The organism is Rheinheimera faecalis (genome assembly GCF_021290965.1).
Taxonomy (GTDB): domain Bacteria; phylum Pseudomonadota; class Gammaproteobacteria; order Enterobacterales; family Alteromonadaceae; genus Pararheinheimera; species Pararheinheimera faecalis.
Genome location: NZ_JAJOYT010000004.1, coordinates 230687 through 288357, shown reverse-complemented (window position 1 = coordinate 288357; position 57671 = coordinate 230687). Strand labels below are relative to the sequence as shown.

Genomic DNA, 57671 nt, shown 5'->3' with positions numbered 1-57671 from the left:
CGTCATCATCAGCTTGCATAGGTAAACTAAAAGTACCAGCAGCATCTGCGGTTGCAGTGAATGACTGGCCGGCCAAAGACCCTGTGACTGTTGCATTAGCAAAAGCCGCTTCAGATACTGTGCCGGTTACGGTGAAGGTTGTAAGAACAGGAGTGATAGTGACTACACCTTCCACTCTGGCGGTTTCTTCGTCATCATCGGTTATAGTAAGACTAAAGCCCAGTGGCGTATCTTCTGTCACACTTGGGGCTGTAAAACTGAGTGTCGCAGTATCAGCGCCCGTTAGTGTTACAGCATCACCTGAAGTTTGTATCCAGCTGTAGGTGACAACTTCACCATCTGAATCAGCAGCAACAGCTGTTAAGGCCACATCTGACTTTTCAGCAGCGGCTTCAAAAGCAGCAGTAACTGTTGGCAACACATTATTGGCGACGTTGACAGTAACATCTGCACTGGCAGTCTGGCCGCCTTCATCTGTAATTGTGATACGAAGCACAGCTGCACCGTTGGCATCAACAGCAGGGGCTGTTACTCCTACAGTAGCTGTGGTTGTATTGGTTAACGTAAGGGTTGGGCCAGACACTTGAGTCCAGCTGTATGTAATAGTGTCGTCATCATCTGCTGCTGTGGCAGCAATAGTGGTTGTTCGGCTTTCTTTTAACGAAACTGCAGCTGCAACGGATACTGTTGGTAATTCGTCTTTATCGTCCGATCCACACCCTGCTAAAACCGCACAAGCAATAAGGCTGAGCGATATATTACCTAAGATCTTGTTTTTCATAGTGACTCCTTGCGGGTAATTCCCACGTGAGTCTAGACAACAATTGTTTTTTCGCCAGAAAAGTCATCGCATTTCTGATGGCAAAACCACAATTAAACAAAAATGTAATTATATGTAACCAGGAAAATTCAAAGAAATTTACAAATAACAACAAACTGTTACAAGCAACTTACTTAGATTGTTTATGCAGGTTAAACAGCAGTTCGGCTTCAGCTTGAGGTAACTCACATTCGAGCATAATTTCATCCAGGCTGGCACCCAAATGAACCATTTTCATCGCTCTGCTGTAAATTTTTGATTCCGGATCAAACAAATGCATGGATTTTTGTTGTTCGGCCAGTTCTGCAACCTGTTGCATACCCTGGCCCAGATGACTTTCTAAACTCAGTACTCTTTGTCCCACACCAATAACGGTAGAACGCAGTTCTTCCACATCCTGATGCGAGCGTTTTAACTGCACAACTTGTTGCTCCAGCAGTTGATGTAACTGCTCAATCTGTTGTTGCTGCTGCCAGCTTGCGGCAGCATTTTCGTTGATAATAGCCAGCAGCTTTTTACTTTGACGTGAAGCAACCACTGCCATCACTATAGAAAGCAACAAAATGGCCGCGATCCCCAGCAGCCATATCCATGAAAACTCAGTCAGAAAATTAGCCATTAAATGCTGCGGATCTCTTCCCATTCGTCATCAGACAGCAGTTTATTCAGATCCACCAGGATCAGTAATTCGCCATCACGATTCGACACGCCCTGAATAAACTTGGCACTTTCATCAGTACCTACGTTTGGAGCTGTATCAATTTCAGATTGTTTCAGATAAACCACTTCAGCCACACTGTCGACCATAATGCCTATCACCTGGCGTTCTGATTCGATGATCACGATACGGCTGTTGTCTGTCACTTCTGATGGCGGTAAACCAAAACGGGCGCGGGTATCAATTACAGTGACCACGTTGCCACGTAAATTGATAATACCCATGACATAATCTGGCGCCCCCGGAACCGGCGCTATGTCTGTATATCGCAGAACTTCCTGCACCTGCATGACATTAATACCGTAGGTTTCTTCCTGCAGTTTAAAGGTCACCCATTGCAGCACTAAGTCTGTGACTTCTTTTGTTTTGCCAGATTGTGCTGTTAAATTACTCATGCCGAGCTCCTACCCAGAAGTTAAATGCTTATATACCCGTCGTCCTTGAAGCCGCAGCTTTGTTGACTACGCCATCTCACCCCAGTCACATAGGTTTACTATGCTCCTGGGGATTCACTGGCTTGTCGCCTCGCCGCAACTTCAAATTACTTGGGTATATTCTCAATCAGTGCTGACTATTCATTCCCTTTGCCAATAAGGCAATCAGGGCATCGACATCCAGCAAAGCACACATATGTTCTTTAATTAAACCAGCGAGCCATGGCCTTTTGCCTTCGGTCTCACGCCACTTTACTTCGTCTTGCTCTAAGGCAATGGTGTTGACCAAAGTATCACAAGCCAGGCCCCAATGGCTATTGCCCAGCATAATAACATATTGATAGTTTAGCTTTTCTGCCAGTCCCTGATCATATTTTTCTGGCATCACCCAAAGCGCAGTATCGACCACGTTAATTTTTTGCTCGCGGTACAACATCACACCTTTGAGCCATTCAGGCTGGCCAGGCAAAGAGTTGATGGGCATTATTTTATGAATACCGCCCAGCGCTTTTAAAGGTAAAGCCACTTTTAAACCCGCCACTGTAAAAAACAGCGCCTGAAAACGGCCTTTTCTGTACTCTTTCACCACAGGCGCAGCAGCTTTTACAACAGGAGCTGCCACTTTCACCTGCTCGATAACAGGAGCTACAGGTGCTGCCACAGGAGCTTTAACAACAGGGGCTACTACAGGTGCGACTACTGCTGGTTTTGCTATTACAGGGGCTTTAACTGGTGCACTAACCGGAGCTGATACCGGAGCCAGCAGCTCATTCAGTTGCTGCTTTTTTGCTTCCTGGATAGGCGTTTCGACCACGTCATCCGTCAATAAAGCACTTAAATAATGCTTCATGACTTTTTGGCTGGCTTGTAAATCGCTCATCTTAGTTCTCCGGTGCTAACTGCAGTAGATAGGTTAGCAGCGTATTGTAAGCAAACACACCCCGGGATTTAGGCGCGAATACAGGGGGTGGTGTCTGAGCCAGGCTGGCGTCACGGAATTTAGTGTCGATAGGAATAACAGCTGACCAAACGCGCTCCTGATATTGAGCTTTTAATGCTTTGTAAGCATCTAATGAAGCTTTGGTTCTTTTATCGTACATAGTTGGCACTATGGTAAAGGCATAATCCTGTGGCGACGAACTATGCATCAGTTGCATAGTTGCAATCATTCGATCCAGGCCCTTTAATGCCAGAAATTCAGTCTGCACCGGTATTAAAATACGGTCACAGGCAGCCATGGCGTTCACCATCAGCACACCAATAACAGGCGGGCAGTCAATCAGCACATAGTCATAATCATTCTCTATTTTTTGCAGCGCCTTTTTCAGGATAAGGCCCATACCACCTTGCTGACCGTGAGAGCGGTCTAAGGTAGCCAGTGCCATAGAGGTCGGCAGAATATCCAGATTAGGCATACCACTTGGACACATAGACTGCAGAATTTCTTCACCGGTAATGTCTTTACCGCGCAGGAAAATATCATATACGCTGACTTCCAGCTCTTCGGCATCTATACCAAAATAGTATGTAAGCGAACCATGAGGGTCAGTATCGATCAGTAAAACTCGATGACCACGCTGTGCAAGCAAAGCGCCTAAGGTGACTGTAGTGGTAGTTTTTCCAACTCCACCCTTTTGATTTGCTATAGTCCAAACAACCAATTTACTGTTCCCGCTCTTGTATAGGTGGCTCTTCTTCGCCCGGTTCAGGCGGTCTGGTTGTGATCCGTATGCCACCATGAGGTAAGCGGATCACCCGTACTTTATTTTGTTCTTGTTGTGCAGCTTCGTCAGCCACTTGTTCTGCTGAGGTTTCCGGTTCGGCCTGTTGAGGCGTTTCCACCACAACAGGCTCGTATGCATATTTAGATAAAGCTATCACTACTTTACGGTTTTGGCTGCGCCCTTGTGCACTAGTGTTTTCTGCAAAAGGGGAATATTGCCCGTAGCCTTCAATAGCCATACGTTGTGGTGCTATCCCTAACTGTTCCAATAACCGGACCATAGACGCCGCCCGCGCAACTGACAATTCCCAGTTCGACGGAAATTGTTCGGTGCGGATAGGCACTGAGTCAGTATAACCCCGCACCCTCATAAAGTTGTTTGTCTGCTTCAGGATAGCAGTAAGTTCGGCCATCACTGCAGAAGCAGAACTGTTAGAACTTGCGCTGCCGCTGCTAAACAACAAGCCACTGCTAAGTTCAATAGTCAGCCAGTCTTCATCCAAAGTAACTTTTGCTAAATCCGACTCCACCAGACTACGCAAAGCTCTGTTGATGTCTTTTTGCATTGCAGCCAAAGGACTGCCCAATTTTGTGCTGTCGATCTGTTCCAGTTTAGCGTTGTCAGCCAACAAAGTCGGGCCTGTAGCTTCTTCTAAACCTGAACCATATAATTCAAAGTCACTTTGTGGATGGATATCAGGTTGTACCGATTGCCCCTGAATACCTATCTCTTTTTTATCTGTGGCTTCTACAAACACCTTGGAAATAGTGTCCTGCAGCTTTTGAAACTCTTCACGCTCCATGGTAGCCATCGAATACAGCACCACAAAAAGCGCAAACAACAAGGTCATGTAGTCAGCGTACGACACCAACCAACGTTCTGTATCTGATTTATCCGCTTCAACAGCGACAGAGCGGCGTGGCCTGTACATTTAATTTGCTCTGTAAGCCAGCAGCTTGGATTCGACGCTGCGTGGGTTTTCACCCAGCGCTATAGAACACAAACCTTCAATCACCATCGAATGAAACAGCGCCCGTTCTTCCACTAATACTTTAATTTTATTAAACACGGGTATAAATACAAAGTTGGCTAAGCCGACACCATAAATAGTAGCTACAAAGGCGGTGGCTATGCCCTGGCCTAACTCATCCGGGTTCGAAATATTAGACAACGCCAGAATAAGACCCAGCACGGCACCCACTATACCTATGGTTGGACTATAGCCGCCCATAGCTTCAAAAACCTTGGCTGCACGTAACAGACGTTCTTTTTCCAGATGCAATTCTGTATCCAGAATATCCTGTAATACTTTAGCTTCGGTGCCATCAACCAGAAGGTTAAGGCCCCGTTTTAACAAAGGTTCTTCTTCGTTCAGCGCATCCTTCTCTAACGACAGAAAACCCTGTAAACGTGCAGAGTGGCCCCACTGGGTAATACGTTCAATGGTGGACTCAAAATCGAGTTTAGGCGGCCTGATGACCCAGGGCAGCAAACTCATGCTTAACCGAAATTGCGAAGCAGGACTTTGGATAAGCACAGCCCCCAAAGTACCACCAAAGACGATACAAAAGGCAGGCCAATGCAACAAGGTAAAAACATCGCCGCCTTCCTGGCTGAACCCACCGACAATAGCCACTAACGCAATGATAATGCCGGCAAGGGTAAGCTTATCCATGACCTACTTCAGCCACAATACGGGCTGCCACATCAGATAACGCCACTTCAAGATCGGTTAAACCTGCAGCAGTCACAGCTTGTGGCATACCATACACCACACAACTGGCTTCATCCTGCGCCCAGATACGGGAACCTGATTGTTTCAGTAAACGTGAACCTTCACGGCCATCCGACCCCATGCCCGTCAGTACTATAGCCAGCACCTTGTCATTAAAGACTTTTGCTGCAGTACCAAAGGTGATATCTACGCTGGGTTTAAAGGTAATACGGGGCGAATCATCTTCACGAACCCGCAATCTGGCTTGATTTTCATTGCCGTCCACCAGCATTTGTTTGCCACCAGGTGCCAGATAAGCCACACCAGGACGCAAAATATCGTTGTCTGCAGCTTCTTTCACTTCAATTTTTGCTAAACCATTTAATCGACTGGCAAAAGCGCCAGTGAAGGCCGCAGGCATATGCTGAATCAGCACTATAGGCAAAGGGAAATTGGCAGGCAAAGCGGTGATAATTTGTTGCAACGCTACAGGACCGCCGGTGGAAGTGCCAATGGCGACCAGTTTGTAGTTTTTACCGCTTGAATCAAAACTGCCAGTACGCTGAGTTTCAGCACGCTCAGCAGCACGGTTTTGCAATTCAGCCCGTTCAGCTAAAGCTCTGGCAGCCAGACTTTGAGCTAAAGGTGCTCTGGCAGGTATTGCGGTTGAGCTTGCAGCAGGTGTTGCTGAAGTACGGGATGCTAAGGTTGAGCTGGCTGAACCGGTTAAACTGGACGGTCTGCTGATCACCCGACGTCTGGCTACTGTTTTGACGCGCTGACGTAACACATCAGCGGCTTCTGCTTTATCGCGGGCTATGTCTTCAAATTTCTTTGGCAGGAAGTCAATTGCGCCGGCTTCCAGCGCATCTAAGGTCGCTTTAGCACCTTCATGTGTCAGCGAAGAAAACATCAGAATAGGTGTGCGCTGCACCTTAAGGATTTCACGCACGGCCTGAATGCCATCCATCACCGGCATTTCGATGTCCATCGTAATGACGTCCGGACGTAAGGCTAAAGCTTTTTCCACCGCCTCTTTACCATTATTGGCGGTGGCAATGACCTCTAACTCGGCATCCTGACTCAGTATTTCCGTCAGACGGCGACGGAAAAAACTGGAATCATCAACAACTAATACCCTGATGGTCATAGTGCACTCTCTTAAGCTGAGAATTTGTCAAAGCGATCAAATTTAATTTTGGAGCGTTTGGCATAATGCTTCAGCAGGTTAGGCACATCCAGGATCAGCGCTATACCGCCGTCTGATGTGATAGTTGCGCCCGCCATACCCGGAGTACCTTGCAATAAAGCATCCAGAGGCTTGATCACCACTTCTTCCTGACCAATCAGAGAATCCACCACAAAACCAATTTGTTGTGTGCCTATTTGCACTATCACCACATGGCCTTGTTCGCGACGTATCTTCTTGCTTGAACCTTTCACCAGCCAATGCTCGAGATAAAACAGTGGGATAGCTTTGTTGCGTACTACTATCGTCAGCTGCCCATCCACATTGTTGGTTTTGGCTAAGTCGAGATGGAAAATTTCGTTCACTGTTGCCAAAGGCAAAGCAAAGGTCTGTTCACCGACTATGACCATTAAGGTTGGTAATATCGCCAGAGTCAGAGGAACTTTAATTTCTAATAAAGTACCCTGCCCTAATTTCGAATTGATATGCACTGTACCATTGAGTTGGGTAATTTTGGTTTTCACCACGTCCATACCCACACCACGGCCAGAAATATCGGAAATTTGCTCTTTGGTGGAGAAACCAGGGGCAAAAATCAGGTTAAAGGCTTCTGTGTCCGACATACGGGCAGCTGCATCAGGTTCAAGCACACCACGTTTAATTGCGATGGCTTTGAGTTTCTCCGGATCCATACCTGCGCCGTCATCTGTGATGGTTAACAGAATGTGGTCACCCGCCTGTGATGCAGCCAAGCGCACTAAACCTGTACGAGGTTTACCGGCTTTGACACGAACATCAGGCATCTCAATACCGTGGTCAACTGAGTTACGCACTAAGTGGACCAATGGGTCGGCCAGTGCTTCGACCAGGTTTTTATCTAAATCTGTTTCTTCCCCTTCCAGCTCAAGGTTAATTTCCTTTTGCAACGAACGGGCTAAGTCGCGTACAACACGTGGGAAGCGACCAAACACTTTCTTGATTGGCTGCATCCTGGTTTTCATCACAGCGCCTTGTAAATCGGCGGTAACTACATCCAGGTTAGCAATGGCTTTGCTCATTTCTTCGTTCTGAGCAGAACCTGACAAACTCACCAGACGGTTACGAACCAGCACCAATTCACCGACCATGTTCATGATCTGGTCAAGGCGTTTGGTATCAACCCGAACTGTAGTTTCTGGCTGGTTGGCTGCCGCTTTTGGATCCGCATCCGGATCTTTTGGAGCCGCCGCTACAGGAGCTGCTTTCGCTGCAACTGGTGCAGGTGCAGGCGCAGCTTTAACAGGTTCGGCAGCTTTTGCCGCAGGAGCCGAAGCTGGCACAACAGCAACAGGCGCTTTGCCTTTACCATGTAATTCATCCAGCAGGGATTCAAACTCATCGTCTGAGATATCATCACCGCCAGTTGCTTTGGCTTTTTCAGCTGCTTTGGCAGGTGCTTTTTCAGCAGGTTTAGATGCAGCAGCTGCAGCCTCGCCGGGGATAAAAGATCCCTGACCATGCAACTGGTCTAAAATAGCTTCAAATTCATCGTCAGTAATATCTTCGCTGGCGGTTTCTTTGGTCGCTGGAGGTGGCAAGTTGGCGGAAGTATCACGGCCAGGAGCACCGGTACCATGCAGCTCATCCAGCAAAGACTCAAATTCGTCATCACTGATTTCGTCGATGGAAGAAGAACTTTCAACAGCAGGAGCAGCAGCAAACTCAACGACTGCATCAAACTCTTCCATGCTGATTTCTGGTTCAGGTTCTGCAGCGATAGCATGGTGTGCATGCTGTTCGTCTTCTGACTCAGGCATACTCAGGCGATGCAAAGCTTCGATAATAGCGGGGTCAGCTGGCGTCAGAGGTTCGCGGTTTTGCACATCGGCAAACATAGCGTTAACCGCATCCAGGGCCTGTAAAATAACATCCATCAATTCTGCAGTGACACGACGTTTGCCGGTACGCAAAATATCAAACACGTTTTCGGCGCCATGGCAGGCGTCAACTAATTCAGTCAGCGATAAAAATCCAGCGCCACCTTTGACGGTGTGGAAACCACGGAAAATGGCATTTAATAAATTTGCGTCATCCGGATTATTTTCCAACTCAACCAACTGCTCTTGCAGTAGTTCAAGGATCTCGCCGGCTTCGACTAGGAAATCCTGTAAAATATCCTCATCTAAATCAAAGCCCATGCTACAGCTCCCCTTTTAGAAACCTAAACTTGATAATAAATCGTCCACATCATCCTGACCGGACACCACGTCATCACGCTCTGCTGCGTCAATAATAGGGCCTTCAGCTTCGTGACCTGCTTTTGGTTTTTTCGATACGGCGGCTGGTCGTTCTTCCATACTTAAATTGGTTTGGCCAAAGGCCGTTAATAAACCAATTAAGCTGTCTTCCACTTCCCGGACCAATTCAATGACCCGCCGTAAAATTTGACCTGTTAAATCCTGATAATCCTGAGCCATCAATACTTCGGTCAGCAGTGCATGTAAGGTAGCAGAGTTTCCGGTGGCCTGATGTAAAAAGCCATCAAGATTGTGACATAAGGCTTTGAACTCTCCGACTTTTAAGTCGCGACTCATCAATTTCTGCCACTTGGGCAAAATAGATTGTAAGTGCGAGTTGAGTTCATCGGCGATAGGGAGACAGTTTTCGACCGCATCCATGGTTTTGTTCGCAGCCTGCTCTGTCATATCGATGACATGATTCAGCCGTTTTTTTGCATCCGGAATATCATCTTCCAGCAAAGAACTTAAGGATGGGTCAATTTGGAAACTTTTCAGCGAGTCATGCAATTGCCGGGTTAGTTTTCCAACCTCGGCAAATAACTCGGAGGAACCCGGTACAGCCAGCTGTTGCACCAGTTGGTTAGCAGATTCGGTTTCACCGAATTCAAGCAACTGAACCAGTTCACGGGCCTGCTCTAATGAAATCAAGGGTGCCGTAGCTACAGACATGGTGTACTCCTTTGTCAGTTACGGTTTAACCCAGGCGTTCAAATACTTTAGCCAGTTTTTCCTGTAAGGTTGCAGCAGTAAAAGGTTTGACGATGTATCCATTCACACCAGCTTGTGCAGCTGCAATGATTTGTTCCTTTTTCGCTTCAGCAGTAACCATTAACACAGGAATATGCTTCAGTCTGGCATCAGCACGAATTGCACGTAACAAATCGATACCTTGCATCCCAGGCATGTTCCAGTCAGTGACTACAAAATCAAAATCACCGTTTTGCAGCATAGGCAAAGCCGTACTGCCATCATCAGCTTCAGATACATTGGTGAAACCAAGGTCTCTTAACAGGTTTTTTATAATACGTCTCATGGTTGAGAAATCATCAACCACAAGAATTTTCATATTCTTATCCAAAATCCCCTCCGGTGAGAGCCCAAGCTGGACTAACTCAAACTATTACAACCAATCCTGCATTCTGGAGCGCAAGCGCACCAGCGCCTGACTATGAATTTGACTGACCCTGGACTCGCTGACATCCAGCACAGCACCAATCTCTTTCAAATTTAGTTCGTCATTATAATACAGCGACAACACTATAGCTTCTCGTTCCGGTAAGCTACTGATATTTTTTATCAACGCCTGTTGAAATGCATCAGTTGCCTGCTGTTCGTACAAATGATCATCATCTTTGTCATTTGCCGTCACTAACACATCATCCGAGATGCCCAGATCTTCGATACCAATAATGCGACCACTGCTGGCGTCACTGAGCATATGATGATACTCATCTAAAGATATATCAAGTTTTTCAGCAACTTCACTATCTTTTACATCACGACCCAGTTCGGATTCAAGTTCAGAAATAGCTTCAGCTATCATGCGGGAATTGCGGTGAACAGAGCGCGGAGTCCAGTCGCCACGACGGATTTCATCGAGCATAGAACCGCGGATACGAATACCGGCAAAGGTTTCAAAGCTTGCGCCTTTACTGCCATCAAAGTTTTTTGCAGCTTCAATCAGACCTATCATGCCGGATTGAATTAAATCATCCACCAAAACACTGGCAGGTAAGCGGGCTAACAAATGGTAGGCAATACGTTTAACCAGAGGCGCATGCCGTTCCACCATTTGTGTCAGATGATCCGCGGCACCGTAGGCCGCAAGTTTGCTATTCAAACCAGACCTCTCGCTTCAGGTTGTTGTACCAATTGTTCCAGGAAAAACTCCAGATGGCCGGACGCTACGGGTGGCACTGGCCATTGCACTGCACGGGTAGCCAAAGTACGAATGGCTAAAGAGGCCGGAGTTTTTGGAAAGGCATCAACAAAAGCTTTTTGCTTACGCGCCGCTTTTCTGACGTTTTCATCAAATGGAATAGTCGCGACCAACTCTAAGGTGACATCAAGGAATCTATCGGTCACCCGGCTTAGCTTGGCAAAAAGTTCTTGCCCTTCCTTCAAACTGCGCACCATGTTGGCAACAATTTTAAAACGTTGTACACCATGTTCACGACTCAATATTTTCATTAAGGCGTAAGCATCAGTGATAGAAGAAGGTTCATCACAGACCACAACCAACACGTCTTGTGAGGCACGGGAGAAGCTTAATACCATATCGGAAATGCCAGCGGCTGTGTCTACCAGTAAAATATCAAAACGGGTGCGCATTTCGCTAAAAGCACGGATAAGACCGGCATGTTCGACTGGTTTTAATTCGGTCATAGATTGAGTGCCTGAAGTCGCTGGCACAATTTTGATACCAAAAGGCCCTTCAATAAGAATGTCATCCAGTTCTGCTTCGCCGGACAACACATGAAATAAGTTTTTTTGCACCCGAAGCCCAAGCATGACGTCACAGTTCGCTAACCCAAGGTCAGCGTCCAGCACCAATACTTTTTTCCCAAGCTGAGCCATAGACATGGCAAGGTTCAGCGTCACGTTGGTTTTACCAACGCCACCTTTACCGCCTGTCACTGCTATGACTTTTACTATCTGTTGCTGCTGTTGTTGCTTCATTCTTCTCAGGCCACTGGCTTGATCATCATTCATCGGAAGATTATGCATAGGTTCCTTCCACCCGGGCCGTCGTATCTGAATACCACTGATAACCCGTACTACTGTTAGAGGTCCGTAACTGCTCTGCCTTGGCAACCATTGTTTTCGCTTCGGCCATCTCGATATCCTCAGGGACTCGTTGGCCGTTGGTCAAATAACTGACCGGTAACGCATTTTGTATTGCCACGTTAATGATTTCTCCCAAACTTAAGCATTCATCAAGTTTGGTGAAAATACAACCCGCTAATGGAATACGTTTGAAATGTTCAACGGTTTCCTGCATCACGCGAGCTTGAGATGTTGCAGACAATACCAGATAACTTTTTATTTTAACACGCGAATTATGCACTAAAGACGCAAGTTTTTCAGCAAGACGAACGTCACGCTGACTCATACCTGCGGTATCAATCAAAATTAATTTACGTTGTTGTAACTGATTTAACAGAGTCGCTAACTCTTCGCTGTCTTTAACCTGTTTTACCGGACAACCAATAATGCGACCAAAAGTGGCTAATTGCTCGTAAGCACCAATGCGAAACGAATCTGTAGTAATTAACGCCACCTGATCCGCACCATGGCGTTTGGCAAACTGAGCAGCCAGCTTGGCCACAGTCGTGGTTTTGCCCACGCCTGTAGGGCCTACCAGAGCCACTACGCCGCCACGGCGCATAATATCGTCATTGGTCGTGATCAATTGACCAGTTAATAACTCTAACGCACTGTCCCATGCTTCAGCATCGCTGATATCTTCTGGCATAAAACAAGCGATTTGATCGGCGACCGGTTCAGATAATCCCAGTGCCAGCAGTTTTTCAATCACCATGGCACGCACAGGCTCACGACGAGCTAAATCCTGCCACATTAAACCTGAGACCTGGTGTTGCAGCAGTTGTTTCATCGACGACATCTCACTGCGCATAGCGTCAAATTGCTTTTGCATCAGCTTGGCTTGCTGCTCCTGATAACGGGTCAGTTCAGTCAGGTTCACTACTGGTGCGCCGGAAGATTGACGTTCGTTGTCCGAAGGTGTTGAATTTGCAACCGAAAATAGCGCGTTGGTCGCAGCAGCCGTTTTTGCAGCCGCCATTTTATTGGCAGAGATAGCCTGAGCAGCTGCTGGTTGTTTACTGATTTGACGGGCGAGCAGAGCTTGCAGAGAATCGGCAGGCACTTGCTCTGGTTCATCATCTATTTTGATATTCAAACGACTACCTACCGCAGGCTGAGCTGCAACTTTAGCTACAACAGCAGGTTCAGCCGCAGCCACAGATGGCGTGGCTTCCGGGTCTATTGCCGCTACAATTTCAACGCCGCCAGCCACTTTTTTATTCGACAGAATAATGGCATCAGGGCCTAAAAACTCTTTGACTTCTGTCAGAGCGGTACGCATATCTTTGGCAACAAAGCGTTTGATTTTCATAGCTTAACTCCTAATTCGACTGGCCTACCACACTGACAATACGGATTTGTTTGTTGTCAGGGATCTCTTGGTAGGACAAAACCCGTAATCCTGGAATACTGTACTTCACGAATCGTGCCATAACTGATCGCAGAATGCCGGAAGTCAATAAAACGGCTGGTTCGCCAGCTAATTCCTGATTTTGACAAGCAGTGGCTAAAGACTGCTGAATACGTTCTGCAAGGCCCGGTTCTATGCCTGCACCATCATTTCCAGCCGATTGCATTGACTGATGTAACATCTGCTCCAAGTCAGGCGCAAAGGTGATCACAGGCACTTCTGGCGCACTGCCCACCACTTCCTGAATGATCAGCCGCTTTAACGCCACACGGCAAGATGCAGTTAACACGTCAACATCCTGACTCTTCGATCCATAGTCCACTAAGGTTTGTACTATGGTACGCATATCACGAATAGGCACGCCTTCATGCAGCAGGTTCTGCAGTACTTTCACTACGACTGTCAACGGCAAGGTATCAGGCACTAAAGCATCCACCAGCTTAGGTGAAGATTTAGCCAGCATATCCAGCAGGTTCTGCACTTCTTCATGCCCCAGCAACTGAGCTGCGTTATTGGTTAAAATCTGGCTTAAATGAGTGGCCACTACAGTTGCCGCATCCACTACTGTGTAGCCTAAGGTTTGAGCATGCTCACGCTGGTTTTTTGCTATCCAGACTGCCTCTAAACCAAAAGCAGGATCTTTAGTGGCTATACCTTTGACAGTACCAAACACCTGACCCGGGTTGATCGCCAGTTCGTTATCGTGCCTCAGTTCTGATTCCCCTGTCGTGACACCCATCATGGTGACACGGTAGGTATTAGGCTCTAAATCCAGATTGTCGCGAATATGCACAGCAGGGATCAGGAAACCCAGCTCCTGAGATAATTTTTTACGCACGCCTTTAATACGGGTCAGCAATTCGCCGCCCTGGGCTTTATCGACGAGTGGAATTAAACGATAACCTACTTCCAAACCTATAGTGTCCACTGGCTGTACATCGTCCCAGCCAATTTCTTTGACAGGCGCCATTTCAACAGGAGTGGTCATTTCAGCTTTTTTGATCGCTGCTGCTTTTTCAGCTGTTGGGTTTTCCACCCGGTATAAATAATAAGCCGCACCACCCACAATAGCGGCAAGGCTTAAAAAGGCGACATGAGGCATCCCAGGTACTATACCCATAATGACTAAAATGCCTGTCGCAATAACCAATACTTTAAAGTTACTAAACTGGCCCGCCATCAGGGTGCCAAAATCACCCTCTTTATTTTGACGGGTGACGATAATGGCGGTACCCACGGACAACAACAAACCTGGTATTTGCGCAACAAGACCATCACCAATGGTCAATAGGGTATAAATTTCTACCGCTTCCATAAAAGGCAAATCGTGCTGCAATACACCTATGACTAAACCGCCGATGATATTGATCACCATAATAACGATGCCCGCCATGGCATCGCCTTTTACGAATTTGTTCGCACCATCCATCGAACCGTAAAAATCAGCTTCTTCACCAATTTGTTCACGACGTTTGCGAGCCTCTTCAGCATCAATAAAACCGGCGTTTAAGTCAGCATCAATCGCCATTTGCTTACCAGGCATAGCGTCTAAGGTAAAACGGGCTGTCACTTCAGAAATACGTGCAGCACCAGAGGTGACGACCATCATATTGATAATAACGAGGATAATAAAAACCACAAAACCTACAGCGTAGTTACCGCCTATCACCACTTCACCAAAGGCTTCTACCACCTTACCCGCTGCATCCGGGCCGTTATGGCCTTCCAATAAAATAACCCTGGTACTGGCGATATTCAGCGTTAAACGCAAAATAGTAGCCACCAGAATAACGCTGGGGAAAATGGCAAAATCTAAGGGTTTTCTGGTGTAAATGGTGATTAATAGCACCACCAGGCCTAAGGTGATATTAAAGGTAAATAAAATATCCAGCATCAAAGGCGGTAAGGGTAATACCACCATGGCAAGAGCTGCCAGGATCATTAACGGAGTGCCAACACCTTTGGCATAAGACCATACTTCGGGATTAACACGGGAAAACATTTGGGTCATCGACATAAAAAGCCTGACAAATTACTGACGCTACAGGCTGTTATACAAAAACTGTTCCATAAAAATGGGGTCAGATCACATTATTAAATGCTAATGTGATCTGACCCCATTTTTAATGGCGGAAATCTTCAGGAATAGGTAAGTCTCTTGCCAGATTTTTCGGTCGTTTTCCTTTGCCTTTTTTGTACATATTCAACTGATACACATAAGCCAGAACCTGAGCCACAGCCGCAAATAACTGCTCTGGAATAGGATGATCAAGTTCAGTGGTATAAAAAATCGAACGGGCTAAAGCCGGTGACTCCAGCACAGGCACTTTATTTTCTTCAGCTAAACGTCGGATATAAAGCGCGACTTCATCAGCCCCTTTCGCCACAACCACAGGCGCTCTGAATTTGGCCTGATCGTACTTCAGCGCTACCGCAAAGTGAGTCGGGTTAGTGACAACAACATCTGCTGTAGGCACAGCGGCTATCATACGACGACGGGCCGCCTGATATTGCAAGCTACGAATACGGCCTTTCACCCTGGGATCGCCCTCAGAATTTTTGTATTCGTCTTTGACTTCCTGCAACGTCATTTTTAATTCTTTATGATGTTTCCACATCTGGTAAGGCGCATCGATGGCGGCAATGACAATAACGCTGAAACAAATGCCAAAAAATACCCAGGCTAAAATTTCAGCAGAGGCAAAAATATCCTCTGGATTGGTCATCAAGGATAAGGCCATGATGTCGTCAAAGAAGGTGGACAACAACGCAAAAGTTAAGCCGCCGATCACCAGTACTTTGGCAATACTTTTAATCAGTTCGACCATAGCCTGCAAGCCAAACATCCGTTTGATACCTGCAAACGGACTCAATTTACTCCATTTAAAACCTACAGCTTGCCAGGTAAAGTTGTAGCCGCCAATCAGCACACTACCGACATAAGCAGCTAACAAAATCAGCAAGAAAAACTTCAGTAAGCCGGGAAACAATTCAATTAATGCATCCTCCCAGACGGAGAACATCGAATAAGGATTAAAAATATCTTTTTCATCCAGCGACAGTAAACGACGACAAACCTCCAGTACAGAACCAGCTATCTCTTTACCGAAGATTAAAATACCTGCGCTGCTGCCCACCAATACAGCAAAAGTAGCCAGATCGCGGGAACGCGCCACCTGACCTTTCTTTCGGGTGTCTTCGAGTTTTTTACTGGTGGGTTCTTCGGTTTTTTCCTGGCCTGAGGTTGCCATAAGCTACTCCTAACAGCCAATTAACTTGCAGGTGTATTCAATACCATGCTGCCAGTTCAGGTTAAAATGAAATAGGAAGGTGTCCATCGTCAGCCACATAATAAGCAGACCTGCCAACATGCTGATAGGCATACCTATAGAGAAAATATTTAACTGCGGTGCTGTTCGGGTTAACACACCAAAAGCTATGTTTACCACCAACATAGCTGTTACAGGCGCCAATGTAATGGCTAGCGCTGTAACTATAATCCAGCCGCCAAATTCGGCCACTTGCCAGTATTTATTCACATCCATCCACTGGCCATTAATAGGCAGCGACTCAAAACTAAAGACAACCATCTGAAACATAATCAGATGTCCGTCATACACCAAAAATAACAAGGTGGCTAAAATCAGATAAAACTGACCTATAGCTGGCACAGACACACCGTTGGCAGGGTCTGCCATAGCGGCAAAACCTAAACCGGTTTGAGTCGCCAGTATTTGACCTGCAGTAACAAAAGCCTGCACAAAAATTTGCGAGATAAAACCTATCGCCAGCCCTATAACAATTTGCTGGATCATCTGCACCACCAGATTCAGTGACATCAGGTTGACGTCTTTCACCGGAGGAACAACAGGCATAATCATCACGATAAAAGCGGCACAAAAGGCGGCTTTGACCCGGGTTGGAATATTTTTGGCGCCAAAAGCCACCATTATAAACATCATGGCGGATACACGGGCGAAAGGCAGCATAAAGTCAGCAATAACCTGAAGTAACTGCTGCAGTGGGTATTCCATCAGCTGACAACCGTTGGAATGCTCAGATAGAGCTTCTCGGTGTAGTCCATCAGGGTTTGAGTTAACCAATGACCACCGTACATCAGGGCCAGCAAAGTGACGATTAGACGAGGTAAAAAACTCAAGGTTTGTTCGTTGATTGAAGTTGCAGCCTGAAAGATAGACACAATCAAGCCGACAATAAGCGACGGAATAATGGCCATGGAGACAATTAAGATCACCAGCCACAGTGCGTCACTTAATATATCAACAAAAACCTCTGGACTCATGTACCCACTCCGTAGCTGGTGGCTAAAGTCCCCATCACCAGTAACCAGCCATCCACCAATACAAACATCATCAGTTTAAACGGCAAGGCAATAATCATAGGGGATAACATCATCATACCCATGGCCATCAGGATACTGGCAACGACCAGATCAATGATTAGAAAAGGAATAAATATCATAAAACCAATCTGAAAGGCTGTTTTCAGTTCACTGGTAACAAAAGCAGGGATCACTATAGTGATAGGTAAATCGGCTACATTATCAACCTTAGGTGTTCCTGCTATCTCAGCAAAGGTTTCTAAATCTTTCATCCGGGTTTGATGCAGCATAAAAGCCTTCATCGGTTTTATCGCTTCATCAAAGGCCTGAATTGAGGTGATTTGTTCTGCAAGGTATGGCTGCAAGGCTTTTTGATTCACCTCATCAAACACAGGCGCCATGATAAAAAAGGTCATAAAGACTGTAATACCAATCAGAACCTGGTTCGAGGGTGACGACTGCAAGCCTATGGCCTGACGCAAAATAGCCAGCACCACAATAATACGGGTAAAACAGGTCATCATAATTACCATAGCTGGCAGGAAACTCAGCGCTGTCATCACCGCCAGTACTTGCAGCGTGACACTATACTCCTGTGTGCCATCCGGACTGGTGGTGACAGATAAGGCAGACAAAGCGCCGCCCTGCTGAGCTAACAGATCAGGGGACAAAAATAACAGAACTAGTGCGAATAATGGCCACATATTAAGGTTTCGACTTTTGTTTTTGTAGAAGTGCCTGAAACTGAGTACGCCAGTCTGGCGCAGCCTGATCGTCAACCAAAGGTTGGTCTAATTCAAATAACATATTAATCTGGTTAGCCGTCACACCCAAGACCCGCTGTTTGCCCTGCACTTCAATCACCAGAATGCGTTCACGGGGACCCAGCATCACAGAGCTGACAATTTTAATATGGCTGGAACCTGGCAGTTTGATTGCCAGCTTTTTGTACAACCAGGCCAAACCAAACAATAAACCAAGCACAATGATCAAAGAGCCAAACACATTCATAATGGTCATGGCGTTCATGCCATTGCCTTGTGCTGTTGGCGCAGTAGCTGCCGTTGTGCTGGCGGCTACCACAGTTTCAGCTGCACTTGCCAGTAAAGGGCGGGCCAGACACAATGCCATCACAGGATAAAACAATCGCATTAGCGCAGCTTCTTGATACGTTCAATCTGACTGATCACATCGGTCAGACGAATACCAAACTTATCGTTGACCACTACCACTTCACCGTGCGCAATTAAAGTGCCGTTGACTAATACGTCCAGTGGCTCACCCGCTAAACGTTCCAGCTCAACCACAGAACCCTGATTCAGTTGCAACAAATTACGGATACTGATTTTGGCGCGCCCTACTTCCATAGAAATGGTGACTGGTATATCTAAAATGGTGTCCAGTTTACGTTTCTCATCGACAGTCAGCTGAGCCGGTTCTTCTTTGAGTTCATCCAGTTCAACCGCAGAAGCGCCCGTGTCGCCTTCAGCTTCGGCTAAAGCTGCTGCCCATTCGTCCATGGTATCTTGTTCATTCGCCATGATTATCTCTCCACACGTTCAGATAAGTTTAAATCCGCTTCCAGTTCACTGATATCTGCATCGCTGTCCAGGCGGCGACCGCCCTTAGTGAACACATGCATCTCTGATTTAACGGACTCAGGTCGTTTAATTTTTTCGATAATTTTTAATGCGATATTGTCGCGCGAGCGTCCCATCTTGGCTCTGTACGTTGGTAAATCTTCAATCAGCACTGTGATGTGATCAGGCATTTCTACCGGAATGATATCGCCAGCCTGCAAGTTCATCAGCTGCTCCAGTGTGATATCGACATCCAGCATTTTGGTGGTCAGATCCACTTTCACATCCATGATTTCGTCACGCAGGGCTTTACTCCAGCGCAAGTCAGTGTCTTCTTTATCACTTTGCACACCAGCATCCAGCAATTCGCGGATAGGTTCCAGCATCGAATAAGGCAAAGCCACGTGGAAGTCACCACCACCACCATCCAGCTCAATATGGAAAGAGCTGATCACCACCACTTCAGTTGGACTGACTATGTTGGCCATAGCCGGGTTCACTTCGGAATCCAGATATTCAAAGGACACGTCCATCACAGGAGCCCAGGCTTCTTTGTAGTCTTCAAAGATAAGCTTTAACAGCATCTGGATGATACGACGTTCGGTTGGGGTAAATTCGCGACCTTCGATTTTGGCGTGATAACGACCATCGCCCCCAAAGAAGTTATCCACCAGAATAAACACCAGACGAGCTTCCATCGTAATAAGGCCTGTGCCTTTTAACGGACGGAATCGCACCATGTTTAAGCTGGTTGGAACAAAGAGGGTGTGCACGTATTCACCAAATTTAATCATCTGCACGCCATTAATCGAAACCTCGGCGGTACGGCGCATCATATTAAACAAGCTGATCCGCATATGACGGGCAAAACGTTCATTGACCATTTCGAGCGTGGGCATACGACCACGCACGATACGATCCTGTGAGGAAAAGTCGTATTCAGTCGCAGATCGCCCGCGACCGTCGCCACTTTCCTCGACCTCTTCTTCTTCGACGTCATCGACACCATGTAATAGCGCGTCAATTTCGTCCTGGGACAATAAATCAGTCAAGCTGTTGCTCTCTTATTGCATCACAAAGCCAGTGAACAGTACTTCTTCCACTACTTCACTGCCGGCCACGCCAACTAAGGCTTCCTGCACTTCTTTCAGTGCTTTTTTCTTTAAATTTTCTTTGCCTTCAACCGTAATCAATTCTTCGGCATTGCTGGTACTGAAAGTACGTAACAAAGTGCTTTCAATCAAAGGAATATGCACTTTGGCCGTTTCCTCATTGTTACTGCCACGCACTAACAACTGCACCTTAATTTGCACCAGACGATCTTTGGTTGCACCTGGCACATTAAAAATAAAAGGTCTGGGCATACTGACATACAAAGCGGAGCCCTTATCAGCCGTAGCATTTGGATCTGCCGCTACAGCTGTTTCCGCTGCGCCAGCTTCTGTCGGAGCAGGTGCTGCTGAATCACCGGACATCATCAATACTGCAACTACAGCGACAACGGCAAGCAGCACAGCTGCACCAATGATGATGATCAGCTTTTTCTTTTTCGCCTGGCCGTCACCAATTTCTAAGTCTTTACCCGCCGCCATTTTTATTCCTTATTCGCGTTGATGAAACCGTATTATTGACCTTGGCTTTCATCAAAGGCAATCACTAACTGTGCATCTGCCGCTTTTCTGCCCTTCTTCGCCGGTTCTGCAGTTTTATTAACCTGTTACAACCCGGTTTAATCTGATTAGAACTCTAAGCAACTGCTGTTTTTACGCGTAATAATCCACCACGCGATCAGAATTTTTTGTCGGCAAAATGCCAGGTTCCACAAGCTCGTCAGACGAATCTAAAGTTGTGCCCACACCATTGCCACCAGCGGTACGACGCCCACCTTCCTGACCAGAAGAAGATTGGTTTTGTTGTTGTACCGAGCCTTGACTTAATTCAATGCCTTGTTGTTGCAATAATTCTTTCAGTTTTGGCATTTGTTGTTCCATCAACTCTTTGGCATTGCCTTGCTGAACCATAAACTGCACAGACATCTGATCCTGCTGCAAACTAATTTTGATCTGCATCGAACCCAATTCAGACGGGTCCAGACGGATCTCTGCTGTATGCACTTTATCTTTCACCATCATCAGCATTTTATCTTTTAATTGGTTCGACGCCTCTGGCTGGATCAGATTTAACTTTTGTCCCAGCTGGTCCATTTGTTTTTGGCCGGTCTCAGAAACAGTTTCACGAGTAGCTACAGAAATGCCTACGTTGGTTTTTTCCAGACTGGATTTAAGCTGGTTGCTAAAAGAGTTGACCTCAGCAACAACAGGAGCACTGCCTTTTTGCTGTTCAATCACAGTCAAAATGGCATCAGCTGAGCCTTGCTGTGAAGATTCGCCAGAAGACGATGATGCACCTTGTTCTCCCTGAGTCGCAATGGCAGCAGTCTGAATTTGCTTTAATGCTTCTTCAGTGGTGACTTTAGCTTCTGAAGCTGCAGCTTTAGTATGCTGCTGCGCTGCAGGAGCCATTAATGCAGCGGCACTTTGAGCCTGTACCGGAGCTTTGACATCTGTAGCAACAGAATGCGAAATCAAGGGTTCGCTGTCAGTGTTGTCATCGGTTTCAACGACCTTCTCAGTGCTGGTTGTTGCAGCGGAATTGCCTTTGAGCAAGGCTGTTGCTTGCTCTGACTGAATTTGTGTTTTGCTGACTGTAGTGCTTGTTACCACGACTTCGGCTTCCACTGCAGCTTGCTTTTCAACCTCAGCAGACTGAGTGGTCTGCAGTGTTTTGAGAGACTTTTCGATAGAAGCTATGGGTTTATTTTCAGCAGAAATTGTATCTTTTAAATTGCCAGACAGTGATTTATCAACAGCTTTGTCTTTTGAGTCTGCAAGGACCAGTTCAACTTCTGCCGCTGTTTTTTGTTTTAGAACTGTATCTGCAGCCTGGGTTTTAGCTGTGCCGTTTTTGTCCGACTGAGTTATTAGTTTTAAAGCTTTTAGCTCTTCCGCCGTCAGGTGCTGCTCCGAACTTTGTTCTGCTATCAGCTTTTCATCAAGCTCTATAGCACCAGAGTTTTGCCCTTCCGTTTTAGCTTTAGCCTCAGCAGCAGACAGATCAATGGCTTTTGTTTTATCACTTTGCTGTTTTGCTGTGATCGCTTGTGCTGCCGCATCATCCACTATAGCAGTCTTATTTGATGCAGTTTTACCCTCAGTTTCGGTTTTGCTTAATCGCTCCTGCAAACTTTTGGCTTTTTCCAGCAAGTTTAACCAGTGCGATTGTTCGGCTTCACCTTTATCATTCTGCACCAGCACGTTATCCGAACCATCGGACACTAGTTCTTCTGCATCCCCCTGTGATGACTCTTTGGTGGTCACAGGCTTAGAGTTGTCAGTTTTTACATCAGAGACGTTTACTCCCTCAGCAGCAGTAACATCTTTACCCTCTGCGAGGTCAGAGGCATTATTCTGCCGCGTTTTGGCAGGGACTTTTGCAGGTTTCTCTGCAGCTTTCCCATTCACCTCAGCGGCTAAGGTGGCAGCAAAACTCTGATCCGGCTCTGTTGCGCCGTCATTGGACTGCATAGCTTGTGGCTTTGCAGCTGAGACAGGTTCAGCGCTAAGCAGTGTCATTGATAAAAATTCAGCCATCGATCACTCCGGTCCAGATGCAAGAGATTTACTTGCTGCTGTTGTTCGTATTTGCCTGCAGTATGCAAACAAATCAATTCACACACGACATAATGGAAAAGACATACAAAATACGCGCCATACTTAACTAACTCTGCGGAAAAACTGCTGTGTTGCAATTTCATCCAGCATTTTTTGCTCTTGTTTATCTGCTTTGCGTTGCACTTCTGCCAACTCTCGTTCAATGAGTATTTCCAGCGCCTTGCGCTTTTTCTGCATCGCCAATAGCTGCAACAAACGCTGATCAGCGCTGGCTTTGGCTTGCTGCACATACTGTTGCTGCGCCGTTAAGGCCGCATCCAACTTGCCAATAAAGTTTAAATACTGATTAAACTGTCGACTTGCCATGCCTTGCTGACCACGGCTTTGGGTTTGCTGTACGTATTCGATACGGTAATCCGCCAGCCCCTGATACTTTTGTTGCATCGACTGATAGTTCTGCTGCGCCGCTCTGTACTGCGCCTGTAATTTGTCTTCTTTTTCCTGCTGGACTTTTACCAACAGCTGAAGTTGTGCCAATGCCATAACTTATCGTCCTAAATGAGCAGGTAAAAGTTTATCCAGTTGCGTCAGACTTTCGTCATAAGGCACAACCTCTTTCATTTCCTGCTGTAAAAAACCACGGATTTTTGGCATCAAGGTGACTGCTGCATCCAGTTGTGGATCAGCGCCTTTGACATAAGCCCCAATTGAAATTAAATCTTTGCTTTGCTGGTAAGAGGCATACAACTGCTTTACAGCACGAGCCAGTTTTTGATGCTCCATGCTGGTAACTGCCGGCATAACCCGGCTAATGGATTTTTCAATATCAATGGCCGGAAAATGGCCGCTGTCTGCGAGCTGACGTGATAGAACGATGTGACCATCTAAAATAGCGCGGGACGCATCAGCAATAGGATCCTGTAAGTCATCGCCTTCGGATAACACGGTATAAAAAGCCGTAATAGAACCCTGACCTACTGCACCATTACCGGCTCGTTCGACCAGTGCCGGTAATTTGGCAAATACTGAAGGTGGATAGCCCTTAGTCGCTGGCGGTTCACCCACAGCCAAAGCAATTTCCCGCTGCGCCTGAGCATAACGGGTAATGGAATCAAGCAGCAGTAATACATCAAGGCCCTGTTCTCGGAAATATTCAGCGACCTGCACAGCTGTTTCGCAGCCTTTTAAACGCATTAAAGGTGACACATCCGCAGGAGCTGCCACCACTACTGAACGTTTGCGGCCTTCTTCACCCAGAATTTCGTCAATAAATTCTTTAACCTCACGGCCCCGTTCCCCCACCAGCCCCACCACAATCACATCAGCAGCAGTACCCCGGGTCATCATGCCCAGTAACACTGATTTACCTACACCAGAACCTGCAAATAAGCCCATACGCTGGCCTTTGCCGACAGTAATAATGCTGTTGATAGCCCGTACACCGACATCCAGCGGTGCATGAATAGGCTGACGTTGTAATGGATTAATAGGAGGCTTTTTCGCGCCGCCAAATTCCTGACTTAAAATAGGGCCTTTGCCATCCAGCGGCTTACCTGCACCGTCAATAACCCGGCCCAGCAGCGCCATGGTTAAAGGCACGCCTTTAAAGTCATTCAGAGGGGTCACTTTAGCGCCAGGCACAACACCGGACACGTCATCTTTAGGCATCAGAAAAATACGGTCGTTGGCAAAACCCACTACTTCAGCAAAAAGCTGGCCTGATGCGGTTTCCACATGACAAGTCTGGCCTATAGCCGCTGTGCAGCCGGTGGCTTCGAGGGTCAAGCCGACTACCCGGACTAAACGCCCGGCCAGATTGGGCCTGCTTTTCTGAATATGCTGCAGCTGTTGCTTTAAATTGGCGGCTAACTGTGACGACGACATACAACTCCTTAAACAAAGCCTGCGATAAAGCAGAACTTGATATTAATCAGGAGAATGCAAGAAATGCTCCAGACTGCTTTGCAATCTGTGTTTAATGCTTCTGTCCATCGAAGAGAGTGGAGTTTCCAGCAGGCAACCACCACGCTCAATGGCTGGATCGGAACGTAACTGCCAGTGACGTTCGGCTAATTGTTCGGCGCTGAAATGCTGTTCAACTATGGCTAGATCCTCAGGGTGAAGTTTGATCAGTATATGCTCGGTTTGCAATGGCAATACTGCTGTCGCATCGGACAGGGTTTTTAATATCACTTGTGGATTGGTTTTGCATTCGACCGCAATCACAGCTTCCGCCATCGCCAGACAAAGCTGCAGCAGTTGTTGCTCCACCTGCTGATCGAGTTGCAATAAAGGCTGTTGCAGCTGATCCAACAAAGTAGCCAGTTCCAGCTTTTTCTGTTCAATCTCTTCAGTGGCCTGCTCTAAACCCAGTTTTTTACCTTCGGCCTGGCCATGAGCTAAACCATCAGCAGTACCTTGTTCACGACCTTCTTCATAACCTTTGGAAAAACCTTCTTCTTTGCCCTGAGCAAAACCTTCATCAAAAGCGGCCTGACGAATCTGTTCAATATCATCCGCCGTCAGAGGCTTGATTTCCAGTTGTGCATCTTCTTCCACCGCAGCCGCTGCAGCCTTTTGTGACGGCAGCGTTTTATTCAGCGCATTGGTTTTACCTGCGGGCGTTTTTTTATCCGAATCAAGTTGTGGGCTTGGCCAACGTTTGAGTAACTCCAATAACTCATCCGTTGGCGCAAAAGGTTGTTTGGTACGAAATGGATCCATGGTCATACAGCTTTACTCCGGCATCCTGTTACAGGAAGTCTTCACCACCACCGCCACCCAACATTATTTCACCGGCATCGGCCAAACGACGGGCCACCGACAAGATATCTTTTTGTGCAGCTTCAACTTCACTGACACGAACTGGTCCCATGGCTTCCAAATCGTCGTTCAACAGTTCGGCAGCACGTTTGGACATATTTTTCAGGATCTTCTCTTTTAAGTCTGCATCCGCGCCTTTTAATGCTTTCATCAAGGCATCCTGCTGCACTTCACGCAGAATAGTCTGAATTGCCCTGTCGTCCACATCCAGTAAGTTTTCAAAGACAAACATCAGGTCCTGAATTTGTTGCGCCATTTCTTCGTCGTGTTCGCGAATAGCATCCATCAACTGACCTTCAACATTGGTATCGAGGTAGTTCATGATATCGGCAGCTGCTTTTAAGCCGCCCATTTTCGCGGCTTGGGCACCAGCCTGACCAGCAAACTGTTTCTCCATAATTTCGTTTAATTCTTGTAACGCCGCCGGTTGTACTTCTTCCAGGTTGGCGATACGCATGGTTAAGTCCAGGCGCACTTTTTCCGGGAACTGCGACAGAATTTCGGCCGACTGCTCCGGCTCTAAATAAGACAATACAATAGTCTGGATCTGTGGGTGTTCGTTGCGGATGATATTCGCCACCTGCTTCGAGTCCATCCATTTCAGTGAATCCAAACCTTTGGCACCACCACCCAGAATAATCTGGTCGATAAGGTTCGACGCTTTTTCTTCGCCCAATGCAGCAGTTAAGGCCCGGCGGATAAAGTCTTCGCTCTGGAAGCCGATGGTACTGAAGTTCTGAATTTGCTCGATAAAGAGCTTATGCACAGCAGAAATTTTAGCCTGATTCAGATCGTCAATCTGTGCCATCGCCATACCGACCTTTTGCACTTGTTTTGGCTCAAGGTGTTTTAAAATCTGTGCAGCGTCCTCTTCTGACAAACTCAGCAACAGGATGGCGGCTTTCTCCACGCCATCTAATTTGCCTACGTCAAAGCTCGGCTTGGTGGTTTCAACATTACTCATCTTCGGCTAACCAATTTTTAACGACCAGTGAGGACAATTCAGGCTCATTTGCCACCAGGGCACGAACCGCTTTTAACAGATCTTCATCACCATGCAAGTCTGGCAGCATCAAAGTACCATCTGCAGCGAAACCAACAGACTTCGAATCAAACTCACGGGTTAACATATCCATGGTTTCATCGCCCAGATCCAGACCACTGCTTAATGAAGATTCATCATAAGCTTCCTGCGTATCTTCCGGGTAAATCAGTTTCTTCAGCATAGGGCGAACCACTGCCACTATCAGCACTATGATAATCAGCGTACCCATCACCAGCTTCAGCATACGGGCAAACCATTCTTGCTCGTAAATAGGTGGTTCTATTGCTTCAGCCATAATACTGCGGGCAAAAGGTACGGACACTACTTCTATAGTATCGCCCCGTTGCACATCAAAACCAATGCCGCCTTGCAATAAACGACGGATATTTGCAATTTCGGCCTGAGAACGGATTTGTGGTTCGGTCACTGTGCCATCTGCCGCTGTAGCACCAGGTAAATAATCCACAGCAACAGAGACGCTGATGCGGCGAATTAATCCAGACTGCTGGGTCGAATGACTGATAGTGGTATCCAGCTCATAGTTTCGGGTCATTTCTTTGGTATTACGACCAGGCACTACAGGTTTGCTGGCATCAGCACCCACTGCTTGTTCGGGAATAGCACTGTTTAGTGGTGGCTGGTTAGTTAAAGCACCAGGAATGCCACCTAAACCACCGCCCACGCTGTTTTCTTCAATGCTCATTTCACTGCGCACTGCGGGCAAATCAGGATTAAAGCGTTTTTGCGTTTGCTCAACAGCAGTAAAATCCATCAGTAAATCGACCTGAGCTGTGTAGTTATCTACTCCCAGTACAGGAATTAAAATGGAGTCAATTTTCTGACGATATTCTTCTTCACGGGCACGTTCCATTTCGTATTCTTTACGACTACGGGCAGAGGAAGCATCCTGTGAACCGCTATTCAGTAAACGGCCATTTTGATCCGTCACTGTGACACGGCTAGGTTCAAGGCCTTGCACCGCGGAAGCCACCAAATCAACGATGGAATCGACTTCACCTTCTTTTAAACTTTTACCGCCTTTCACAGACACCATCACTGTGGCTGAAGGCTGCTTTTCACGACGGGCAAAAATATTCTCTTTAGGAATAGCCAGCAACACCCGGGCTGAAGCGATACTTTGGAATTGTTCAATAGTGCGGGCAAGTTGTTGCTCGCGGCTGTGTTTCAACCTTTCCATCTCCAGACGCTGACTGACACCAAAACCGCTGTCTTGCATCAGTATTTCATCGCCTGTCGTTTGTTCTTGTTGCAAACCAGCGCGGGCCAGTTGCAGTTTGATATTCTGGTACTCTTTACCAGATACCATCACCACCTGACCTTCGAGTTTGTAATCGACTTTCTGGCTATCCAGATAATCCAGAGTTTCAATCAGCTCTTTGGTTTCAAAGGTGCCTAAAGGTCGCATATCAGGCTCACGCGCCCACAAAATAATCAGTACAGCTAATGCAATACAAATAGTTAAAGCGACGATCAGACTGATCTGTCGCACCATATCCATGCCACCACCCATAGATCCCAGGAAGCCAGATTTCTGCTCCTGTTGCACCGGTGTGTTGCTGCCAAAATCATCTGACGATATTGCCAGCTCAGTTGAGGTACTTTCTGCCACGTTTTATTCCCCCGCCTTAGACCGGCATCGACATAATTTCTTTATAAGCTTCAACCAGCTTGGTTCGCACCTGTACTGTGGCTTCAAAAGCTAAAGAAGCTTTCTGCCCCGCCAGCATGGCCTGCGCCAGTGATACTTTAGGGTCGCCCATTTCAACAGCAGTGCTGAGTTCACGGCTTTCACCCTGCAAACCATTAACCTTGTCCAAAGCACCTTTGAGCATGGCGGAAAAATCAGATTGACTGGAATTTTGCTCAGGGATAGCCGGAATGGCCAATTCAGAAGGCACACTTCGGGCTTGCGAAGCGAGGGATTGAAGTTCCTGATAAAGACTGTGACCTTGACCTTGAATGTTCATCTGCTGTGACCTGTCAAAATATTGCTATTACTACGATTAATAGAGGTAAAGCAGGTATCGTGCCAGTATGTAGGGTCAGAGCCTTGGCTCTGACCCTATTATTGTCTGACCCAGGTTTCAAATTCATAATTTGCATTTAAAACAGTCACTTAAAATCAAACAAAGAAGGTTATACAAGGGCTGAAACTCTAACTGAAAGGAAGTAAAAAAAGGGCCAGAGCCTTGGCTCTGACCCTAGGGTTCAGGCAGGTAACTGTATGCCGGACTCACGCATCCGGGCTAATTTATATCTTAAAGTTCTGGCGCTAATACCCAGGCGTTCAGCCACTTCTTTGCGGCTATTGGCACAGGCTCGCATAGTTTCCAGAATGATACGGTGTTCCTGCTCATAGATTTCAGATTTAAAGACACTGACATCCAGCTCGCCCGCCTGACCTATAGGTGCATCAGGCATGCTATCCATCATATTGGGTGCGGACTCCAGCAGAATATCGGCCGCATTAATTTGCTCGCCGTCACAAATGATCAGCGCACGCTGCACTATGTTATCTAATTCGCGCACATTACCCGGCCAGTAGTGCTGCATCAGTTTGTGCTGAGCTGCATAACTTAACAGAGGTTGCGGCATACCTGTGCTGCGACAATGCCGTTCTAATAAATGCATAGCCAGCGGCACTATATCAGCCGGACGTTCTGCCAAGGCTGTCCACGTCAATGGAAACACGTTCAGACGATAGTACAAGTCTTCACGGAATTTGCCCTCAGCCACAGCCTGCTTTAAATCTCTGTTGCTGGTGGCGATCACCCGCACATCCAGTTTAATGGTTTTGCGCGCGCCTAAACGTTCGACTTCACGCTCCTGCAACACCCGCAATAACTTCGCCTGCAGGTTTAAATCCATTTCACTGATTTCATCCAGTAAAATAGTGCCTTGCTGAGCTTGCTCGAACTTGCCTGGACAAGCCTGAATAGCGCCGGTAAAGGCTCCCTTTTCGTAACCAAACAAAGTGGCTTCCAGCATATTTTCCGGAATGGCGGCGCAGTTAATAGCGACAAAAGGACCGTCAGGACGGCCGCTTTGTTGATGGATATAACGTGCCAGTACTTCTTTACCTGACCCACTTGGGCCCAGCACCAGCACATTGGCATCAGAACGGGCGACTTTCGCTGCCAGTTTCACCAGTTGTTTGCCCTGCTCGGAATGCACTACAGGTTCAATAGTCGCGACTTCAGCCCCCAAAGCATAACGGCTGACCATATTGATCAGTACTTCAGGTGAAAATGGTTTCGCCAGATAATCCGCAGCACCGTTACGAATAGCAACCACAGCGTCATTAACGTTGGCGTACGCCGTCATCATCAACACAGGTAAAGAAGGGTAATTCAGCTTCACGGTTTTGAGTAAATCTAAACCTGACATAGTGCCCATTTGCACATCACTGATCAGCAAAGAGATTTTATGCTCTTTTAACAGCTGCAAGCCTTGCTCAGCACTTTGGGCTGGCACCACCTGATAATTCGCCAGACTCAGCGTGTCACACAATGCTTCGCGTAAGCCGGCATCATCTTCAACGACCAAAATACTAGTTGTTTGCATAACTTAACTCCTGACCTGCAGTGACAGGCACATAGACGGGAAATAATAATTCAAAACGAGCGCCCCCCAAGGCTGAAGTGCTATAACGGATAGAGCCATTGTGGGAGTGAGCAACAGCCTGCACCACAGCTAAACCAAGGCCAGTGCCCTGACTGCGGGTCGTGAAAAAGGGTTCAAAAATTTGCTGTTGTAAATGCTCTGGTACACCAGGACCATTGTCTTCGACCGCAATCATTACCAGCTGCGGATTCACAGTATCTAAACGGGCTTCGAGCTTCAGCACTGCTCCCTGCCCAATAATTTGCATGCTGTTTTGCACTAAATTCTGAATAGCTCCGGCCAAACTGCGCGGATTACCCAAAATTTGCACATCAGGCTCTGGTAGTTGAATATGGATCTGGCTTTGCTGCTGTTCAACCAAAGCCTCTACTCCGGCAAACACATCACACAATAGGCGCTGCAAGGATAAAGGTTCAACCTGTTGCTCACGGCCTGCACGGGCAAATAACAGCATGTCATTAACTTGCTGTTCTAAATCCACCAGACGGGCCACCAGTTTGTGCTGAAACTGCTCGCGCGAGTCTGGATTCAGTTTAGGGCTGGTTAAGTTCTGCGCATACAACAAAGCAGAAGATAAAGGCGTACGAATTTGATGCGCGAGGGATGCCATCATTTTGCCAAGGGTGGATAAACGCTGCAGATGGGCCAAACGACTTTGTAACTGACGGGTTTCCGTCAAGTCGGTTAAAACTATCAACTGACCGGCTTCAGGTTCTAACGAACTGATGGCCAGTTTCACTCTGCGACCATCCAGTAAAGATACTTCCATACCATCATCACTGCGGGGACGGAATGAACGGGCTATCACATCCAGCCAGCGTTGACCGACTAAAGGTTCACCCAACATGGAAATAGCAACAGGATTGGCTTCAGCCACATAACCCCGTTCATCCAGCACTATCACTGCTGTCGGAAGGTTGTTGACTAAATGCTGCAGACGACGGGCCTGACGGGCCGTATGAATGGCAGTTGCTGCAGGTGTAGCGGTTTGTAGCTGCACATCTGGCTGCACTTCCGCCGCAACATAAGCATAAGCTTTGGCTGTACTCATAACGTCTCTGCAAATGAATTGACACTAGCGATTCAAATGCACAAGGCGTGCCACAATTAAAAAATCATCTAAACAAAATAAAATCAATAAGTTAGAAGGTCATTTTTTTGACAGCAAGGCAGTTAAGTCTGAGTTTCATCCCGCATTAAATTGTATTTACGCATCTTCTCAACCAGCGTAGTTCGGCGCAAACAAAGAATATCGGCCGCTCTTGCCACCACATACTCGTGCCGCTCCAGTGCCTGGGTAATCAAAGAAATTTCCAGCTCGGCTAAAAACTCTTTTAAATCCATGCCCTGCTCTGGTAAAACTTCAATACTGCCTGCTGCCGGGAAGATCTGCTCGTCGTCAGAATCCTCTTCATCATCACTGCTTTGGAACAATTCGTTAATGGCATCCCGCTCCAGTAAGGCATCCGGATAAACCGGTACATAAGTATCTACTTCCAGATGACGGTATTTTTGAGGTAGTTCAGCGACATCTACCACCTGATTGGGGAACATAATAGCCATACGTTCAACCAGATTCGCCAGTTCACGCACATTACCAGGCCATGGATGCAGTTTTAAACTCTCCAGCGCCCTTTCGGTAAATTTTACTTTGGCATGACCTTGTTGCTCTGTGCGAACAACCAGCTCCTGCACTAACAAAGGTAAATCATCAGCTCTGTCACGCAGCGCCGGGGTTTCAATAGGAAAGACGTTCAGGCGATAAAATAAATCTTCACGGAAGCGCCCTTCTTCAATCATTTGCTCCAGCGCTCTGTGGGTAGCGGCGATAATACGTACGTCAGCACGAATAGGCTGACTGCCCCCTACCCGCTCATAAACCCGCTCTTGCAGTACCCTTAAGAGCTTTACTTGCATAGGCAAAGGCATATCGCCAATTTCATCCAGAAACAGCGTTCCCCCTTGCGCCAGTTCAAAACGACCTTTGCGGGTAGAAATTGCGCCGGTAAAAGCCCCTTTTTCATGGCCAAACAGTTCACTCTCTAACAATTCTGCCGGAATAGCACCACAGTTTAGCGGCACAAAAGGTCCCTGATGACGGTTTGATAAGACGTGAATATTACGGGCGACCACTTCTTTACCAGTGCCCGAATCACCAAGGATCAGCACATTGGCATCAGTTTTCGCGACTTGCTGAATTAAGAACCGTACTTGTTGCATGGCCTGAGTTTGTCCGACCATACCAATAAAACGGGATTGTTCACACTGACCTTTCTGACCAGGCAATAAACGCTGGTACTCCTGGCAATCACGCAGCAACTGAGTGAAGGAAGCGTAAGAAAAAGGTTCTGTCAGCAGGCCGACCACATTAGCCAAGCCCAAATGGTGCTTCAGAGTTTCACCAAGTAACAAAAAGGCACAAGCAGGATATCGGCGGATCAGCTGTTCATGATCCTGACTGGATAAAGCCCCTAATAAAATGACAGCCTGAGAACCCGCATGTAAATGCTGGTCCAGTTCATGGTAATTCAGCAGTTGATGAGCTTCTGAGATAAAACTCAGCACTGCGCCTAAACGAGAGGTTCGTTGTTCCTGCTGATCCAGAATGTAGAGCTTGGTGGTCATAAGACTCAGACTTTTATTGCTTTTTTATCATTCTACAAAGCTTGTCTGAGGTTGCAAGGTAAAACGCTATTTTTTTGACACTGGTGTCAAAAAAATAGCGTTTTATGGGATGAAAACAGGTTTAAAAATTAAGCTAACAGCTTTAAGGCTTGTTGTTCAGAGACTCGACCCTGACTGACCACAGACAAGGACGCTTGTTCGCGAATTCCGGCCGCTACTTGTTCTGTCACAGCCTTGGCATAATCCAGGTCCTGAATACGGCTAATAGCTTCTTGTTCGTTCACATTCTGAGTTTGCAGATTACGGGCTGTAGACTGTAAAGCGTTGATGGTAGCGCCTAAATCAGTTCTGTTGTTATCCACCACTTGTGAAGAACTCTGAATGGATTTCAGCGAAGCTTCAGCACTTTCAGCAGAAGATAAGTCGATGCTAAAAGCACCTGAATCCGTTAAGCGGGTCGATAAGTCCTGAGTTTTGATACCAATGCTGCCATTGCCTGTGCCTACAGGAATAGAGCCGTCCTGATCAAATAATTTAATCCCAGCAAATTCAGTATTTTTAATCTGGTCCTGAATACTGGCGGAGTATGCATCAGCTTGTTTTTGCAAAGCCTGACGGTCTGAAGCAGTTAAAATACCGCTACCAGCCTGCACAGCTAACCGACTCATTTCATTCAGATTATCTGTCACACCCTGCAAACCTTGATCGGCCACAGTGGCTAAAGAGATGCCATCGTACACATTTTGTGTACCCTGAGCAGAAGCGTTAGCGCTTTGAGTTAAGCGGTTGGCAATTTGTAATCCGGCAGCATCATCAGCAGCACTATTGATACGACGCGCTGTGGCTAATTTTTTCAGCAGATTTTCAGATTCATTGGAATTGAATTTCAACTGGTTTTCATTGGCTAAAGAGTTACCGATTTTCATACTACTACCTCAGGCTATTCCGATACGGATTGGCTATAAATGCAGTCTACCTCAAAATCATCAGAGTGCCCAAGCTTTAAACTGTGCTTTTTTTAGACAACAAAGCTATAAATAGAAGATCCTTAGCTAAGCACCTATTTAAAAAGGATTTTTTAATAGTGGAATAAATTATGCTAAGGTTTGTTACAGTGGGTACAGATCCAATATGACTGTCAGTTTTATGACACATCAGGGGCGCTTATGTTTGACGGCAAAAATATCTTTATTACAGGTGGTACTGGCTCTTTTGGCCATAAGTACACCCAAACTCTGCTTGAGCGGTACAAACCCAATAAAATTATCATCTATTCCAGAGATGAATTAAAACAATACGAAATGCAGCAGAAGTTTAACGCCCCCTGCATGCGTTATTTTATTGGTGATGTGCGGGATCAGGAACGCTTAATTCGTGCCATGCGTGGTGTGGATTATGTCATTCATGCCGCAGCGCTGAAGCAAGTTCCAGCTGCCGAATACAACCCAATGGAATGCATTAAAACCAATATCAATGGCGCCGAGCATGTAATTAATGCAGCTATTGAAAACCATGTCGAAAAAGTGATAGCACTATCGACCGATAAAGCGGCCAACCCTATCAACTTATACGGCGCCACTAAACTCGCATCAGACAAGCTTTTTGTTGCAGCTAATAATATTTCTGGTGGCAGCAAACCGCGTTTCTCCGTGGTGCGTTATGGCAATGTGGTTGGTTCCCGTGGCTCCGTAGTACCATTTTTTGAGCAGTTAAAACAAAAAGGCACTGACCATATGCCCGTCACTCATCTGGAGATGACCCGCTTTTGGATCAGCCTGCAGCAAGGTGTCGATTTTGTATTAAAGAATTTCGAACGTATGCTGGGCGGTGAAATTTTTGTACCAAAAATTCCATCTATTCGTATTGTTGATTTAGCCAAATCTATAGCGCCGGATTTACCTATCAAAGAAGTCGGTATCCGCCCAGGTGAAAAATTACATGAAATGATGTGTCCTGGTGATATGTCGTACAACACCTATGAATACAACGATCATTATGTGATTGCACCCTCTATCCAGTTTTATAATCGCGGTAATGACTTCACCGTCAATGCGTTAAAAGAACAAGGTAAATTGGTAGCGCCAGGATTTGAGTATGTGTCGGATAAAAACCCGCACTTTTTAACTCTTGAAGAGCTGGAAAGTTTCAACAGAGACGCGATGTTATGATCCCTTATGGCAGACAGTCGATAAGCGATGAGGATATTCAGGCTGTTGTGGATACGCTCAAATCAGACTTTCTGACCCAGGGTCCTGCTGTGCAAGCCTTTGAACAGGCGCTCGCCAGTTATTGCAATGTGCCTTATGCGGTAGCAGTCAATAGCGCCACCTCCGCTTTGCATATTGCTTGTCTGGCATTAGATGTGAAAGCAGGTGACAGAGTCTGGACCAGCCCTATCAGTTTTGTCGCGTCTGCCAACTGTGCTTTGTATTGTGGGGCTCAGGTTGATTTTGTTGATGTGGAACCTGACACAGGCCTGATGTCGGTCAAAGCTTTAGCTGCAAAATTACAACAGGCAGCAACTAACAATACCTTACCTAAAGTCCTTATTCCTGTGCATCTGGCGGGACACAGTTGCGCTATGCAACAAATAGCTACTTTATGTCAGCCTTATGGTATTCGCATTATTGAAGACGCTTCCCACTCTGTTGGTGGCTCTTATTTACAGCAAAAAGATGGGCAACAGCAAAAAATAGGCAGTTGCCAATTCAGCGATATCACTGTTTTTAGCTTTCATCCGGTAAAAATTATCACTACTGCTGAAGGCGGTGTGGCGCTGACCAAGGATTTAACACTGGCAGCCCGTATGCAACTATTGCGAAGCCATGGCATTACCCGCAATCCGGACGATATGACCGAAGTCAGTCACGGCCCCTGGTATTATCAGCAGGTTGAATTAGGGCTGAATTACCGTATGACCGACCTTCAAGCCGCCTTGGGTTTAAGTCAGTTGAAAAAACTGGATGCTTTTGTCGCAAAGCGCCTGGAAGCCGTTGCCCGTTACCGCAGCTTATTGCAAAACTTACCGCTGGATTTGCCAGAAGAATGCCCGGCAGGACAATCCGCCTGGCACCTGTATATTATTAAATTACATGACGAAAACCGCCGTTTAGCTGTATTTGAAGCATTGCGCAGCGCTGGGATTGGCGTCAATGTGCATTATATTCCTATCCATACCCAGCCTTATTATCAACAGCTGGGTTTTCAGTGGGGCGATTTCCCGCAAGCTGAAGCCTTTTACAGTAGGATTATCAGCTTACCTCTATACGCCGATTTAACTGCAGAGCAGCAGCAACAAGTTGCTTTAGCGTTAAATTTGGCAATAAAGGACGCATGCAAGGAGTAAAGGATGCGATTAGCCATTATTCCGGCACGCGGCGGCAGTAAACGTATTCCGCGTAAAAACATTAAAGACTTTAATGGCAAAGCTATGATTGGCTGGTCTATTGAAGCCGCTTTGTTATCAGGTGCTTTTGATGAAGTCTGGGTATCGACCGACGATGCTGAAATTGCCGCTGTAGCAACAAGTTTTGGCGCTAAAGTGCCTTTTATCCGCCCTGCAGAATTATCAGACGATCACACTGGCACCTCAGCTGTAGTTCGCCATGCGATAAGCTTTGCATTACAGCAACAGCTAAAGCCCGGGTTAGTGGCATGTATTTATGCCACAGCACCTTTGCTTCAACCTGTGATGTTAAAAGACGCCATGTTGCAATTACAGCAGGATGCGGCTTTGGATTATGTATTCTCTGGCTGTCGTTTTAGTTTTCCCATTCAGCGCGCTTTGTACCGCACTGAACAAGGCAGAGTCCAGGCAGTTGACCCTGCTTCTATTCCTAAACGCTCACAAGATTTGCCAGAAACTTTTCACGATGCAGGTCAGTTTTATTGTGGTCGCACTCAAAGCTGGCTGGACGCAAAACCAGTGTTTTCGCCAAGCTCTTATTTGTATGAACTGCCACAGCATTTAGTGCAGGACATAGACACAGCAGACGACTGGCTTCGCGCTGAGCTGCTACATCAATTGCTTTTAAGGCAAGCATGACAGTCAGCAAAAAAGCGCTATTTCGGGTCGACGCATCCGCAGTGATAGGTTCAGGCCATCTAATGCGTTGCCTGACTTTGGCTAAAGCCTTGCAGCAATCGAACTGGCAAGTGCAGTTTGCCTGTCGGGCACATCCCGGGCATTTAATTCAATGGTTACAGGATCAGAGTTTTGACGTCATCACACTGCAACAGCCACCAGACACTAAAGCTAGCGGTTATGCCGCCTGGTTGGGTGTAACAGAACAGCAGGATGCCGCGGAGCTTAAAGAGCAACTGCAAGCGCTTGTTGATCTACTGGTGATCGATCACTATGGATTGTCCAAAACCTTTGAACAGGCCATGACAGGCTTTTATCGAAAACTTTTGGTGATTGATGATTTGGCCAACAGAGCGCACCAGTGCGATTATTTGCTGGACCAAAACCTTTATCCTCAAATGTACAGTCGCTACGACAATTTGGTCAATAAAGAGGCTCAACTCTGGTTAGGCCCCTCTTATGTATTGCTGCGGCCGGAATTTGCTAAGTTTCAGCGTGCAGTAGATACAAATAAGCTGCGATTTTTAGTCTTTTACGGTGGCACAGACGAGCTGAATTTAACCAGTATGACTATTAAAGCCTTACAGCAGCTTCAGAAAACTGACTTTCATGCCGATATAGTGATAGGACTTGCCAATCCACACAAAACTGAGCTTGAAAAGCTCTGTGCTGAAGATGCTCGTTTTGCCTTGTTTATTCAGACCCCCCATATGGCAGAATTAATGAGTAAAGCCAGCTTAATGATAGGAGCCGGAGGTTCCACCCATTGGGAGCGCTGTGCTTTGGCATTACCAGCTTTAGTAGTGACTTTGGCGGAAAATCAGGTCGCCAGCACTTTATCTTTGGTTGAAGCAGGTGTCTGTGGTTATCTTGGGCAAGGGCAGGATTTAACAAAAGCTCAATTAACGAGTGCTGTGCAACAGCTGCTGGATCATCCGGAGCAGTTGCAACAAATGTCAGACAAAGCCAGACAACTGGTGCCGCAAGGCGGCGGTTGTGCTGCTATTGTAGAGCGACTAAACACAGAATTTCAGGGCCAGCATTAAGGCCCCAGTAGTACAGGAAAACACAGATGAGCAAAGCACCTTTTCAGGATATTCAGTTAGGCCAGCATAGAGTCGGTCCTTCTCATCCACCTTTGATTATTGCTGAGCTATCAGGCAATCATGATCAGTCGCTGGATAAAGCGCTGGCGATGATAGACGCAGCAGCTGCAGCTGGTGCTCAGGCCGTTAAATTACAAACTTATACAGCGGACACCATGACGCTGGATATAGACACAGGCGAGTTTTATATCGAAGATAAAAACAGTCTTTGGCATGGCACTACTTTGTATAAGCTGTATCAGATTGCCTACACCCCCTGGGACTGGCATCAGGCTATCTTTGAACGGGCCAAAAGCCATGGCATGCTGGCCTTTAGCACCCCTTTTGATTTAACCGCAGTGGATTTTTTAGAATCGCTGGATGTGCCTTGTTATAAAATCGCCTCCTTTGAAAACATCGACCATCCGCTGCTGGCAGCAGTGGCGAAAACCGGTAAGCCAGTCATTATGTCAACCGGCATGGCCAGTCAGTCTGAACTGGCTGAATCGGTGGAAGTGCTTAGAGCAAACGGCTGTAAAGACTTAATTTTACTTAAATGCACCAGCAACTACCCTGCCCGCCCTGTGGATGCCAATTTGCTGACCATTCCACATTTAGCTCAGCTGTTTCAGTGCCAGGCCGGTTTATCTGATCACACTACAGGTATTGGTGTCTCTGTTGCTGCTGTCGCTTTAGGCGCTACTGTGATTGAAAAACACTTTGTGCTCGACAGAAGCGAAGGTGGCGTCGATGCTGAGTTCTCATTAGAGCCAAACGAGCTGAAGCAATTGGTGGAAGAAACGGCCAAAGCTAAAGTGGCTTTAGGTCAGGTCAATTATGGTTGCACCGAAAAAGAAATTGCCTCACGCAAACACCGCCGCTCTTTGTATATTGCCGCCGATTTAAAAGCCGGCGATAAGCTAACCACTGAAAACTTACGCGCCATCCGGCCTGGTTTAGGCTTGCCTCCTAAATATCTGTCGATGCTGTTGGGCAAAACAGTGACTAAAGACGTGGCCCGTGGCACCGCTATGAGCTGGGATTTGGTGTAATGCCAGAAGTTCGCTTAACAATGTGGCACACCGATGAAATCGCCGCCTTTAATGTGCAGCTTAAACCTTTGCAGCAGGATGATTTGACACAAGTGCTGATCTGGCGCAATAGCCCGGAAGTCAGCAGCCAAATGCTGGATCAGAGTGAAATTAGCCCAGAGCGGCAACAAAGCTGGTTCGAGCGTATATCGTCTGACCGACGCCAGATGCAGTTTGTGATTTATTATAAAAACCAGAAGGTGGGCGCCTGTAATTTAAAAAGCCCTACAGCTTTGGCTGTGGCAGAATGTGAGGCTATCGAAACAGGCTTTTATTTAGGTGAAGCCAAGTACCGCGGTACTATACTGGCATTTTTTGCAGCCTTAGCGCTGAACCAGTATGCTTTTGAACAGCTTGGCATCAAGCTGTTGAAGGCGCAGGTGAAAAGCAGTAATAGTGCAGCCTTACGTTTTAATCAGCAATTAGGTTATCAAGCTGATGCAGTGCAACCTTCAGATGATATGGTGGCCATGACTTTAGTGCCGAAAGCACACCAGGACGCTGCTGCTAAATTTGCAACTTTTATCCGGAATTAATATGAGCAACGATCTAATTCAAACCAATACAGCCAAACTCACAGCCGCTTTTGCGACAGCTTTAGTAGTGGCCGACACTCAAATCCATGACGATTTAGCCTACAACAGTATTAAAGAATGGGATTCGACGGCTCATATGCTGCTGATTGCAGAGCTGGAAAACGTCTTTGATGTCATGCTGGATACCGACGATATTATTGATATGAGTTCGGTCGCCCAAGCCAAAGCCATACTGGGCAAATACGGAGTTGCATTTTAATGTCGGAGCAAGCGCCTGTTAGTCTTATTACAGGTGCCAGTCGTGGCATAGGCCGGGCAACAGCCATGGCATTGGCCAAAGCAGGTCATGAACTGATTTTGGTGGCACGTGATGCAGCAGCATTGAAACAAGTGCAGATGGAGTGTCAGGCTTTAGGTGCCTTGGTTTCCATTCATACGGTGGATTTAACAGACCGTGATGCTGTAACCGCTTTATTTCGCCAGTTGCACACTGAGTTGCAAAACAAAGGCCTAAGCAATCTGGTGCACTGTGCAGGCCAGATGCAGGATTCGTTATTGACCATGACCCGTTTGGCTGATGTGGACCAGTTATTGGCATTAAATGTTACCGCCACAGTGCAGCTCTGTCAGCTTGCCAGCAAACTGATGGTACGCCATAAAGCCGGACACCTATTGTTATTGTCCTCCAAAGTGGCAGAGTCTGGTTCAGCCGGTCAGGCAGTATATGCTGCCAGTAAAGGTGCCGTTTCCTCTTTGGTTAAATCGCTGGCAAAAGAGCTGGGCCCCACTGGTATTCGGGTCAATGCGGTAGCCCCAGGTTTTATCGAAACTGATTTAACAGCACATTACAACGAAGATAAAAGACAACAACTGACAGCACAAATCAGCTTACGCCGTTTAGGTCAGGCCAATGAAGTAGCAGCTGTGATCCAATTTTTATGCTCAAACGACGCGCGTTACATCACTGGCCATATTCTGGCTGTAGATGGTGGTTTTAGTTTATGAAGGGCCTGAGTTTTGCTCACAGATTAGAGCTGTTTGGTGAAGCTATTGCGCTTCGTTTACCTGATCACAGCACTATCAGCTACCTGCAGCTGGCAAAACTAGCTGATCAGTACAGCGGCACTTTAAACAAAGTGGTGCCAGCACACTCTTTGTTGGCCTTGCGCTTTAGCTCCACTTTATCTGCAGTAGTGGCTTATCTGGCTGCACTTCGTTGTGGCAAAGCGCTACTATTACTGGCGCCGGATTTAGCAGATAGCCAAACTTTAGCTTTAGTTGAGCGCTTACAAATTGCTGCGCTAATCCAAAGCTCCGGTGAAATTCAGTTGACCGCTTGTCAACAAAAAGTGCGGTCCGATTGTGCTTTGTTACTCAGCACCTCAGGCAGTTCCGGCTCGCCTAAATCCGTCATGTTGTCCCTGCAGAATATCGAAGCCAATGCCCGCGCTATTTGTGACTACTTGCCGATAGAGAGCACAGATACGGCCATCACTGCCCTGCCGCTGCATTATTCTTATGGCTTGTCGGTGCTGAATAGTCATTTATACCAGGGTGCATCCATCTTACTGACCGAAGCACCTATAATGAGCAAAGACTTCTGGCAACAAACCCGGGATTTTCATATCAGCAGCTTACAGGGCGTGCCTTTTAGTTATCAGTTGTATCGTCAGTTGCGGCTGGAGCGTATGCCCCGCCCTGCGCTGCGTTATTTGACACAAGCCGGCGGCAAACTCAATAGCAGCCTGACTGACTATGTGCAGCAACTCTCCAGCACTTTGCAAAAGCCGGTTTATCTGATGTATGGCCAAACCGAAGCCACAGCCCGTATCGCTTATTTGCCGCCGAAACTCATTCAGCAGTATGCCGATTGTATTGGTAAGGCTATTCCCGGAGGCGAATTGCTGCTGCGGGATCCTGGTACGAAAAACCTGATCACCGAAGATTTTACTGAAGGCGAGCTGTGTTACCGTGGCCCTAATGTGATGTTAGGTTATGCCAGCTGTGCTGATGACTTAACCAGTACCGGCGTTTTAACTGAATTAAGCACAGGTGATTTAGCAGAGCGCCTGCCCAATGGCTTGTACCGTATTGTCGGGCGCTTAAGCCGTTTTTTGAAAATTCAGGGCAAGCGACTGCAACTGGATCATCTGGAGCAACAACTTTCAGTTTTAACAGACCCTGTCTGTTGCGCTGGTACGGACGACTTGTTAGTCGTGGCCTACACACAACAAGAACCTGCACTGGCAGAACAAATACAACAGCTTTTACGCGAACAACTGCAACTGCATCCTGCTTTATACAAAATACTGCAATTGGATGCGTTACCTGTGCTCTCCAATGGCAAAGCCGATTATCAGGCGCTGTTGCAGCTTGCAACGGAGAGTTCGCATGCTAATTGAGCGTGAGCCTTATAGCCTATATGCGGCCGAAAAACAGCCGTTGCTGATGATGGAGCTCAACGAGTTGACGCAACATCATCAACAACACTGCCAGCCCTATCAGCAATTGCTGAAAGCTCAGTGGTCAGATGTATTGCAAACCCCATCAAACACCACAGAGCAACTGCCTTATCTGGCGGTACGGCTATTTAAGCAGTTAAAACTGCAATCCGTGCCGGATGCAGAGGTGTTTAAAGTGCTGTATTCCAGTGGCACTACAGGCACACCATCCCGTATTGTGCTCGACAGCGCCACAGCGGCCATTCAGTCAAAAATTCTGGTAAAAATTATGCAGCACTGGCTGGGCAAAGCCCGCTTGCCAATGCTGATTATTGACCATCCTGGCGTGATTAAAGATCGCAGCAATTTCTCCGCCCGCGGCGCCGGTATTCAGGGCCTGTCCTTTATGGGCCGCAATCATTGTTATGCACTCAATGACGATATGAGCATTAACTTTGACGCTGTGGAGCAGTTTTGTCAGCAGTTTGACGACGGCCCTGTCTTTGTTTTTGGTTTTACTTTTATGGTCTGGCAGTTTTTTATTCAGCAATTAAAACAGCAGCAAAAAACTATTTCGTTGCCACAGGCGGTATTACTGCATAGTGGCGGCTGGAAAAAACTACAGGACCAAGCCGTCGAAAATACCACCTTTAAACAGCAGGTATTGAAACAGACCGGTATTAGCAAAGTGCATAACTTTTACGGCATGGTAGAGCAAGTTGGTGCTATTTTTGTCGAATGCGAACAAGGCCATCTGCATTGCCCCAGTTACGCTGATGTACTGGTGCGTACACCAGGCAACTGGCAGACAGCCGCTGTGGGTGAAGAAGGTGTATTGCAGTTAATCTCCACTTTGCCACGCAGTTATCCTGGCCATAGCTTATTGTCAGAAGACAGGGCTGTGCTGTTAGGCGAAGACAACTGCCCTTGTGGCCGTATGGGTAAATATTTCCATATTTTAGGCCGCTTACCTCAGGCTGAAGCCCGGGGTTGTAGTGATACTTTTTCTCCCTCAGCAAAGCCGGAAGCCTCAGTATGAGCTGGACTATCTTAAACCCTGCAACCACTAAAGCAGAACTGCAGCAGCCTTTTGCTGAACAAGATTTTGCTTATTGTCAGGACTTGTCTGAAGCTTTACTAAAAGCTCCCCAAAGCCGGGATTTTCCGGATTTAATAGCCCTGGGTTTCTGGTTACGGCAGGCTAATTTAAAGCCCTTGTTGGCGCCTTATAAAAGTAGCCACTTTATCCGCCAGCCTTTAGGTTTGGTGTTTCATAGCGCTCCCGCCAATGTGGACAGCTTATTTGTGTACTCAGGTATTTTAAGTTTGCTTTGCGGCAATAAAAACGTCATTCGTTTATCCAGTCGAAGCGGTGGCAGCACTGGGGTATTGATAGAAAAAATTCGTGCTCTTACCGAAATATTCCCAACGCAAAACGCCCGTTTTCAGCTGGTGCAATGCAGTTATGACAGCGCTGAATTAAAAAGCCTGATTAACACAGTGGATGGCCGGGTATTGTGGGGTTCGGATCAGGCGATACAGGCACAGCGCCAACTAATGATGCCAGCCCATGCCCGTGAACTAAGTTTTGGTCATAAATTCTCTTTATGCTTATTAGGCGCAGAAGCCGCGCTTGCTGCCGATAACGAGCAGTTGCAGCAGCTGGTGCAGCTGTTTTATCGCGACCAGCTCACTTTCGCTCAACAAGGCTGCTCTTCGGCCAAAGCTGTTCTATGGTTGGGTGAAGCAGCGCAAGTACAACAAGCACAACAAAGATTTTGGCCAGCTTTAACGGAGCTTATAGAGCAAAAGCAGCCACTCAATAGCAGCGAGCAGTATCAGGCCTTAGCCACTGCGCAGCAGCTGATTATGAGCAGTGAACAACAGCTGATGCTGACTCAGCAACAAAGTATTTCCCGTGTTGCTGTCAACACACTAGAGCCTGTGTTTATCGACCAACATCAGGGCTGTGGTTTATTCCTCGAGCTACAGCTTTCACATCTTGCACAATTAAACCCTATGCTGACTCAGGCGCATCAGACTTTAACTGTCTGGGGCATAGAGAGTAATGTGCTGCAAAACTGGCTGATGACTGCACATACAGGTATTGATAGGGTGATGCCGGTTGGACAAGCATTAAGCTTTAGCCCGGATTGGGATGGCGTGAATTTAATAGAGCAGTTTAGTCGTAAGGTGCAGTGCTCTTTTTAAGGCTGCTGTTTAAGTTGTTCTAAATAATCAATAAGCGCAGGACAAGCCTCAGTGTTTACCATACTGAACTTCTGCTGCAAGGCCTGCCTTTTTGACGCAAAACGGTCGAACTCTAAATCCAACGCCATCTGCTCTAACAACTGCTCAAAATTCTCAGCCACGCTTCCTGCAATAAAATCCTCTTTGGCGATGGCAAACTGTCCCCGCACCTTAGCGTACTGATCGATGTCATACATAAAATGCAGTACAGGCTTATTACAGAGCAAAAAGTCAAACGCCACAGAGGAGTAATCAGTGATCAACAAATCTGCATCCGCCAGCCAGGGATAAACATTAAAACGCCCAGGGTAGTGGAAGATCCGATCGCAGCCCTCTTGCTGACGCAGTTCATCAAAAGGTGCCAAAAAAGGATGAGTTTTCATCACAAATACCGCGTTGTGCTGAATAAGAAACTGCTGAAGTTCAGGCCAATCAATGGGGTGCTCATTCTGGCCGTTATCACGGTAAGTGGGCATAAAGACTATAAGTTTTTTACCAGCACGCAGCTGTTGTAATTGTGACAGCGGCAAAGCGTTATGCCAGCAACGTTGTGGTGATGCCTGCAACAAGGCATCGTTACGTGGATACCCCAAATCCAGATAGTGTTTTGCTTTAAACATGCCGGGGAAAATCTGCTGATTAAACCAGCTGGAGCTGGAGACAAAAGCTTCGTCCAGAATGTGTGCAAAATGTTTATTACCCGCTAAATGCTTAAATGGTAAACCATGCCACAGCTGCACTACTTTAGCCTGAGTGCGGATGCGGTTAAACACAGGATCGGTAGACTCATGATCCAGCACCAGCACCTTAGCCCGTTGCAGCAGCCAGCGTACTTGCCATGGCGAATCGATTTGTGCCGGATGAAAACACCGCTGGGCATCTTTAACCACTAAATAGGCGTTCTTACCCAGCTTATCATGTTCAGCAAAAGCCACCAGCACATTGCTGTCGGCATACTTTTCGGCGTAATAGACCACAGGTCCCTTGGGTAAAAGGTCAAACAAGGAGGCCATCACGTCATGCATCAGGGTTTTGAGTTTTTTCAGCGCAGAAGCCGTTTTGTAAGGTTTAAACTGCAACGGGTTTTGCCCGGTACAACACCAGATTTTTCTGGCGATAAAACCATTCGCCAGCATGCCTTGCGCTATTTTTTGCTGATAATCACTAAGAGCAATCAGCACCGCATCATGAGGTTTACTTTGCGAGACGTGATTACAGACATCAGGCCCCTGCTTCAGGTTATCCACCATACCCAGCACAGTAGCGCCTTGCTGTTGCAGCACAAGCGCAAGATTTCGACCTGCAGGATTATCAGGTGCTATATAAAGGCGTTGGCCCTGCCAGTCTTTGGCTTCACGTTGTATCAATCCAGGAAATCCCGTTTCAGCTGCATAAAGACCTGAATGGCTTTTTTCAGCTCAGTAGACGAGACATTGTCGGTACGGGGTAAATACACCACCTCACAGTAGGGCTTTAAAAAATCAAACTTGCCCTGCCAATCTGAACCCATCACAAACACATCCACCTTGTGCTGCTGCACATCGCTGATTTTTTGCTCCCAATTTGACTCGGCAATGACTTCATCGACAAAACGCACACTGCGCACTAACTCCACCCTGTGCTCAAATGGCATCAAGGTAGTTTTGCCTTTGGTGGCGTTAAACTCGTCAGTGGACACAGCCACAATCAGCTTATCGCCTAATTCCCGGGCGCGTTTGAGCAAATTCAGATGACCAATATGAAACAAGTCAAAGGTACCGTAGGTTAAGACCGTCTTCATGATTCACTCCAGCTAAATAATTCCCGCCCTATATTGTCACATAATGCAAAATTCGATGATCTAACTGACGCTCGGACAATATATGCATTATTGTAAAGTAACTATCTCTTGAACATATAATGACATGCTCAATCAAATGATCAGGGACTTTTGATAATCCAAGACAAGGCAGCCCTTTGTATGTAGTACCATCATCTGATACAAAACTATCAATAAAACCGACAGGCTGAACGCCAAAAGATCCTAACATTCCTAACCAATAGTCTGCCCACATTCCAGTTCCCCACAACCAAAGAGCTTTACTTCCCGAAGCTTTGGCTAAAGCCTTTGCCAGTAACACTCCGTCAAAATAATGAGCAGCTAAAGGAGGACTGGCTGGGCGCAGAGCATAACCCGGCGGAGATAAACTTTGTAATGGATCTAGTTTCACTTCAGACAATAGCTGCTTCTGTAATATCCAAAACTCTTTTTCATCAACATGTTTTGCAAGTTCAAGGCGACTCTGCACCTGAAGCGAAAATTTAGACACCATCAATTGCGATGACTCAACCACCATTTGGCGAAGTGAAGGTAGTATTTTAATGAAACTACAAAAATCCTGACTTTGAACAGCCAGTAATGCAATCCCCTGTAACAAATCTAACAGACAAACCTGTCTCGACCTACTCATTACAACGGTTTCAATCGCATTCAGCAGTATTCGGACATTGGCACTATGCACTTTGTTGGTGTTCGAGGAACGGCTATTTGCAAGTCGATGATACAAAACCCCAGTTTGGTGCACTGTAACTGCATTGACACCAGCCAACGCCAACCTAAAGTTAAAATCGTAATCTTCCATAGCCTGCAATGTTCTTTCGGTTTCGTCAAAACCTCCCACCATTCGAACATCTTCGGTCCTGTACATGAAAGAATGTAAAGGCGCTACATTCCCCTGGAAAAGAGCTTGTAAAAGTGTGTCGAATTTTGGAATGCCTTGAACCCATTTATCAGCTTGCAATACCTTGTAACCAATAATAGATAATTCAGCTCGGGAAGGTTCTAGTGAAGAGAGTTGAAGAGAACAGCATTCAGGAAGTAACTCATCATCACAATCAAGAAATTTAATAAAATGGCCTTGGGCTTCACTAATTCCCAAATTACGCGCAGAAGCGACACCGCCATTACTCTTGCTGAGTAAACGCAGAGTTACATGACTAGGTACATCCAAGGATGGTAATACAATAGCTGGCTCTGAACCATCGTCTACCACTATGATTTCAAGCGCCTCTATATGCTGTCTGAGGCAAGAGAGTAGTGCTCTTTCCAAATAATGCTGCTGATTATAAACAGTAATAATAATACTAAGATCCATGCTGCCTCGTTTCATCAGAACCACATCACCTGCCGTTTATCCGTAGCTCTTTGTTTATCGACCCATAAGTTTAAAACTAAATTAAAATTTTCGCGTAGTTAAAGTTCGATACTAGTGTGCCGAAACAAAGGTAGGTATAAGATACTGTAATTAAATTCAACATTCCCATTTTTTCTTTGACTAAAGAGTAGTGTACTAATGGAACAGAACCGAGACCTCATTTCCCCTCAACCTGGTTCTCAAGGTAAGCACGAAAGTGAAGTGCCTGTGTTCAGTCTCAGCCAAACATTAGAAAATTACTTCAAGTCCCGAGTGCAAGCCTTATCAAAACTCGATAAAAAAGCACCACTTTTACCAGTACCAGAACGCTTGCCTGAAATTGATTCCAAATTATTAAGACAATTAGAAAAACGTTTTGTACTCAAATCAGATATTCGATTAGCTATGAATCCGGTAATAGCAGCTTTGTCGAATGAAGCTATTGATCAGTTGATGATTCAAGTGGTAGCAAGACTATTAGAAGAATTTGAGATTCAAAACGATTGGAATTCTCTGAACACTGCTATCAGAATGCTTGATTTGTTAATTAGTAAATTTCAACAAACAGAGCTAGTCCCCTCGCAACTGAGCATGGTGCTTCGTCGCGAATTTTCAATTATGACAACCCTGAATGAATTCTAATATGAAAAACTTTGGCTTTATTCTGTTCCCCGGGATGCGGAGTTGGGCTTATTTACAAGTATTGCACAAGCTACAATTAGACCCAGCGCTGATTATTGTGATGCAGAACACTAAACGTCCTAAACTGGCAACAGATATAGATGCAGAGTGGGTTACACAGTCTTTTTTTAATCCTGATTATCATCTTGAGCACTATTTATCAGAGCATAAAGTTAAGGTTCAGATGATTAATTCTGAATCCATCAACGATACAGAATTATTACAGCAGCTTAATAAAAGCGGCATAAAACGCTGGCTTTTCAGCGGTGGTGGTATTATCAAAAAGCATTTATTTGAGCACGGTCACAAGTTTTTACATGTGCATCCGGGCCAGTTACCACAAGTAAAAGGAAGTACCTGTTTCTATTATAGCTTGCTCTGTGATCAAAGTCTGGCTGCAAGCTCGTTTTGGATGACACCTGAACTGGATGCAGGTGAAGCTTTGCATATTAGTCATTTCAAGGTTAATTTGCCAAAGGAGAGATTGAGTCCCGGGTTTGTTGATCAGATTCTTGATCCTTGGATACGTGCTCGTTGTCTGTATAACACGTTAAAGCCAGGAATCAGACCCACCTCTGAGCAACAACTGCCCGTCCAAGCGCCAAGTAGCAGACCTTGTTATGTTATGCACCCTGTGCTGAGAGCTCTTGCCTTACGTAAGACAATAGGCTCATTTGATAAGGACAAAGAGATTGGAATCATTGAACTGTAAAACTGGCACTCAGGGCAAAGTGCTGTGGTTAACTGGATTATCTGGAGCTGGTAAGTCAACTATTGCAGCCATAATTCAAAATCATCTAATTGCCACAGGTCGGTGTCCTGTAATGTTGGATGGAGACCAGATACGAGCCGCTATTGCCGACCCGCATTGGGGTTTTGACAATGAATCCCGTTTGATGGGCTCTTATCGTTATGCTCGGCTTGCATCGCTTTTTTCATCGCAAGGACATATTGTGATTGTACCTACTATAAGTATGTTCCATGAAGTACAGCAGTGGAATCGTACTCATACTCCCGGTTATTTTGAGGTTTATTTACGGACTCTAGAACAAACCCGTCGGAGCAGAGATCCTAAAGTACTGTATCGGCAGCACCAACATGGGCAACGCCATGAGATGGTAGGTATGGATTTACATGTCGAAGAGCCGCTGACTCCAGATTTGCTGATCGACAATGACGGTGATCAAGCACAAATTACATTGGTAGCGAATTTGATCATTGACGCTTTTCTCAACACTCCTGGTCCTGAACAGATTGGAGGCAAGATTGAATAATACAGCCTCAACAAATATGTCGAAATTAAGCAAAGCTCAAACACTGGAGTTTTTCCGAACAAGACTGACAACAGCATCAGTACTACCTCAAGTCGTTTGTAGCTTTGAACAATGGATTGAAAAGCGTGACATTATTGTTCATCAGGTGCTGCAACAACTCAGTCCCCCTTATGTTGTCCGCTCAAGCGCTAGTGACGAAGATAAACATGACCAAAGTATGGCAGGAGCCTATTTATCTTTGCTGAATGTTGATGCAATAAGCGATTCACTGATCAAGAGTGTGGACGAGGTGTTTAGGTCTTACCAACGCCAGCACTCCGCAGATCAGGTATTTATTCAGCCTATGTTGCAACAGCCAGATTATGCAGGCGTAATGTTCTCGCAGGATCCAAGTACAGGAGCCCCCTACTACGTAATCAGCGTTGACCAGTCTGGTTCCACTGATTCAGTCACATCAGGACGTGACAGCGAAGGCTCCACTTATGTCGTCGCACATCAGAGCGTTGTCAGCCAAATCTGGCTACAACAGTTAATAGACCTGTACAAGCAATTGCAGCCCTATTACCCCGATACTGCTTTAGACATAGAATTCGCAATTAAAGACAACATTGTTTACCTATTTCAAGTCAGGCCGCTAAAAACTCGATCACTACGGGATCTACCGGTTACGGCTTACCAGCTAGAACAACGTTGTATCTACAAAAAATTACACCGTCTGACTCAGCGTCACCCTTATCTACTGGGTGCAACTGGTTTATATGGAGTCATGCCAGACTGGAATCCGGCAGAGATTATAGGAATCAAACCCAAACCTCTGGCTCTTTCTTTATATAAAGAATTAATTACAGATCATATATGGGCAGTGCAGCGATTTAACTATGGTTACAGAGATTTAAGAGGCTTTCCTTTGCTACTCGTTTTGGGTGGCACTCCTTATATTGATATCAGAGTAAGTTTTAACTCATTTGTTCCTTCAACTCTTGATACAGGCTTGGCTGAACGCTTAGTTAACTTCTACCTTAACAAGCTAAAACAGCAGCCACATCTGCATGACAAAGTGGAATTCCAAGTCGTTTATTCTTGCTATAGTTTTGACTTGCAAGAGCGGCTAAACGAGTTACTGGATGCAGGCTTTAGTCCCACAGATCTACAACAGATCAGTTCCTCCTTATTGGCGCTAACGAATTCGATAATTGCTGATCAAAGCGGAGTCTGGCAGAGTGACTTGAAAAGCATTGAATCTTTACAGCAACGACAAGAGCGAATCCTGAACTCCGATTTAAATAAATTGGATAAAATATATTGGTTACTTGAGGACTGCAAAAGGTATGGAACATTGGCTTTCGCTGGTTTAGCAAGAGCTGGTTTTATTGCCGTACAATTATTGAACTCGATGAAAGGTTACGGTTTGTTGTCGGAAACGGAGCACAAACAATTTCTGTTGAGCCTTAACACTGTGAGTTCTGAACTAGTACATGACCACGAAAAGCTCGACAGATCGAGCTTTTTAAATAAATACGGACACCTGCGGCCCGGTACATACGATATTTTGTCAGCGCGTTATGATGAAGCACCTGAACTTTACTTTAGCTCTGCACAAAGTGGAGAGTGTTCTCAAAATAGCTCCAGAGAATTTAGTATCTCTTTAAGCAGACTAAACAGTTTAAATCAAGCGTTGCAACAAGCCGGGTTTCAAGTGGATGCCATAGCTTTGTTTAACTTTATAAAAAAGGCAATTGAAGCCAGAGAATATAGCAAATTTGTTTTTACCAAAAGTTTAAGTGATACACTGGTGTGTATAGAACAATTGGGGCTGCAACTTGGCTTTACTAAAACAGAACTTGCCTATACTGATATCAAAGATGTATTAAAACTTCACTCCACAACTCTCAGCGCGCAAGAAACACTTCGTAGCTCTATTCAGTTGGGCAAGGACTATCATGCACTGTGTCAATGGATCAAATTACCTGTGCTTATTACCGATCCAACTGAAGCTGGCTGCTTTCAGATGCTCCCTGGGGAGCCTAATTTCATCACCAATCTGTCTGTAATAGCTTCATGTTGCGAAGCAGACCCGTATGCAGATCTTTCGGGAAAAATTGTTTTTATTGAAGCTGCAGATCCTGGTTACGATTGGTTATTTTCAAAACATATCGCGGCTCTCGTTACACAATATGGGGGCTGCAATTCGCATATGGCAATCAGAGCAGCGGAGCTGGGAATCCCTGCAGTCATAGGTGCAGGAGAGAGGCTCTACAACTGCTGGAAACAAGCCACAGTTCTTCAGTTAGATTGCCATAGTAAAAAAGTGGCAGTGATACAATGAGAGTTATTGCTGTAAGCCAGAGAGTGGAAGTTATTCCAATTTACAAAGAGAGACGCGACGCGTTGGACCAACGGTGGACAGCCTTTTTGTACCAAGCAGGATATTTGCCTCTACTACTTCCAAATCAAGCGGAAGTGGCACTAAAACTCATGACATTGTATCAGGTGTCCGGATTACTTCTGACGGGAGGAAACTCTTTGGAGAGCTGTGGTGGAGATTCACCAGAACGTGATTTGACAGAAAAATTGTTGGTGGAATATGCGGTTACCAATAACATTCCGACTATAGGTGTTTGCAGAGGAATGCAATTTTTGCAGCAACACTTTGGTCAATCACTCGAACCAGTGACAGGCCATGTAAGCTCTCAGCAGTCCGTGCACATTGGTGATGAAGTGCATCAAGTCAATAGCTATCATCATTTTGCCACAACGAAAACTAACGAGCACTGGTCATGTTTCGCTAGAGCAAGCGACGGAGTTGTCAAAGGTATCATTCATAAGCATCTGCCTATCAACGCTATTATGTGGCACCCTGAACGTATTGAACCGTTCCGTTCATATGACATTGAATTCATTCAAAAGGTATTTAAGTAAATGCGCGCTATTATCCTTGCTGCTGGTATGGGCACCCGTCTTCGTCCATATACAGAACATTGTCCCAAAGCACTGGTTCATCTTCTGGATAAGCCTTTACTCGACTATCAACTGGAAACATTGCGTGCTTCCGCTATTACAGATATAGCTGTAGTCACAGGTTATTGCGCGGAACAATTTTTGCCCTATCAACTGACTACCTTTAATAATCTGAAGTATCAATCAACGAACATGCTGTATTCTTTGATGCAAGCTGATGATTGGTTAAATGGCGAGCAAGATGTTCTGATTTGTTATGGAGATATTATTTACACTACAGAAGTTGTAAAACAGATGATTGCGTCAGAAGCTGAAATTACGATATCTGCAGATTTAAGCTGGCAATCGCTATGGAAGCTTAGAATGGAGGATCCGCTTACTGACGCAGAATCTTTTATATTTAACTCTGATACATTAAGCATCAGTCAACTGGGTAAAAAAATGACCAATATAAATCAGGCCCAGGCTCAGTATATAGGGCTACTGAAATTTAGTTCTGCAATACAACCTGTCATCCGAGGCATCTATGACTCCTTAGATACTAAGCTTCGTGAAACAATGTATATGACAGATTTTGTTCAAAGGCTTATTGATATGGGTATAGAGGTGAAGGCATCATTACATCAGAATGGTTGGCTTGAGGTAGACAGTGTACAAGACCTTCACAACTATGAACAAATGTCTGACGTCATTCGGAACAAATTAAAACTGAGCCAGTTGTTACAAAAACAAGCCTGGTGATTCTGGCTTGTTTTTTTACTATAAAGTGAAGAAAAATACACCGTACGTTACTCTGCCACATTCACTGTAAAAAACCTTATAATCTGGAACCCATTGTTTCAGCAAAGCTGGGACTTTGGAGTCCGGAAAATCTAATAATATAAGCTTAGGTTTGGATTCCTGAATAGTTTGACGTGCACCGACCACTACGTCATATGCAATGCCAATACGACCACTTTCAATCAGAGTAGGAACAAAACCTGATTCTTTAATATAATCGTCTAGCGAGTAAGCAAAGATAGCAAGATCTATTTCCCCTGGTTTTATTGGCTTTTGCTCATCCAAAGCTAATACAACTCCACCGCCAGTATGTCCTTCACTAGCGAATGCAACCATGCCAGTAGATGACCACGCACCGGCACAGACGGGGCGCACTTGGTGCTGCATCTTCCAACTGATGATATTTATACATAACTCGGCATAAGTAAAAGGATTAGCCTCCAAACAATGGGCAGTGAACGAGTTATTAGCGCTCATTGCAAAAGCTTGCAAAGGTTTACCCAAGTAGGGGCCGATACACAGTACTTTTTCTCCAGGGACAGCATGAACTTGCGGATGAGCGTACTGCTCACCGGCTTCATCAGAAAAGCCTTCAATGTAGAAATTCTGGTTCAGAAGTTGCTGTTGTTGAAACAAAACTCTCTTTGATTTCGGGTCGAAAAGTAGCTCAATATTTTCAGAGAAAGATTTTAGTTCACACTTATAAATTGCTGATTTATATCGAATAGTTCTATATTTCTCTGCTATTCTTAATGCCGAATCACCAGTAAATAGTATCAGATCAAAATAGAGACCCGCCTGCAGATCTGAATCACTTAACAATGGATAATTGCAAGAAATATCTTCTTCTGTCAGTACACCTAATACCTCAGCCCCGTGCAATTTGACTTCATTTGCAACAAATAATGCTATTGAGGCGTCTCCTGCGACAATCACTTTCAAATTCTGACAATTCGACGCAGCTACACTAATAAGAGGAGCAACAGGCAGCTCATCAATGCACTTTTGAAACAGTTCATTGTCCATATCCAATCCTTAGAAAAAAGACTTACAAAGTCAAAAGAAAAGCGCCTGATTTTCTCCGGCCGCATTCGCTATAAAACACCCGGTATTCAGGAACCCATTTTTTAACGTCGTGAAGCCAGCTACAAGACGGAGAGTCAACCAGTATTAGCCTTGGTTTCAACTGCTGGATTGTCCGCTTCGCTCCTTGGATAATGGCGTACGCTAAACCAGGACGACCACACTCGATAAGACTAGGCCTGAAATTTTGGCATGCTAAATAATCATCAAGTTTATAAGCATAATAAGCATCTCTTACTGCAGACCGGTCAGCTGAGGCTGCGGCCACTATCTCAGGAAGATACATTGCCCCACTGTGCCCCATATGATTGATCGTTAGCAAACCTGTCTCAGACCATACTCCAGCACAAACAGGAACCACGTAAGGTTCAATATGCCAATGTAACAAGTTCCGACATAACGCCGAATACTGATTACTGCGCTCTTCAAAGCAATGAATGCGAGCTTGAGCACCTGCTGCCTGAACAAAGTGTTTTAGGGGCCCACCTAGATGCGGGTTGATTGAAACAATCTGCTCTGCTCGTCGGACTTTTACTTCGGGATGACGATAAATACTTAACTGACCATCAATAGTTGAAAAATTTTGCACGTAGCTTTTTTGCTGAAGCAACTTACAATGTTCTTGAAACCGTTGTTTAGAATCTTCATCTGCAAGCAAATTGAAGTTGATATCTGTCATTAGTAGCACCCTAACAAAACATAAAGTCTAACTGGAGCAACAGCCTTTACTGCCGTAGGACCCTGTCTATTTTCGCAGCAACCAAGCGCCGGGCCAGTGGGTAATATTCTCAAGCAACTCACTTTCATTAAAAGGCCAAACGGGCTGAGTGACTACAAACTGAGTATTTCTTGCGGCAAAATCAGCCGCAGCACAAGTTGGATTGTCCTTCACCCAATTCGCCTTACCACGTGGAACATCAGCGAGGTCATACATAATTCCGTCGGTTGCCACGATATACGAACCTCTGCTCACCAACGAGGAGTAAGCGTCAAGCTCCGCAGTCACATGGTCATAACTGTGATCTGAATCCAATATAACCAATACAACGTCATCGGGTTTTATCAGAGATTTAACCTGAGATACGATTTCAGGTTCAGTAGAACTGCCTTCGAGCAAAGTGATGCGATGACTTAAGGGGTGTTCCTCAATCGCTTGGCGATTATGCGGTCTTATTTCGATATCTACTCCAATGATTTTACCTTTGCCTATGGCCTGCATCAAGCTCGCGTAAAAAACCAAGGAGCCACCATGTGCAACTCCAGTTTCCACAATCACATCAGGCTTTAACTGATAAATAACTTCCTGCATTCGGATCATGTCCTCAGGCAATTGAATAACGGGACGACCAAACCAACTGAAGCTGTATTGATACTTTTGGTTCCACCCCACTCTGACCCATTGCCTTGAGAGAGCCTCAAAGGCCTCGCGTGAATAAAGAGGTAATACAGCTGTACCACTCCCATCTATTGTGGTTAAGGTCGCTTCATCTGTATCTAAAATTAGTTTCATGACGCACTCCATTCGTGCAAATTGATAGTGATCTGTAATTCTGAGAGCAGCTGTTCTATTTCAACTCTGTAATTTGGATTCATAAGAACAACATTTTGTATATCCAAAGTCTTCAGACTGACAGGAGAAATGATTGGATGACCACTCCCCGGAAGAAATTTACCTTGCTTATTCGGGTTAACATCAATAACAGCGCTAATAGTTTTAGCATTTGGATCTAATAAATAAGCCAGAGTTGCGCCTTTCGCCCCCGCCCCCCATAAGGCCACACCACCATTTTGATTCAGTCGCCCGACAAGCACAGCTAAACGGTTCAATAATGCGGCCTCATCTTTTTTATAACGCTGCGCCAAGTCTAACGTCAAAAGAGGCGAAAACTGAGGTTGTAGGTCGTTAGCAGGTACAGCCGTCAACCAAAGATATTGTCCTTCGAATATATGACGCACGTCCGTAACTTGAAAACCAGTCATTTCAAAGGCGGTTGAAAGCGACTCTTTACTAAATAATGAACAATGCTCGTAAAAAAAATCCCACACAACCTTATTTGCCAGAATCCAATCCACACAAGGTGTTTCAAAAAAAATCCTCGCATGAGAGCGCTTAGATATAGCGGCACGGACACTTTGTAGCAACTCTAAAGGTGAAGGAACATGCTCAATGACATGACGACAAATCACCACATCAGCAGATACTTCAGCACAACTTGCATCATAAAATTGTTTGACAAACTTTAACTTTCCATCAAAAAACTCTGCATCACCAACATAACTCGGATCAAAACCTATCCCTTTATTATTGGCCCCCGGGTAACTAATCAACTTTTTGAGGAAGACGCCTTTGCCACAACCAACCTCAACCACGGTACAGTTACGAACGCCCTGATTTTCAACTAAATCATAAACGAGGTCGTCCATATAGCGCTCAAACATCTGCGAATGACTCTGGGTATTATCGTAACTGTCGCCATAAGAAAGTACAGATAAATCAAAAGCTTGATTAAACAAAAAACCACAGTGGCCACACAGACTAAAATCAAGGTCACCTTTGTTGCAAGCTTTGGCATTTTGAGCTGATGTCATAACCAAATTTTGATGCACGGGCACTTGAGCCCTGTGTATAAAGCTTTCCAGATCATTGGATGAACATAGAGGACAATGAGTAGTCATAACATTTTCGATCCCGTAATGATGGTGCTAAGGCCCGCAGATAGAGAAAGCTCCGGGCGCCAGCCAAGCTTTAATAATTTAGAATTATCCCCGACCAAAACTGGAAAGGCTGGAGTATCAGGCTTTCCTAAAGCGAGAAAAGCGGAAGCATCTGTACTGAGTAGCTCCGCCATTTGTTGGATCAATTCAGAGATAGAAGTTGCCTGACCAGAACTCAGGTTGTAGACATCGTGCTCCCCAACCTGCAGTAAAACCCATAAAGCCTCAGCAACATCTCTTACATGAATAAAGTCACGTTTGCTGTCTAGCTCCGTAGCAAAGGGAGTACGTTGACCTGACAAGGCAGTAAGCACAGAAGGCACAATACGACGCGGCTCTTCACATGGCCCGTAAGGTAAAAAAATCCGCGCCCAACTGCATCTCAGCTGGTGTTTTTCACCAAATGACATCACCAGACGCCTTACTGAGTCTTTGGCCACACCATAAAGCGTGTGAGGGTTACCATAGTCCAGATGTTCTAGTAATATCTGATCGCTACGACCGTATTCTGCACATGAACCGGCAAATATAGCAGCGACACCGCCAGCTTGACGAAATAACGTTGTTAACCGACAAGTCGCTGCGACCCAGTCCAGATTATCTGCAGCATGCCAAAATTCTCCATGCTCAACATTCCAAGCCAAATGGACCAAGTGCGAACACTTGGCCTGTAT

Annotated in this window: 59 protein-coding genes (2 of these 59 running past the window's edge); 17 read left to right on the top strand and 42 right to left on the bottom strand. The window is 45.9% G+C overall.

Going from position 1 to position 57671, the window contains the following annotated elements; genetic code table 11:
* The 34 genes from LSG34_RS09580 to LSG34_RS09415 form a co-directional block, all read right to left on the bottom strand.
* Positions 1 to 781 carry the start of a PKD domain-containing protein gene (locus tag LSG34_RS09580; protein WP_233008852.1) on the bottom strand. The gene continues 1931 nt to the left of window position 1, outside the view, so only the first 781 of its 2712 coding nucleotides appear in the window; it begins with the start codon at positions 779 to 781; its stop codon lies off the left edge, out of view.
* 169 nt (positions 782 to 950) lie between these two features.
* Entirely contained in the window at positions 951 to 1439 is a 489-nt protein-coding gene (locus tag LSG34_RS09575; RefSeq protein ID WP_233008850.1) for a DUF2802 domain-containing protein, read from the bottom strand.
* Complete coding sequence (locus LSG34_RS09570; protein WP_127021573.1) at positions 1439 to 1933, bottom strand: chemotaxis protein CheW; 495 nt, start codon at positions 1931 to 1933, stop codon at positions 1439 to 1441. Before LSG34_RS09570 ends, LSG34_RS09575 begins: the two co-directional genes overlap by 1 nt.
* 166 nt (positions 1934 to 2099) lie before the next feature.
* Complete coding sequence (locus LSG34_RS09565; RefSeq protein WP_233008848.1) at positions 2100 to 2852, bottom strand: chemotaxis protein CheW; 753 nt, start codon at positions 2850 to 2852, stop codon at positions 2100 to 2102.
* Position 2853: 1 nt separating this feature from the next.
* On the bottom strand, positions 2854 to 3633 hold the full coding sequence (locus LSG34_RS09560; protein ID WP_233008846.1) for a ParA family protein: 780 nt from the start codon (positions 3631 to 3633) through the stop codon (positions 2854 to 2856).
* A gap of 1 nt (position 3634) precedes the next feature.
* The gene (locus LSG34_RS09555; protein WP_233008844.1) at positions 3635 to 4627 is read right to left on the bottom strand and encodes a flagellar motor protein MotB; all 993 of its coding nucleotides are present in this window, start codon (positions 4625 to 4627) and stop codon (positions 3635 to 3637) included.
* On the bottom strand, positions 4628 to 5371 hold the full coding sequence (locus LSG34_RS09550) for a flagellar motor protein (RefSeq protein WP_233008842.1): 744 nt from the start codon (positions 5369 to 5371) through the stop codon (positions 4628 to 4630).
* The gene (locus tag LSG34_RS09545; protein ID WP_233008840.1) at positions 5364 to 6560 is read right to left on the bottom strand and encodes a protein-glutamate methylesterase/protein-glutamine glutaminase; all 1197 of its coding nucleotides are present in this window, start codon (positions 6558 to 6560) and stop codon (positions 5364 to 5366) included. The genes LSG34_RS09550 and LSG34_RS09545 overlap by 8 nt, the downstream gene beginning before the upstream one ends.
* Before the next feature lie 11 nt (positions 6561 to 6571).
* On the bottom strand, positions 6572 to 8776 hold the full coding sequence (locus LSG34_RS09540; RefSeq protein ID WP_233008838.1) for a chemotaxis protein CheA: 2205 nt from the start codon (positions 8774 to 8776) through the stop codon (positions 6572 to 6574).
* Positions 8777 to 8791: 15 nt separating this feature from the next.
* Positions 8792 to 9547 carry a protein phosphatase CheZ gene (locus LSG34_RS09535; RefSeq protein ID WP_233008836.1) on the bottom strand — a complete coding sequence of 252 codons (756 nt, stop codon included), beginning with the start codon at positions 9545 to 9547 and terminating at the stop codon, positions 8792 to 8794.
* 25 nt (positions 9548 to 9572) lie between these two features.
* Entirely contained in the window at positions 9573 to 9944 is a 372-nt protein-coding gene (gene cheY, locus LSG34_RS09530) for a chemotaxis response regulator CheY (RefSeq protein WP_456300274.1), read from the bottom strand.
* Between the two features lie 54 nt (positions 9945 to 9998).
* On the bottom strand, positions 9999 to 10718 hold the full coding sequence (locus LSG34_RS09525) for an RNA polymerase sigma factor FliA (RefSeq protein ID WP_264346278.1): 720 nt from the start codon (positions 10716 to 10718) through the stop codon (positions 9999 to 10001).
* Complete coding sequence (locus LSG34_RS09520) at positions 10715 to 11605, bottom strand: MinD/ParA family protein (protein ID WP_456300273.1); 891 nt, start codon at positions 11603 to 11605, stop codon at positions 10715 to 10717. Before LSG34_RS09520 ends, LSG34_RS09525 begins: the two co-directional genes overlap by 4 nt.
* The gene (gene flhF / locus LSG34_RS09515) at positions 11598 to 13016 is read right to left on the bottom strand and encodes a flagellar biosynthesis protein FlhF (protein ID WP_233008832.1); all 1419 of its coding nucleotides are present in this window, start codon (positions 13014 to 13016) and stop codon (positions 11598 to 11600) included. The genes LSG34_RS09520 and flhF overlap by 8 nt, the downstream gene beginning before the upstream one ends.
* A gap of 10 nt (positions 13017 to 13026) precedes the next feature.
* Positions 13027 to 15132: a flagellar biosynthesis protein FlhA gene (gene flhA / locus LSG34_RS09510; RefSeq protein WP_233008830.1), complete on the bottom strand. Its 2106-nt coding sequence runs from the start codon at positions 15130 to 15132 to the stop codon at positions 13027 to 13029.
* A gap of 106 nt (positions 15133 to 15238) precedes the next feature.
* Positions 15239 to 16366: a flagellar biosynthesis protein FlhB gene (gene flhB / locus LSG34_RS09505; protein WP_233008828.1), complete on the bottom strand. Its 1128-nt coding sequence runs from the start codon at positions 16364 to 16366 to the stop codon at positions 15239 to 15241.
* Between the two features lie 9 nt (positions 16367 to 16375).
* On the bottom strand, positions 16376 to 17149 hold the full coding sequence (fliR, locus tag LSG34_RS09500) for a flagellar biosynthetic protein FliR (protein WP_233008826.1): 774 nt from the start codon (positions 17147 to 17149) through the stop codon (positions 16376 to 16378).
* Positions 17149 to 17418, bottom strand: coding sequence for a flagellar biosynthesis protein FliQ (gene fliQ / locus LSG34_RS09495; protein ID WP_046520359.1), 270 nt, complete (start codon positions 17416 to 17418; stop codon positions 17149 to 17151). The genes fliR and fliQ overlap by 1 nt, the downstream gene beginning before the upstream one ends.
* Complete coding sequence (fliP, locus tag LSG34_RS09490; RefSeq protein ID WP_233008824.1) at positions 17415 to 18161, bottom strand: flagellar type III secretion system pore protein FliP; 747 nt, start codon at positions 18159 to 18161, stop codon at positions 17415 to 17417. Before fliP ends, fliQ begins: the two co-directional genes overlap by 4 nt.
* Position 18162: 1 nt before the next feature.
* The gene (gene fliO / locus LSG34_RS09485; protein ID WP_233008822.1) at positions 18163 to 18609 is read right to left on the bottom strand and encodes a flagellar biosynthetic protein FliO; all 447 of its coding nucleotides are present in this window, start codon (positions 18607 to 18609) and stop codon (positions 18163 to 18165) included.
* A complete protein-coding gene (gene fliN / locus LSG34_RS09480; RefSeq protein WP_233008820.1) occupies positions 18609 to 18998 on the bottom strand; it encodes a flagellar motor switch protein FliN in 390 nt (129 codons plus the stop codon). Before fliN ends, fliO begins: the two co-directional genes overlap by 1 nt.
* Positions 18999 to 19000: 2 nt before the next feature.
* On the bottom strand, positions 19001 to 20089 hold the full coding sequence (gene fliM / locus LSG34_RS09475; protein WP_233008818.1) for a flagellar motor switch protein FliM: 1089 nt from the start codon (positions 20087 to 20089) through the stop codon (positions 19001 to 19003).
* Positions 20090 to 20101: 12 nt separating this feature from the next.
* Positions 20102 to 20629 (bottom strand): flagellar basal body-associated protein FliL, encoded by a 528-nt coding sequence (gene fliL / locus LSG34_RS09470; protein WP_233008817.1) that lies wholly within the window; start codon positions 20627 to 20629, stop codon positions 20102 to 20104.
* A 171-nt stretch (positions 20630 to 20800) separates the two neighbouring features.
* Positions 20801 to 22687, bottom strand: a complete 1887-nt coding sequence (locus LSG34_RS09465) for a flagellar hook-length control protein FliK (protein WP_233008809.1) — start codon at positions 22685 to 22687, stop codon at positions 20801 to 20803.
* Positions 22688 to 22810: 123 nt separating this feature from the next.
* Positions 22811 to 23251, bottom strand: coding sequence for a flagellar export protein FliJ (gene fliJ, locus LSG34_RS09460; RefSeq protein WP_233008807.1), 441 nt, complete (start codon positions 23249 to 23251; stop codon positions 22811 to 22813).
* A 3-nt stretch (positions 23252 to 23254) separates the two neighbouring features.
* Positions 23255 to 24592, bottom strand: a complete 1338-nt coding sequence (fliI, locus tag LSG34_RS09455) for a flagellar protein export ATPase FliI (protein ID WP_127021529.1) — start codon at positions 24590 to 24592, stop codon at positions 23255 to 23257.
* Between the two features lie 42 nt (positions 24593 to 24634).
* The gene (gene fliH, locus LSG34_RS09450) at positions 24635 to 25438 is read right to left on the bottom strand and encodes a flagellar assembly protein FliH (RefSeq protein WP_233008805.1); all 804 of its coding nucleotides are present in this window, start codon (positions 25436 to 25438) and stop codon (positions 24635 to 24637) included.
* 22 nt (positions 25439 to 25460) lie between these two features.
* Entirely contained in the window at positions 25461 to 26495 is a 1035-nt protein-coding gene (gene fliG / locus LSG34_RS09445) for a flagellar motor switch protein FliG (protein WP_233008804.1), read from the bottom strand.
* On the bottom strand, positions 26488 to 28206 hold the full coding sequence (gene fliF / locus LSG34_RS09440) for a flagellar basal-body MS-ring/collar protein FliF (RefSeq protein WP_233008802.1): 1719 nt from the start codon (positions 28204 to 28206) through the stop codon (positions 26488 to 26490). The genes fliG and fliF overlap by 8 nt, the downstream gene beginning before the upstream one ends.
* A 16-nt stretch (positions 28207 to 28222) precedes the next feature.
* Entirely contained in the window at positions 28223 to 28564 is a 342-nt protein-coding gene (gene fliE / locus LSG34_RS09435) for a flagellar hook-basal body complex protein FliE (protein ID WP_233008800.1), read from the bottom strand.
* A gap of 241 nt (positions 28565 to 28805) precedes the next feature.
* Entirely contained in the window at positions 28806 to 30161 is a 1356-nt protein-coding gene (locus LSG34_RS09430) for a sigma-54-dependent transcriptional regulator (RefSeq protein WP_233008798.1), read from the bottom strand.
* A complete protein-coding gene (locus LSG34_RS09425) occupies positions 30148 to 31272 on the bottom strand; it encodes a sensor histidine kinase (RefSeq protein WP_233008797.1) in 1125 nt (374 codons plus the stop codon). The genes LSG34_RS09430 and LSG34_RS09425 overlap by 14 nt, the downstream gene beginning before the upstream one ends.
* A gap of 122 nt (positions 31273 to 31394) precedes the next feature.
* Positions 31395 to 32846 (bottom strand): sigma-54 dependent transcriptional regulator, encoded by a 1452-nt coding sequence (locus LSG34_RS09420; RefSeq protein ID WP_233008795.1) that lies wholly within the window; start codon positions 32844 to 32846, stop codon positions 31395 to 31397.
* A 128-nt stretch (positions 32847 to 32974) separates the two neighbouring features.
* The gene (locus LSG34_RS09415; protein WP_233008793.1) at positions 32975 to 33772 is read right to left on the bottom strand and encodes a flagellin; all 798 of its coding nucleotides are present in this window, start codon (positions 33770 to 33772) and stop codon (positions 32975 to 32977) included.
* Between the two features lie 240 nt (positions 33773 to 34012).
* Between LSG34_RS09415 and pseB the strand changes: the two genes are divergently transcribed.
* From pseB to LSG34_RS09360, 11 genes are read left to right on the top strand one after another with little or no spacing between them, the layout of a single operon-like run.
* Positions 34013 to 35014, top strand: a complete 1002-nt coding sequence (pseB, locus tag LSG34_RS09410; protein ID WP_233008792.1) for a UDP-N-acetylglucosamine 4,6-dehydratase (inverting) — start codon at positions 34013 to 34015, stop codon at positions 35012 to 35014.
* Complete coding sequence (gene pseC, locus LSG34_RS09405) at positions 35011 to 36192, top strand: UDP-4-amino-4,6-dideoxy-N-acetyl-beta-L-altrosamine transaminase (protein ID WP_233008790.1); 1182 nt, start codon at positions 35011 to 35013, stop codon at positions 36190 to 36192. Before pseB ends, pseC begins: the two co-directional genes overlap by 4 nt.
* 3 nt (positions 36193 to 36195) lie before the next feature.
* On the top strand, positions 36196 to 36891 hold the full coding sequence (gene pseF, locus LSG34_RS09400; RefSeq protein ID WP_233008788.1) for a pseudaminic acid cytidylyltransferase: 696 nt from the start codon (positions 36196 to 36198) through the stop codon (positions 36889 to 36891).
* Positions 36888 to 37976, top strand: coding sequence for a UDP-2,4-diacetamido-2,4,6-trideoxy-beta-L-altropyranose hydrolase (pseG, locus tag LSG34_RS09395; protein ID WP_233008786.1), 1089 nt, complete (start codon positions 36888 to 36890; stop codon positions 37974 to 37976). The genes pseF and pseG overlap by 4 nt, the downstream gene beginning before the upstream one ends.
* 26 nt (positions 37977 to 38002) lie before the next feature.
* Entirely contained in the window at positions 38003 to 39067 is a 1065-nt protein-coding gene (gene pseI, locus LSG34_RS09390) for a pseudaminic acid synthase (RefSeq protein WP_233008784.1), read from the top strand.
* On the top strand, positions 39067 to 39642 hold the full coding sequence (locus LSG34_RS09385; RefSeq protein WP_233008782.1) for a GNAT family N-acetyltransferase: 576 nt from the start codon (positions 39067 to 39069) through the stop codon (positions 39640 to 39642). Before pseI ends, LSG34_RS09385 begins: the two co-directional genes overlap by 1 nt.
* 1 nt (position 39643) lies before the next feature.
* Positions 39644 to 39901, top strand: a complete 258-nt coding sequence (locus LSG34_RS09380; protein WP_233008780.1) for an acyl carrier protein — start codon at positions 39644 to 39646, stop codon at positions 39899 to 39901.
* Positions 39901 to 40647 (top strand): SDR family NAD(P)-dependent oxidoreductase, encoded by a 747-nt coding sequence (locus tag LSG34_RS09375; RefSeq protein WP_233008778.1) that lies wholly within the window; start codon positions 39901 to 39903, stop codon positions 40645 to 40647. Before LSG34_RS09380 ends, LSG34_RS09375 begins: the two co-directional genes overlap by 1 nt.
* The gene (locus LSG34_RS09370; protein ID WP_233008776.1) at positions 40644 to 42044 is read left to right on the top strand and encodes an AMP-binding protein; all 1401 of its coding nucleotides are present in this window, start codon (positions 40644 to 40646) and stop codon (positions 42042 to 42044) included. The genes LSG34_RS09375 and LSG34_RS09370 overlap by 4 nt, the downstream gene beginning before the upstream one ends.
* Positions 42034 to 43122: a LuxE/PaaK family acyltransferase gene (locus tag LSG34_RS09365; protein WP_233008774.1), complete on the top strand. Its 1089-nt coding sequence runs from the start codon at positions 42034 to 42036 to the stop codon at positions 43120 to 43122. Before LSG34_RS09370 ends, LSG34_RS09365 begins: the two co-directional genes overlap by 11 nt.
* Entirely contained in the window at positions 43119 to 44294 is a 1176-nt protein-coding gene (locus LSG34_RS09360; RefSeq protein WP_233008773.1) for an acyl-CoA reductase, read from the top strand. Before LSG34_RS09365 ends, LSG34_RS09360 begins: the two co-directional genes overlap by 4 nt.
* Here the strand turns inward: LSG34_RS09360 and LSG34_RS09355 are convergent.
* From LSG34_RS09355 to LSG34_RS09345, 3 genes are read right to left on the bottom strand one after another with little or no spacing between them, the layout of a single operon-like run.
* Positions 44291 to 45700, bottom strand: coding sequence for a CDP-glycerol glycerophosphotransferase family protein (locus LSG34_RS09355; protein WP_233008771.1), 1410 nt, complete (start codon positions 45698 to 45700; stop codon positions 44291 to 44293). The two genes, LSG34_RS09360 and LSG34_RS09355, sit on opposite strands and share 4 nt — an antisense overlap.
* Positions 45697 to 46113 carry a glycerol-3-phosphate cytidylyltransferase gene (tagD, locus tag LSG34_RS09350; protein WP_233008769.1) on the bottom strand — a complete coding sequence of 139 codons (417 nt, stop codon included), beginning with the start codon at positions 46111 to 46113 and terminating at the stop codon, positions 45697 to 45699. The genes LSG34_RS09355 and tagD overlap by 4 nt, the downstream gene beginning before the upstream one ends.
* Before the next feature lie 28 nt (positions 46114 to 46141).
* A complete protein-coding gene (locus LSG34_RS09345; RefSeq protein ID WP_233008767.1) occupies positions 46142 to 47482 on the bottom strand; it encodes a glycosyltransferase family 2 protein in 1341 nt (446 codons plus the stop codon).
* Between the two features lie 183 nt (positions 47483 to 47665).
* Here LSG34_RS09345 and LSG34_RS09340 point away from each other — a divergent pair, with 183 nt between their 5' ends.
* The 6 genes from LSG34_RS09340 to LSG34_RS09315 are packed head-to-tail and all read left to right on the top strand — an operon-like array spanning position 47666 to position 53160.
* Complete coding sequence (locus LSG34_RS09340) at positions 47666 to 48148, top strand: hypothetical protein (RefSeq protein WP_233008766.1); 483 nt, start codon at positions 47666 to 47668, stop codon at positions 48146 to 48148.
* A gap of 1 nt (position 48149) precedes the next feature.
* Positions 48150 to 48899, top strand: coding sequence for a hypothetical protein (locus tag LSG34_RS09335; RefSeq protein WP_233008764.1), 750 nt, complete (start codon positions 48150 to 48152; stop codon positions 48897 to 48899).
* Positions 48880 to 49461 carry an adenylyl-sulfate kinase gene (locus LSG34_RS09330; RefSeq protein ID WP_233008762.1) on the top strand — a complete coding sequence of 194 codons (582 nt, stop codon included), beginning with the start codon at positions 48880 to 48882 and terminating at the stop codon, positions 49459 to 49461. The genes LSG34_RS09335 and LSG34_RS09330 overlap by 20 nt, the downstream gene beginning before the upstream one ends.
* On the top strand, positions 49454 to 51787 hold the full coding sequence (locus tag LSG34_RS09325) for a PEP/pyruvate-binding domain-containing protein (protein WP_233008761.1): 2334 nt from the start codon (positions 49454 to 49456) through the stop codon (positions 51785 to 51787). Before LSG34_RS09330 ends, LSG34_RS09325 begins: the two co-directional genes overlap by 8 nt.
* The gene (locus tag LSG34_RS09320; RefSeq protein WP_233008759.1) at positions 51784 to 52380 is read left to right on the top strand and encodes a gamma-glutamyl-gamma-aminobutyrate hydrolase family protein; all 597 of its coding nucleotides are present in this window, start codon (positions 51784 to 51786) and stop codon (positions 52378 to 52380) included. The genes LSG34_RS09325 and LSG34_RS09320 overlap by 4 nt, the downstream gene beginning before the upstream one ends.
* Positions 52381 to 53160, top strand: coding sequence for a phosphocholine cytidylyltransferase family protein (locus LSG34_RS09315; RefSeq protein WP_233008757.1), 780 nt, complete (start codon positions 52381 to 52383; stop codon positions 53158 to 53160).
* 18 nt (positions 53161 to 53178) lie between these two features.
* Here LSG34_RS09315 and LSG34_RS09310 read toward each other — a convergent pair whose 3' ends face one another.
* From LSG34_RS09310 to LSG34_RS09290, 5 genes are all read right to left on the bottom strand, one after another.
* Positions 53179 to 54225 (bottom strand): hypothetical protein, encoded by a 1047-nt coding sequence (locus LSG34_RS09310; RefSeq protein ID WP_233008755.1) that lies wholly within the window; start codon positions 54223 to 54225, stop codon positions 53179 to 53181.
* 22 nt (positions 54226 to 54247) lie between these two features.
* Positions 54248 to 54961: a class I SAM-dependent methyltransferase gene (locus tag LSG34_RS09305; RefSeq protein ID WP_233008753.1), complete on the bottom strand. Its 714-nt coding sequence runs from the start codon at positions 54959 to 54961 to the stop codon at positions 54248 to 54250.
* Between the two features lie 66 nt (positions 54962 to 55027).
* Entirely contained in the window at positions 55028 to 55792 is a 765-nt protein-coding gene (locus tag LSG34_RS09300; RefSeq protein ID WP_233008751.1) for a cephalosporin hydroxylase family protein, read from the bottom strand.
* Positions 55789 to 56871 (bottom strand): class I SAM-dependent methyltransferase, encoded by a 1083-nt coding sequence (locus tag LSG34_RS09295; protein WP_233008749.1) that lies wholly within the window; start codon positions 56869 to 56871, stop codon positions 55789 to 55791. Before LSG34_RS09295 ends, LSG34_RS09300 begins: the two co-directional genes overlap by 4 nt.
* Before the next feature lie 83 nt (positions 56872 to 56954).
* Positions 56955 to 57671, bottom strand: the 3' portion of a protein-coding gene (locus tag LSG34_RS09290) for an NAD-dependent epimerase/dehydratase family protein (protein WP_233008747.1). 174 nt of this gene lie beyond the right edge of the window; only the last 717 of its 891 coding nucleotides appear in the window; its start codon lies off the right edge, out of view — the gene reads right to left on this strand; its stop codon occupies positions 56955 to 56957.

What these genes read in the sequence shown, in the direction of transcription:
- fliP (WP_233008824.1), bottom strand. Translation starts at nt 18,161, where the DNA reads ATGTGGCCATTATTCGCACTAGTTCTGTTATTTTTGTCCCCTGATCTG.
- tagD (WP_233008769.1), bottom strand. Translation starts at nt 46,113, where the DNA reads ATGAAGACGGTCTTAACCTACGGTACCTTTGACTTGTTTCATATTGGT.
- LSG34_RS09425 (WP_233008797.1), bottom strand. Translation starts at nt 31,272, where the DNA reads ATGAGTACAGCCAAAGCTTATGCTTATGTTGCGGCGGAAGTGCAGCCA.
- LSG34_RS09375 (WP_233008778.1), top strand. Translation starts at nt 39,901, where the DNA reads ATGTCGGAGCAAGCGCCTGTTAGTCTTATTACAGGTGCCAGTCGTGGC.
- pseI (WP_233008784.1), top strand. Translation starts at nt 38,003, where the DNA reads ATGAGCAAAGCACCTTTTCAGGATATTCAGTTAGGCCAGCATAGAGTC.
- LSG34_RS09305 (WP_233008753.1), bottom strand. Translation starts at nt 54,961, where the DNA reads ATGACAGATATCAACTTCAATTTGCTTGCAGATGAAGATTCTAAACAA.
- LSG34_RS09465 (WP_233008809.1), bottom strand. Translation starts at nt 22,687, where the DNA reads ATGGCTGAATTTTTATCAATGACACTGCTTAGCGCTGAACCTGTCTCA.
- LSG34_RS09310 (WP_233008755.1), bottom strand. Translation starts at nt 54,225, where the DNA reads ATGGACAATGAACTGTTTCAAAAGTGCATTGATGAGCTGCCTGTTGCT.
- LSG34_RS09575 (WP_233008850.1), bottom strand. Translation starts at nt 1,439, where the DNA reads ATGGCTAATTTTCTGACTGAGTTTTCATGGATATGGCTGCTGGGGATC.
- LSG34_RS09535 (WP_233008836.1), bottom strand. Translation starts at nt 9,547, where the DNA reads ATGTCTGTAGCTACGGCACCCTTGATTTCATTAGAGCAGGCCCGTGAA.
- LSG34_RS09415 (WP_233008793.1), bottom strand. Translation starts at nt 33,772, where the DNA reads ATGAAAATCGGTAACTCTTTAGCCAATGAAAACCAGTTGAAATTCAAT.
- pseB (WP_233008792.1), top strand. Translation starts at nt 34,013, where the DNA reads ATGTTTGACGGCAAAAATATCTTTATTACAGGTGGTACTGGCTCTTTT.
- fliL (WP_233008817.1), bottom strand. Translation starts at nt 20,629, where the DNA reads ATGGCGGCGGGTAAAGACTTAGAAATTGGTGACGGCCAGGCGAAAAAG.
- LSG34_RS09360 (WP_233008773.1), top strand. Translation starts at nt 43,119, where the DNA reads ATGAGCTGGACTATCTTAAACCCTGCAACCACTAAAGCAGAACTGCAG.
- LSG34_RS09565 (WP_233008848.1), bottom strand. Translation starts at nt 2,852, where the DNA reads ATGAGCGATTTACAAGCCAGCCAAAAAGTCATGAAGCATTATTTAAGT.
- fliE (WP_233008800.1), bottom strand. Translation starts at nt 28,564, where the DNA reads ATGAACATTCAAGGTCAAGGTCACAGTCTTTATCAGGAACTTCAATCC.
- fliN (WP_233008820.1), bottom strand. Translation starts at nt 18,998, where the DNA reads ATGGCGAATGAACAAGATACCATGGACGAATGGGCAGCAGCTTTAGCC.
- LSG34_RS09365 (WP_233008774.1), top strand. Translation starts at nt 42,034, where the DNA reads ATGCTAATTGAGCGTGAGCCTTATAGCCTATATGCGGCCGAAAAACAG.
- LSG34_RS09370 (WP_233008776.1), top strand. Translation starts at nt 40,644, where the DNA reads ATGAAGGGCCTGAGTTTTGCTCACAGATTAGAGCTGTTTGGTGAAGCT.
- fliQ (WP_046520359.1), bottom strand. Translation starts at nt 17,418, where the DNA reads ATGAGTCCAGAGGTTTTTGTTGATATATTAAGTGACGCACTGTGGCTG.
- LSG34_RS09420 (WP_233008795.1), bottom strand. Translation starts at nt 32,846, where the DNA reads ATGACCACCAAGCTCTACATTCTGGATCAGCAGGAACAACGAACCTCT.
- LSG34_RS09335 (WP_233008764.1), top strand. Translation starts at nt 48,150, where the DNA reads ATGAAAAACTTTGGCTTTATTCTGTTCCCCGGGATGCGGAGTTGGGCT.
- LSG34_RS09315 (WP_233008757.1), top strand. Translation starts at nt 52,381, where the DNA reads ATGCGCGCTATTATCCTTGCTGCTGGTATGGGCACCCGTCTTCGTCCA.
- LSG34_RS09555 (WP_233008844.1), bottom strand. Translation starts at nt 4,627, where the DNA reads ATGTACAGGCCACGCCGCTCTGTCGCTGTTGAAGCGGATAAATCAGAT.
- LSG34_RS09545 (WP_233008840.1), bottom strand. Translation starts at nt 6,560, where the DNA reads ATGACCATCAGGGTATTAGTTGTTGATGATTCCAGTTTTTTCCGTCGC.
- flhA (WP_233008830.1), bottom strand. Translation starts at nt 15,132, where the DNA reads ATGTCGATGACCCAAATGTTTTCCCGTGTTAATCCCGAAGTATGGTCT.
- pseG (WP_233008786.1), top strand. Translation starts at nt 36,888, where the DNA reads ATGACAGTCAGCAAAAAAGCGCTATTTCGGGTCGACGCATCCGCAGTG.
- LSG34_RS09540 (WP_233008838.1), bottom strand. Translation starts at nt 8,776, where the DNA reads ATGGGCTTTGATTTAGATGAGGATATTTTACAGGATTTCCTAGTCGAA.
- LSG34_RS09320 (WP_233008759.1), top strand. Translation starts at nt 51,784, where the DNA reads ATGAGAGTTATTGCTGTAAGCCAGAGAGTGGAAGTTATTCCAATTTAC.
- LSG34_RS09295 (WP_233008749.1), bottom strand. Translation starts at nt 56,871, where the DNA reads ATGACATCAGCTCAAAATGCCAAAGCTTGCAACAAAGGTGACCTTGAT.
- pseF (WP_233008788.1), top strand. Translation starts at nt 36,196, where the DNA reads ATGCGATTAGCCATTATTCCGGCACGCGGCGGCAGTAAACGTATTCCG.
- cheY (WP_456300274.1), bottom strand. Translation starts at nt 9,944, where the DNA reads ATGAAAATTCTTGTGGTTGATGATTTCTCAACCATGAGACGTATTATA.
- LSG34_RS09380 (WP_233008780.1), top strand. Translation starts at nt 39,644, where the DNA reads ATGAGCAACGATCTAATTCAAACCAATACAGCCAAACTCACAGCCGCT.
- LSG34_RS09430 (WP_233008798.1), bottom strand. Translation starts at nt 30,161, where the DNA reads ATGCAAACAACTAGTATTTTGGTCGTTGAAGATGATGCCGGCTTACGC.
- LSG34_RS09340 (WP_233008766.1), top strand. Translation starts at nt 47,666, where the DNA reads ATGGAACAGAACCGAGACCTCATTTCCCCTCAACCTGGTTCTCAAGGT.
- pseC (WP_233008790.1), top strand. Translation starts at nt 35,011, where the DNA reads ATGATCCCTTATGGCAGACAGTCGATAAGCGATGAGGATATTCAGGCT.
- fliJ (WP_233008807.1), bottom strand. Translation starts at nt 23,251, where the DNA reads ATGGCATTGGCACAACTTCAGCTGTTGGTAAAAGTCCAGCAGGAAAAA.
- LSG34_RS09345 (WP_233008767.1), bottom strand. Translation starts at nt 47,482, where the DNA reads ATGAAACGAGGCAGCATGGATCTTAGTATTATTATTACTGTTTATAAT.
- LSG34_RS09300 (WP_233008751.1), bottom strand. Translation starts at nt 55,792, where the DNA reads ATGAAACTAATTTTAGATACAGATGAAGCGACCTTAACCACAATAGAT.
- fliR (WP_233008826.1), bottom strand. Translation starts at nt 17,149, where the DNA reads ATGGAATACCCACTGCAGCAGTTACTTCAGGTTATTGCTGACTTTATG.
- fliH (WP_233008805.1), bottom strand. Translation starts at nt 25,438, where the DNA reads ATGACCATGGATCCATTTCGTACCAAACAACCTTTTGCGCCAACGGAT.
- LSG34_RS09570 (WP_127021573.1), bottom strand. Translation starts at nt 1,933, where the DNA reads ATGAGTAATTTAACAGCACAATCTGGCAAAACAAAAGAAGTCACAGAC.
- fliO (WP_233008822.1), bottom strand. Translation starts at nt 18,609, where the DNA reads ATGCGATTGTTTTATCCTGTGATGGCATTGTGTCTGGCCCGCCCTTTA.
- fliG (WP_233008804.1), bottom strand. Translation starts at nt 26,495, where the DNA reads ATGAGTAATGTTGAAACCACCAAGCCGAGCTTTGACGTAGGCAAATTA.
- LSG34_RS09550 (WP_233008842.1), bottom strand. Translation starts at nt 5,371, where the DNA reads ATGGATAAGCTTACCCTTGCCGGCATTATCATTGCGTTAGTGGCTATT.
- flhF (WP_233008832.1), bottom strand. Translation starts at nt 13,016, where the DNA reads ATGAAAATCAAACGCTTTGTTGCCAAAGATATGCGTACCGCTCTGACA.
- LSG34_RS09385 (WP_233008782.1), top strand. Translation starts at nt 39,067, where the DNA reads ATGCCAGAAGTTCGCTTAACAATGTGGCACACCGATGAAATCGCCGCC.
- LSG34_RS09520 (WP_456300273.1), bottom strand. Translation starts at nt 11,605, where the DNA reads ATGCATAATCTTCCGATGAATGATGATCAAGCCAGTGGCCTGAGAAGA.
- fliI (WP_127021529.1), bottom strand. Translation starts at nt 24,592, where the DNA reads ATGTCGTCGTCACAGTTAGCCGCCAATTTAAAGCAACAGCTGCAGCAT.
- flhB (WP_233008828.1), bottom strand. Translation starts at nt 16,366, where the DNA reads ATGGCAACCTCAGGCCAGGAAAAAACCGAAGAACCCACCAGTAAAAAA.